Raw genomic sequence first — 56,479 nt, forward strand, 5'->3', positions numbered from 1 at the left:
GGCGGGCATTTCTGGGGGCACAGCGGTGAGGGGCGGGGCCATGGCCCCGCCCCTCACCGTCTCCCCGTCACAGGAGTCGTACGGCTGGGCGCCTTCATGTCGGGTGCCCGACCTTGTTCGTGGCCCGTCAGCTGGTGGGCATCAGGACGGTGTCGATGATGTAGACGTTGGCGTTGGCGGTCTTGACGTTGCCGCAGACGACCTTGGCGGAGTCGTTGACCGTGTACGACTCACCCGAGCCGGAAGTCGTCAGCTTGGACTTCTCCAGCGTGTCGAAGGAGCCCTTCTCCAGGTCCGCCGGGGAGAGCTGCTTGCCGACGACGTGGTAGGTGAGGATCTTGGTGAGCTGGGCCTTGTCGTTGAGGACCTTGTCGAGGGTGGCCTTCGGGATCTTCGCGAACGCGTCATTGGTCGGCGCGAACACGGTGATGCCCTGGGCGTTGTTGAGGGTGTCGACGAGCCCGGCCTTCTTCACCGCGGTCACCAGGGTGGACAGCGCCGGGTTGTTGGAGGCGGCCGTGGCGACCGGGTCCTTGGACATGCCGTCGAAAGAACCGGCACCGCTCTTCGGGACACCGGAACAGGCCGTACCGAAGGGCTGGTCGGAGGCCGTGGCGTCGGCGCCGCTCACGCTGTCGTCGGACGCGGTCGCGGATGCGGACGCCTTGGTGGAGGAGTCGGACTTCCCTGACTCGCTGCTGTTGTCGGAGCAGGCGCTGAGGGCCAGCGGCAGCACGACGGAGGCGGCGAGGACGACTGCGGTACGGCGGATACGGGTGCTCAAGGTGTTTCTCCTGTTGCTGATACGGCGTGCGCCGCCTGTAGACGGGGAAGAGGAAAAGCGTTCGAGGTCGGCCGACCGACCGGAGGAAATCGCCGAACGCCGGGGAAAATCCGGCTGGTTCGTGATGTCTTCTCGTCGTCGGTCACGTGGGGAATCCGGCTCCGAAAGCTCGGCGGATTGGTCCTCTGGCTGATCGGAGGAATCTTTTCTCAGACCAATCCGCACCCTGACCGGCTACGCATGTACGGGTCGAGCGGCTGCGGCGGCGCGCCGAACCCACCGCGCTGTTGATCTAGACGCGGTGGGCTGCGCCGTAGCGCAGTCCGTCGTACAGGATGGTGGCGATGGTCACCGCGTCGTCCTGCCAGCCGTTGGCGCGCATCCCGCAGATACCGCCGAGGGCCCGCAGGACGACCCGCCCGTTGACGCCGCTGCGGATGAGGCCGGCCGCGGTGCCCGCGCCGATCAGTTCGTCCAGTGTGCGGGCCATGTCGTTGCGGGTGTCGTCGAAGATCGGAGAGTCGGTCGCCATGATGCTTTCCAGTACTTCCCCCAGCCCCCTGCCGACTGCTGCGTGTTCCACGAGCAGCAGCAGGAAGGCGCGCAGGGCTTCGTCCGGGGGGTGCTGGGCAAGCAGCCGGGCGGGGGCTTCGCAGAGCTGGGCGACCTCCTGGCGGTAGACCTCCGCGACGAGTGCTTCGCGGGTTTCGAAGTGGCGGTAGAGGGTGCCGACCGCGACCCCGGCTCGGCGGGCGATCTCCTCCACGTGGGCATCGTCGCCGGCAAGGAACGTCTCCCGCGCCGCGGCCAGGAGGGCTTCGCGGTTGCGGCGGGCATCGGCGCGCAGCGGACGTGGCGGCGGCAACAGTCCTCCATAAGGTGAGTCGGGTTCCGTTTATGTGTACAGTTTCCGGAGTCAGGTTCACTTTAGCGAGGGAGTCAGCCCGTGACGATCGAGGACGATGGGTTCACCGGTCTGCGCGTGCTGGTGACCGGCGGCAGCCGAGGGCTGGGGGCGGCGACGGCCCGCCGTTTCGCCGCAGCCGGGGCCACCGTGCTGACGGCCTCGCGCACCGCGCCCCCGCAGGACATGCCCGCCGCCTTCATCCGCGCCGACCTGCGGTCCGAGGAGGGCGTGCAGGAACTGGGGCGGCGCGTGCTGGACACCCTGGGGGGCGTTGATGTCCTGGTGAACAACGCGGGAGCCGCAACCGGACCGATGCCGACGCTGGAGCGCTCCGATGCGTCCTGGCTCGCCGATCTGGAGATGAACCTGCTCGCCGCGGTTCGTCTCGACCGGGCTCTGGTTCCGGGGATGGTGGAGCGGGGGTCCGGAGTCGTGGTGCACGTCTCCTCCATCGCCAGCCACCTGCCCCAGCCTGCCGAGGCGTCGTACGCGGCGTCGAAGGCGGCGCTCAATGTCTACAGCCGCGAGCTGGCGACGGCGGTCGGCCGGCATGGCGTGCGCGTGGTCTGTGTTCTGCCGGGCTTCACCCTCACCGAGGGAGCAAAGAGTCATCTCCAGAAGATGGCTGACAGCCAGGGCATGGGCTTTGACGACCTCGCACAGCAGATCGTGGACCGCTCGAAGGTGCCGATGGGGCGTCCCGGCGAGCCCGAGGACGTCGCCGAGATGATCGCGTTCCTCGCCTCCGGCCGCGCCAAGTGGCTCACCGGCGCCCAGTTCCGGGTCGACGGCGGCATCCTCCCCACGGTCTGAACTGCATCACACGCGAATGAAACGGAGCGTCACCATGAACGTCAGCCTGATGTCACTGGTCGTGGCCGCTGCGGATCTGGAGAGCGAGAGTTCGTTCTGGCACCAGTTGCTCGGCGGCTCCGTCATGAGGGCGGAAACGCACCACTTTCTCCAGGCCGAAGGCTTCCCCGTGATCGTGGTCCAGCACGTGCCGGACCATGTCCCGCCGCAGTGGCCCGACGGGGCTCCCCTGCACCTGCACTTCGACCTCGCCATGGACGACGTGGCGGCTGCGGACGAGCTGATCCTTCACGGAGGTGGCCGACGGTTGCGACCGACCGACGACGTCTCCACCCAGCAGGGGGCCCGGGTCTACGCCAGCGCTGCCGGACACCCTTTCTGCGTTCGCTCGGCCTGACCCAGAAACCGAGGACGAAACCCGGCCATTGCTCGTTCGAGGGATGCACCACCGGTCTGCTGCACTGGCCGTCAGTCGTCCTCGCCGACGGCCTCCGGGGCACGGAAGGTGCGCCTGGCGGATCTGGCCCCGGCCACTGTGGCAGGTCGGGCGGGCGAGGCGGTGGCGGGACTCCTGCGCGGGGAGCTGCCGGTTCATCGGTTGCCGGTAGATGTCGTCGACCGGGTCGACAACAAGGCCCCGATCCGGAGATCGGGGCCTTGGCTACGGTGGCTGGGGCCGGGATCGAACCGGCGACCCTCCGCTTTTCAGGCGGATGCTCGTACCATCTGAGCTACCCAGCCACGGTGTTTCACGTGAAACACCAGCGGTCCTGACGGGATTTGAACCCGCGGCCTCCACCTTGACAGGGTGGCGAGCACTCCAAACTGCTCCACAGGACCAAGCGTGCGCGTACCAGAGTCTCGCACACACGACTTACGTACCCCCAACGGGATTCGAACCCGAAATCGTTACCTTCCTGACCTGCGGAGATGCGCGAGAGGCCGGTGGCTACGCCTGTTTGCGTCCCGCTGAGGCTGGCTTGATCCCCCTCGATCCTGCCCCCGTGCTGACGTGTCAGCACGGGACGGCGTGACGTTGTGACTGCAAATCTCAGGTTGCTGCGGCGGTCTCCGGGCCTCTGCTTCTCGCCCCTGTCGACCATGATTCTCTTGCCAGATCCATGCGCTACGACCGGGCAGCAGGCGACGCTGCCCGCGATGAGCGGCTCGGCCAGGCTATTGAGTTGACCCGACAGTCGAGCATTGTTTGAGCCCGAAGGCTCTCGGGATGATCGCGGTCGTCGCCGCTACGGTCTGCTTGTCCGGGCTCTTCACTCGCGCGAACGCCTCCCGCTCTTGGGAACGCAGCCGATGAGGGCGATCTCGCACTGCTCGGCCGCGCCGTGGATGACGTCCCACGTCCTGCTTCCCCTCGTGGTGCGTGGTCACCCCAGGAGCAGGGTCGACGTGATGCGATCCTCGAACGCGCCGATCAACGAGAGCGAGAGTCCGCTCTCGGGGGCGTACCGGAGCATGCCCGGGACCTGTTCGTCAGGGTCGTCCGGCAGCCACCCGGTCCAGCCCATTCGCCGGGCTCGTCAAGGTTCAAGGGGCCGTTGACCACGGTGCTTGGCGTTGCGTCTTGGGCCAGCTACGTCTTGCCGCTCCCAGATGTTCCCCGTAACGGAACTATGATCTGTCGCCGCCATTTCTAAGCGTAGGGACCGAGGAACCGCTCGCCGTTGAGGTGGATCATGTGCGTCGGGTCAGACGCGCACCATGCCTCCGTCTCCCAGGCGAGTTCGGCGAGGAATTTGCGCATTTTCGGGCGGTCCGGGAAGCAGGACACATAGACCAGGCCGGCGGTCGACCCAGCGAACAGCGCCTGGAGCTCACCGTGGCGCTTGCCGTCGACCGGTCCGTGTGTCAAAGCCGCCTCCATCAGGAAGAGCCAGTCCTTCTCCTCCTGGTAGACGACCAGGTCGGGCAGCTTGCCGTGAGTGTCGACAGTGACCCCGAGCGATGCGAGCTTCTGCTCGTCGAAGTGCATGAGCTTCTTCTCGGCGTCACCGATGTAGAGCACCTCGCCACCGGGCACGAAGAATCCGCAGAAGTCGTCGATCATCTGCTTGATCAGGACGTTCTGACCACCGCCTCCGAGCGAGAGTTCCTTTCCGCCCGGGAGCGTTACGGGGATGCGGGTCAGGGTCCGTGCTGCCTGATACATCGACAGCAGGCCCGGAGCCGCTGCGAGGTACTCCTGGAGCGCGTCGGCGAACGCAGGCGTGCCGTGGAGCCTGATGACCTCGAGCGCCTTGGGATTGAGGCGGTAGTTGTTGGCACTTGAGTTCGTCGGCCGGCCGGGGTCGTCATCGTTGTAAATGACAAATCCGGCGTCGCGGAACTGGTGCAGCGTCTGTCGCCGGTAGGTCTCGCGCGTGTTCTCGGCGATCTCGTGCCCGAGCTGGTCACGAATCCAGTCGAGGATCGCGCGGACACCGAGCATCTCGTTCGTTGCATCGGCCCATGAGGAGTGTTCCTTCATCTGGGCAAGGGCAAGCAGCGTGCGTCCGCTGCGGTCGTTGGAGCGTCCCTTGTCAAAGCCGAAGGCCTTGAGGATCTCCTTGGCCTCGTCGAGCCGTGTCATGCCTTTACCTCCGTCGGCGCGAGAATGGCTTCCACCGCAGCGTCGATCTCCAACTGGTCGCGCGAGGTCACCGCCGACAGCTGCCGCAGCTGGTCGAGCGAGGGGAAGCGCATCTGCCGCAGATCGGCCGCATTCACCTGCGTGTGGCCGGAGAAGACGCGGAAGTAGCTGTCGAGTTGTGTCGAGTTCAGGAAGACCGACAGACCGTCGGCGACTTCGGCCTCCAGACCGTGGCCGTCTTGGTGGACGTAGTTGAGCTTGTTGTCGAAGGCGACCTCGCCCTCTGATCGCCAGACGGCGCTAACGACGCGCCGGCGCTCTTCTTTGGCAGAGAAGCGCTTGATCAGCACATAGTCGCCGCCAGGCACTAGCAGCTTGGCCGTATCGGCTGGCTCGGCGTGGAACCATTCCGGCTTCTTCGCACCGACGGGGTGCTGCGTGACCCCACCACGGATGTGCGTGGGATTGACCATGGGTACTGCACCGTCGATGTGTTCGTGGTGCAGCATCTCGCGGGAGCGGAAGTCGACGACCCGGCCGGTCGAGACCGTGAGCCCGAGATCGGCCAACGTATGGCGGGCGTGGGTGCTCATCCACGCGACGGCCTGCGCGTCGCTCTCGGTCGCAGGAACGTGAATGAAGTCGGGGGTCACGATGTCCCCGTAGGCGACCGTGCGAGAGGATGGCGTGCTGTTGTGATCTTGCGAAGTATGGATGACGACCTTATCCGGGGTGCGGCCACGCGTCGCCGAGACCACGATGGATTCCTGGAGCACGCCGGTATCCCCGAAGACCTTTGAACGGCTCTCGAAGGTATGGATCGCGTCGATGCCTGCCGCGTCCACGAAGCCCCGGCGGAACGCCGAGTAGTAGGGGCCGTTCATCCAGGAGCGCGGGGTGATGGCGACTTGCTGACCCCAGTCAACGAGCAGCCGCAAGCCAAGGTCAAGGAATGCCGCGTAGATGTTCGGCACGATGATCTTCGCGCTGCGCAGAAGATTCTGGGGCTCGCTCCCGGTGCGGAGCTTCGCGTAGGGGGGGTTCTGGATGACCAGGTCGAAGCGCCGGTCGGTGGTTAGCGCCCAGGCCAGGAAGTCTGCGTCGACGAGCTCCGTGGTGACGCCGTCGACCCTCTCGAGATCGCCCAGAGTCTCCGCCAGCGCAGCGTGGAGGACGGCGTCGTTCTCGACCGCGACGATGTGGACGGGCAGGCCGGGGCGCTCAACACGGAGCCGGTCGACGAGAGCTGCTGACAAGATCCCGCTGCCGGCCCCGGGGTCGAGCACTCTGATGCTCTCGATCTCGACGACACGCGGTAGTCCAGCGATGATCTGAGCCGCGAGGTGCGGCGTGAAGTACTGGCCGCGCTGCGCCTGTTCCTCAACATCGAGTCCGACCAAGGCAGTCCTGCGGCGCTCTTCAGCCCGCTTGAGGAGCTCCACACTCATACGACGAGATCCTGTCTCTCGGATGTGTCAATCATGCCGGAGGGCTCCGACACCTCAGCACACGGAGGCATCACATCTTGCCCCTCCCGAGTTTCCTCCGCGCTTGATTCACGCTGTCCCCGTGAAACCCCAGGCAGACATTTTCGCGGGGGTGTCGTGCTCCGTCACGGATCTCAGTGGTCACCCCAGCGGCTCTCTTGTGCCTTCCTGAGGCTTCCCGTGGCGCTGCTGCACGGAAGCTTCTGTGTGGACTATGGCGGATCTCCGAAATGTAACCGGAGCCTGGGGGCGAAGGTCCCCGCGATCTACCTGTCCAGGTACGCGAGGATCGCGCGGAGGCTCTGTGCGCGCTGACCCCCTGGCCGAAGACCTTGCCCGGCAAGCTACGGCCATCCTCGTCTTCGGCACCCGCGCCCCGGCCCACCGTCACCTTGCTCTGGTCTGACAGCGCGGCATGTGTCGCACTTGAAGTAGCACGGGTTCTGCGCGGGAGAGGGAGGGTTCGGCAGCCCGGAAGCGGCGGCAGTCCGGTGCCGACATGTCAGCACCGTGTCAGCACACGAAGCCTCTTGGGGTGATTGCCGCCAGGGGTGGTCTTTGCTCGGGCACGCAACGAGAACGTCCCGGACGGAATGCCGTCCGGGACGTTCTCACTCTGGTGGCTGGGGCCGGGATCGAACCGGCGACCCTCCGCTTTTCAGGCGGATGCTCGTACCATCTGAGCTACCCAGCCACGGTGTTTCACGTGAAACACCAGCGGTCCTGACGGGATTTGAACCCGCGGCCTCCACCTTGACAGGGTGGCGAGCACTCCAAACTGCTCCACAGGACCAAGCGTGCGCGTACCAGAGTTTCGCACACACGACTTACGTACCCCCAACGGGATTCGAACCCGTGCTACCGCCTTGAAAGGGCGGCGTCCTAGGCCGCTAGACGATGAGGGCTCTCGGCCCGCCTGAGCGCCTCGCGGCGCCCGGGGACGTGAGAAGCATAGGTGATGCCGAGAGGGATCGCCAAAACGGTTTACCGGGACGGGGACGGGGAGGCCGGGGTGGCGTCCGGCTGGTTCTCCTTCGGGAGGTGGCGGGCGACCTCGGCCGTGGTCAGGCCCAGGCCGCCGAGCTTGATGTGGTCCCAGGCCTGGAGGCGCTTGCTGTCCCGGTCGAAGTAGAGGATCGACGCCTCGATCGGGTCGGGATGCTCGCCCTCGACCGCGCGCAGCCCGCTGCCGCCGGTGGAGCCCTCCACCCGCAGCCGGGTGCCGTAGCGCATGACCTCGTTCTTCTCGTGGTGGACATGGCCCGCCAGGACCAGCGGCACCTCGCCGTCGACCTCGCGGGCCGCCGACGGCTCGTGCGCGATCGCCACGTCCACCGGGGTGCCGGCCGCCCGCTGGTCGCGCAGCGCCGACGCCAGCCGGGCGCCGGTCAGCTCCTCGGAGGCGTCGGCGCCCGCCGCGCCCGAGCGGTCCGGGGTGAACTGGGGGTCGCCGATGCCCGCGAAGCGCAGCCCGCCGACGGTGACGGCCCGGCCGTCGTCCAGGACATGGACGTTCCGCATGCCCTCCAGATGACGCTGGGTGGCGCGGGAGTCGTGGTTGCCCCTGACCCACACGTAGGGGGCGCCGAGGTCGGGGATCGGGTCGAGGAAGCCGTTCTCGGCGGCCGTTCCGTGGTCCATGGTGTCGCCGGAGTCGACGATGACGTCCACGTTGTACTGCTTCACCAGCGAGGCGATGATCTTCCAGCTCGCCGGGTTGAGATGGATGTCGGAGACGTGCAGGACGCGCAGGCCCGCCGGGTCGGGCTGGTAGGCGGGGAGGGTGGAGGTGACGTCGTAGAGCTTGGTCACGTTCGTCACCAGACGGGCCAACTCCTTCTGGTAGACGTCGAAATCGGTGACGATGCTGCGCGCGTTGCCGACCACGGAGGGCGCCGAGGAGAGCAGGCCCGAGTACGTCGGTTCGAGGACGGACTCGGGGTTCCAGGTCGCGTAGGCCGAGGCGCCGGAGAGCGTGAGCAGGGTGAGGGCGAGGCCGCCGGCGGCGAGGGCCGGGCGCGGGCGCCGGTAGACGGCGAGGCCGAGCGCGGTGGCCCCGCAGACGACGGCGGTGCCGGAGCGCACGGCGAGGTCGAAGGTGCCGCGGGAGATGTCGCGGGTGACCTCGCCCTGGAGGCCCGAGAGGCGTTCGGGGTGGTCGACGAGGGCCTGGGAGCGGGCCGGGTCGAGCTGGTCGACGTTGACGTCGAGGCGGAGCGGGGCGTGGTGGCTGGCGAGGCTCAGGGCGCCCAGCGGCGAGATGTTGATCTTCGTGCCGCCGGTGAGGGAGGGGCGCAGGGCCATCGTGGTGTTCATGGGGCCGACGGGGGTGCGGACGTTGCCGACGGCCAGCAGGCCGAGCCAGGCGCCGAGGACGACGACGCCGGTGAGGCCGAGGGCGCGCAGCCAGGGGCGCGGGTGGGGGGCGAGTTCGAGACGGGGCGTGCGGGGGCGGGCGGGGTCGCGGGCCATTGGGGGCGTCTGCCCCGGGGGCGTGGCCGGTATGCGGCGGGGCGGGCGGGGGTTGTGGCGGGTCGCCGGGGTGGTTCGTGGCCGACAATGGAGGGGTGCTGGAGATGACGCGCGAGGAGTTCGAGGAACTGGTCGCCGAGTCGTTGGACCGGATTCCGCCGGAGTTGACGCGGCTGATGGACAACGTCGCGGTGTTCGTCGAGGACGAGCCGCCCGCCGACGATCCCGAGTTGCTCGGGCTCTACGAGGGGACCCCGCTGACGGACCGGGGCGAGTGGTACGCGGGGGTGCTGCCGGACCGGATCACGGTCTTCCGGGGGCCCACCCTGCGCATGTGTGCGACGCGGGAGGAGGTCGTCGCGGAGACCGAGGTGACGGTGGTGCACGAGATCGCGCACCACTTCGGGATCGACGACGCGCGGCTGCACGCCCTGGGATACGGCTGAGCCGCCGGGGCGCGTGTCCTCTTGCGGGCGGCGGGAGTTGGGCAGGTCGTCGCCCCACGTCACCGCCTCGGAGGTTGCTCCCGTGCGCCCCTTGAACGCTTCTGTCCGCCTCGCCGCCACGGTCGTGGCCGTCGCCGCCGCCGCAGGGTGCATGAGCGTGGGTGACGACGGCAAGGACGGCGGCGCGCAGCCGTCGCACTCCGCCGGGACCCGGGGCGGTGAGGTCCCGGACGGCGGAACGGCGGGGACGGTGGGCGGCACCGGGTCCGCGGCGTCGGTGGACGGCACGCGCGGACACGGGGCGCGGGACGGGTCGGCCCAGGACGCGGGTGCGGACGAGGGCGCGTCGGCGTCGCCCTCGGCCGTGCCGTCGGACGGGGCGAGCGGGTCGGCGCCGCCGCCCGGGCGCCCGGGTCAGCCGCCGCGTCCCACGCCGACGCGCAGCGCCGAGCCGACGCCGACCAGAACCGCCGAGCAGCCGCCGACGCCCACCCCGCAGCCGACCTCTCCCGACCCCTCGCCGACGGTCGCCGAGCCGTCGTCGTCGGCCCATGAGGAGACGGGTCCGCAGATGATGCAGCGGGAGCCGGCGCCGGAGGCGGGAGCGCCGGTGTAGTCCCGGAGCACGCCGCTGGCCTGCGGGGATGGGCTCGGTTTGCCTTGGGGGGTGGAGGGTGCGTATGGTGGTAGATCGTTTGATCCCATTTGCCCGGCGCCAACAGAGAGCGCCGTGTGGCGCGTACTCTCCTTTGCCGTGGCGGCGGACCGCATTGAGGCGGTCGTATTGCGAATCACGGAGTTGACGGGCGCGTGCCGACGAGACTCCGGAAGGTTTCGCATACGCATGTCCATTTCCAGTTCTGATCACATCGTCGCGCCCGAAGACATCGAGGGCGTCGACATCGAGGCCGCCGAGCTCGCCGAAGAGGCGCAGGCCGTCGAGACCCTCGAAGAGGCCGGCGAGCCGCAGGTCTCCTTCTCCGACCTCGGTCTGCCCGAGGGCGTCGTGCGCAAGCTCGCGCAGAACGGTGTGACCGTCCCCTTCCCGATCCAGGCCGCGACCATCCCGGACGCCCTGGCCGGCAAGGACATCCTGGGCCGTGGCCGCACCGGCTCCGGCAAGACCCTCTCCTTCGGTCTGCCCGCGCTCGCCACGCTGGCCGGCGGCCGGACCGAGAAGCACAAGCCCCGCGCGATCATCCTCACGCCCACCCGTGAGCTGGCCATGCAGGTCGCGGACGCCCTCCAGCCCTACGGCGACGTCCTCGGCCTGAAGATGAAGGTCGTCTGCGGCGGCACCTCGATGGGCAACCAGATCTACGCCCTGGAGCGCGGCGTCGACGTCCTCGTCGCCACCCCGGGCCGGCTGCGCGACATCATCAACCGCGGCGCCTGCTCCCTCTCCGACGTGCGCATCGCCGTTCTCGACGAGGCCGACCAGATGTCCGACCTGGGCTTCATGCCCGAGGTGACGGAGCTGCTCGACCAGATCCCGGCCGGCGGTCAGCGGATGCTCTTCTCCGCCACCATGGAGAACGAGATCAAGACCCTCGTCAACCGGTACCTCAAGGACCCGGTCTCGCACGAGGTCGACGCCGCCCAGGGCGCCGTGACGACCATGTCGCACCACATCCTGGTCGTGAAGCCCAAGGACAAGGCGCCGGTCACCGCGGCCATCGCCTCCCGCAAGGGCCGCACCATCATCTTCGTCCGCACCCAGCTGGGCGCCGACCGCATCGCGGAGCAGCTGCGCGACGCCGGTGCGAAGGCCGACGCGCTGCACGGCGGCATGACGCAGGGCGCCAGGACCCGGACGCTGGCCGACTTCAAGGACGGGTACGTCAACGTCCTGGTCGCCACCGACGTCGCCGCGCGCGGTATCCACGTCGACGGCATCGACCTGGTCCTGAACGTGGACCCGGCCGGTGACCACAAGGACTACCTGCACCGGGCCGGCCGTACCGCCCGCGCGGGCCGCACCGGCACCGTCGTTTCGCTGTCGCTGCCGCATCAGCGTCGGCAGATCTTCCGGCTGATGGAGGACGCGGGCGTCGACGCCTCGCGCCACATCATCCAGGGCGCGGGCGCGTTCGACCCCGAGGTCGCCGAGATCACCGGCGCCCGGTCGATGACCGAGGTCCAGGCCGAGTCCGCGGGCAACGCGGCGCAGCAGGCCGAGCGGGACGTCGCCGACCTCTCCAAGCAGCTGGACCGGGCGCAGCGGCGCGCGACCGAGCTGCGCGAGGAGGCCGACCGGCTGGTGGCGCGCGCGGCCCGTGAGCGGGGCGACGACCCCGAGGCGGCGCTCGCCGAGGCGCAGGCCGTGGTGGAGGCGGCGGCCGAGGCCGTCGAGGCGGCCGCGGCCGAGCCGAGCCGGCCCGCCGACCGCGGCGAGTTCGGCGGTTCGTCCTACGAGCGCCGGGACCGTCGTGACGACCGTGGCGGCGACCGGGGCGGTTTCAACCGTGACCGCAACGACCGTCAGGGCGGCGGCCGTTCGTTCGAGCGCCGTGACGACCGTGGCGGCGACCGGGGTGGCTTCAACCGCGACCGCAACGACCGTGGCGGTGACCGTGGCGGCCGTTCCTTCGAGCGTCGTGACGACCGTGGCGGCGAGCGCGGTGGCTTCAACCGTGACCGCAACGACCGTCAGGGCGGCGGCCGTTCGTTCGAGCGCCGTGACGACCGGCAGGGCGGCGGGCGTCCGTTCGAGCGTCGCGACGACCGGCAGGGCGGCGGCCGTTCCTTCGAGCGCCGTGACGACCGTGGCGGCGAGCGCGGTGGCTTCAACCGTGACCGTGACGACCGTGGCGGCTTCCGCCGCGAGGAGCGCCGCGACGGTGACCGTCCCGGCTTCCGCCGCGACGACCGTGGTGGCCACCGGGGCAGCGACCGTCCGTTCAACCGCGACCGCCAGGGCGGCAACGACCGTCCCGGCTTCCGCACCGGCGGCCACGACCGTCCCACCGGCCGCCGTGACGACCACCGCAGCGGTGGCAGCACCGGCACCGGCACCGGCTCGTTCGGCCGCCGTGACGACAAGCCGCGCTGGAAGCGCAACGGCTGACCCGCCGAGCCCGGCCGACGCCGGGTGACGTGACCTTCCGAGGGCCTGTACGACGTTCGCTCGTACGGGCCCTCGGTGCGTTCCGGCCACCCCGGGGCGCATGTCGCGGCGCCGCCGAGGGAATCGCTGGGGACATGACAGTTGACGACGCCAAGGCGAACGGTTCCCCGGACGGTTTCGCGAACGGTTCCCCGGGCGGTTCCCCGGACGGGCCGTCGGACGAAGAGCGGCTGGCCCAGCTCGGCTACACGCAGGTGCTCGCCCGCCGGATGTCGGCGTTCTCGAACTACGCGGTCTCCTTCACGATCATCTCGGTGCTGTCCGGCTGCATGACGCTGTATCTCTTCGGGATGAACACCGGCGGCCCCGCCGTGATCACCTGGGGCTGGGTCGCGGTCGGCCTGATGACGCTGTTCGTCGGCCTGTCGATGGCCGAGATCTGCTCGGCGTACCCGACCTCGGCGGGCCTGTACTTCTGGGCGCACCGGCTCGCTCCGCCCCGTTCGGCCGCCGCCTGGGCGTGGTTCACGGGGTGGTTCAACGTCCTCGGCCAGGTCGCCGCCACCGCCGGCATCGACTTCGGGGCCGCGTCGTTCCTGGGCGCCTACCTGAACCTCCAGTTCGGCTTCGAGGTGACGCCGGGCCGGACGGTGCTGCTCTTCGCGGCGATCCTGCTGCTGCACGGGCTGCTGAACACCTTCGGCGTCCGGCTCGCCGCCGTCCTCAACAGCGTCAGTGTGTGGTGGCACGTGCTGGGGGTGGTCGTCATCGTCGGCGCCCTCACCTTCGTGCCGGACCACCACCAGTCGGCGGGATTCGTTTTCGGCCATTTCGTGAACAACACGGGCTGGGGCAGCGGCGGGTACGTGGTGCTGCTGGGCCTGCTGATGGCGCAGTACACGTTCACCGGGTACGACGCCTCGGCCCATATGACGGAGGAGACGCACGACGCGTCGACGGCGGGCCCGCAGGGCATCGTGCGGTCCATCTGGACGTCGTGGATCGCCGGGTTCGTGCTGCTGCTGGGCTTCACGTTCGCGATCCAGGACTACAACGGCGAACTCGCCTCGTCGACGGGTGCGCCGCCGGCCCAGATCCTCCTGGACGCCCTCGGCGCGACGGCGGGCAAGCTGCTGCTCCTGGTGGTGATCGGGGCGCAGCTGTTCTGCGGGATGGCGTCGGTGACGGCCAACTCCCGCATGATCTACGCGTTCTCGCGGGACGGGGCGCTGCCGTTCTCCCGCGTCTGGCACACGGTCAGCCCCCGCACCCGGACGCCGGTCGCGGCGGTCTGGCTGGCGGCGGCCGGCGCGCTGGTCCTCGGCCTGCCGTACCTCATCAACGAGACCGCCTACGCGGCCGTGACGTCCATCGCCGTGATCGGCCTCTACATCGCCTACGTCATCCCGACGCTGCTGCGGGTGCGCAAGGGCGCCGCCTTCGCACGCGGCCCCTGGCACCTGGGCCGCTGGTCCCACCTGATCGGCGTGATCTCGATCGCCTGGGTCACCGTCATCACCGTCCTCTTCATGCTCCCCCAGGTCTCCCCGGTGACCTGGGAGACCTTCAACTACGCCCCGATCGCGGTGTTGGTGGTGCTGGGCTTCGCGGCGGCATGGTGGGCGGCCTCGGCCCGACGGTGGTTCATGGGGGTGGGGGAGCGGGAGGGGGCTCTGGAGGGGGAGCGAGGGTGAGGGAGGGGGTGCGGGGGTGAAGGAAGGGGCGCCGGGGGTGAGGTTCGGGGGAGGTGAGGGGGTGGGGTGAGTGGGGCTGGGTTCGGGGGTGGGCTGGGGGCCTGTTCGGGGGGTGGGTTGTCCGGTCGGCGGGGCCGAGGGGGGATACCCGATCGGAGACTCGGCCGGCTGCGGCTATGCTCGGGGAGGCAACATCGCCTGGGCCCTTAGCTCAATTGGCAGAGCAGTGGACTTTTAATCCATTGGTTGTGGGTTCGAGTCCCACAGGGCCTACTGAAACACCCCCAGCTCAGAGGTAGTTCGAGTTGGGGGTGTGTCCGTTGCGGGGGCGCTGCATGATCACTGGCTCGGCCTCGGCCTCGGCGGGCAGTAGCGCGCGTGGACTGTGCCGTCCGGCGCGGCTCCAGTGGCGGTGTGCGGCACGATCGTGAGGGTCTTCTCGTCGTCCCCGATCGGCTGGTTGCAGCGGTCGCAGATCATATGGATCTCCGGGGTTGGCAGGGGCCCACGTGCTCGTAGGCCAGATGCGTGCGGAACGTCATCGCGGACGTCCACTGGACCGGGCGGATGTAGGCCATGCCGGGCCGGTGCGACGCGCAGCAGCGGCGGCAGCTGACGTCTCTGCCCATGGCCAGCGCCGCCTGGAGGTGTGTGGCGGCCAGGCATCGGCCGAGGTCGCACTCGCAGAGGGGCCGGGTGCAGTCCTCGGTGTGGGATGCCCACAGGATGTAGGTGTACAGAAACGTCAAGCGTGCAGCCCGGCACGGCTCGCACGCGCGAAAGTCGCCGAAACCTAGGTCCACGAGCGGGCCGACGGTCGGACACCAGACGCACGTCTCGCGGTCGGTCTCGTCCTCGTACATGACCTGGGGCGGTACCTCGTACATCAAGAAGACGTTGGTGGTGCTCGTGTCGAACGGGGAGTACTCGGTCATCACCCGCGCCGTCCTCGGTGGCAGATGCAACCGCACCACAGCGTCATCACCGGCGCCTCCCATGGAGGCGCGCCGGCGCGACGGATCACCTGCGGACCCGAGCACAGGCCGTGTTCCTGCTGGCTGCACTCGGGCGTCGTCTCCCTGGTCACGACTTGCCGCCCGCGATGCGACGGACGCCCGCAGCGATCATCCGGGCCAGCATCAGCGGCGAGCACAGCTCGCCGGGGCGGCCCATGGGCACGGACCAGTAGCCGGCGCCCGTCCGGTCGTCGTAGGTGGTCGCGGTCGTGGGCGGCACGCCGAGGCAGGTGCCGTGGCCGAGTACCTCGATGTCGCTCGCCGCCCACTCCTCGGCGGCGACGGACCAGGTCGTCGGCATGCTCGGGGGGACGAGCACGTACCACCGGCCGTAGCGGGTGTCACAGATGACCGGAGCCTCGTCGAGGGCCTCTCGGAGAACTTCGTCGACGGCCTCCAGGTCCCCGATGGGGCCGGCGGTGTGGGCGATGGCGTTCACCAGGGTTTGAGGTAACCGCACCGCGCTGAAAAGTTCGCCGAGGGGGAGGACGATCGCCCCCAGCCTCCGCCACTCCCTGTGCGCCCGTCCGACGGTGTCGTCCCGCAGCGCGCCGAGGAGCCAGGTCTCCGCAGCGAACCGGGCCTCAGAAGCTGGGCGGACGAGCGCGCCCGCACCAGCGGGTAGCAGGTCAGGTTTGGCCATGTCGACTCCTTCGCAGTCGGCGATGCCCCGGGGCGCCTCACCGGGGTTTCCGACCTCCTACGGTTTCAACTGCGGCTCGCCCCGTCACGGGCAGGCATGACCAAAATTGGTGGACACCTGCTAAGTCCCTGACCAGGAGGGACATCGACTCTTGGACGTGGAATTGGCCGTGTGGTAGCCCTAACTCTTGGTTAGCGGGGGTGACTTGGGGCACCACGTGGCTACCGTGAGTGCATTGCCACGCACCGGGAGCCCGTCATGACCGACCGCTCGAAGCCCGGCTCGAAGGCCGACCGGGACGCCTTCCGCCACCAGCTGGCCACCGTCGGATACACCACCGCCGATATCGCCATCGAGATGCGCGCCCGATACCGGATGCGCCCACGAGAGGCATGGCGGCACGCCCACGGGTGGAGCCTCCAGACCGCAGCGGACCGCATCACCGAGGCCAGCGTCGGCGCTGCACCCGTCGCTGCTGACGCGAGCCTCACGGCAAAGTGGGAGAAGTGGCCGAGCCCATCGGCCCGTCGCCCGAGCGTGCCGGTGCTCCTCGCGATGGCGTCCGCGTACGGCTGCGAGCCCGGCGACCTCCTCGACATCGAGGACCGGCGAGTTCTGCCCGACACCGACCTCCGGGCCCTTACCCGCCCAGCGCCCGCCGAGCCCGAGATCCAGCCGGTACACATCCCCCAGGTAGCCCCGCCCGCTCCCGACCTTGTCCGACTGGCCGCTGATGAATCTGCGACCTGGGCCCAATGGGCTGAAGCATCCAACGTCGGCGACATCGCACTCGAACAGCTGCTCGCCGAGATCCGTGCACTGGCCGACGACTACCTTCTGAGCGACCCGATGCCTTTGTTCATCCGCACCCGGCGTCTCCGCGACCGCGTCTTCGGACTCCTCGAAGGGCACCAGTACCCGCGCCAGTCCACCGAGCTGTACGCCGCCGCCGGCTACCTCTGCGCCCTCCTCGCCTGGATGTCCTCGGACCTCGGCCAGCTACGCGACGCCGGCACTCAAGGTCGAACCGCTTGGCTGTGCGCCGAACTCGCCGACCACAACGACCTCCGTGCCTGGGTCTTATCCACCCGGTCGAAAGTGGCCTTCTGGGACGGCCGGGTACGAGATGCCGTCTCATACGCCCGACACGGCGCCACCTATCGCTCATCAGGCACGGTCGGTGTCCTCCTCGCCTGCCAGGAGGCAGACGCCTGGTCGATGATCGGCGCGCACGACGAGGCGCTGGGAGCACTGGGCCGCGCTGAGGACGCGCGCGCCGCACTCGCCGGGGCGGACGAGGTAGGCGGCATCTTCTCCTGCCAGCCGTCTCGCCAGGACAACTACGCAGCCGCCGTACACCTCCGGGGCGGACGATCCACAGATGCCCTGCGCGCCACCGACAACGCCCTCGCCCTGCTCGCCGCCCAGCCGGTGCGAGCGTACGGAACCGAGGCGCAGATCCACATCATCCAGGCGTCCGCTCACCTCGCCACCGGCGAGATCGACGGCGCCCGGGAGGCCCTGGTGCCCGTCCTCGCGATGCCTCCGGACCACCGGCTGGCTCCGGTCGCCCGACGTCTCTTCGAACTGTCCGCGGCCATAGGTCATGCAGCAGGCGGCTCAGGGGTCGTTGGGCTGCGCGCGGCCATCAGTGAGTGGTGCGCGGACTCTGCTCCCCGGCATCTGGCACTCTCGCCAGGTGCCGTGCATGGTTGATTTGATCTCAGGATGAGCACTCATCTTGAGAGCATGCGAAACCACTGGTGGTGGCGGCCTGGCTGGCGGGAGGGCCGCCGCTTCTACACCTGGCACCTCACCTTCGACGGCCAGGACGATGTCCACCGTCTGGCCGCCGACTACCGGGCCGCACTCGCCCCGCTCGGCCCCGACGACTTCACCCTGATCCCCGACCAGTGGCTCCACCTCACCATGCAGGGCGTCGGCTTCGTGGACGAGACCGACACGGAGACGGTGGACGCCATCGTGGCCGCCGCCCACCAACGCCTCGCTCACGTACCGGCGTTCCTCCTCCAGCTCGGCCCCGGCACGGTCGTCGACCCGGAGGCGATCCTGCTGCCCGCGCAGCCGGCCGAACCGGTGCACGCCGTCCGGAACGCGATCCGCGCAGCGATCGGCGACGTCCTCTCCGACGTGCCGGAAAAGGAAACCGGCTTCCGACCGCACGTCTCGGTCGCGTACAGCGCCGGGGACGGGCCGATGGCGCCGGTCGCCCGGACCGTCGCGGCATCGCCGGTCACCCCCGCCCTGGCACCTATCAGCAGCGCCGAACTGATCGTCCTCGGTCGGGACAGGCAGATGTACGAGTGGGAGTCGTATGCCACGGTACGGCTCGGATAACGGTCTGATGTGACGAAAGCGGCCCTGCTCCTGTCGAAGCAGGAGCAGGGCCATCATGGCGTTGGTCGACGCTGTACGGGATCAGTTCGCGCGCCGGATGATTCGCATGGCCGTGCGCAGCAGGCGGTCCAGCCGCCCGACCTTTCCTTCTGCTCCCCCACCTCGATGCGCCGTCGGCCGGGGCCAGTTAGGGCCGTATCTTTGCGGCGGGTGGTAGCCAGAGTCTGGCCATGCGGACTGGCTGGAGGCCACAAACCGTCCAGGTTGGCAGGATCGGCGATGTCGTCTAAGGCAACCAGCCACCGGCACGGCTGCGGTTCTGACTTCGGCTCTATCCACGCCAGGAATGCTGTAGTAGCTAGTTCGGGATCTTGCCGACTCCGCCCAGACCGGTCAGCACTCCACCAGTCAGTATGGACTCAGTTGGGCCAACCACCGCACGACCAGTGGGCCCTGCTGCCCCAGGGAGTCCATGCACCTTGGCCACCGTCTTCTCCAGCACCGCAGCGAAGACCGGGCCCGACGGGGTTTGCCCGCCGGGCCGCTGGCTTGAGGGTGCTTCCTGCGGACGTGTGCGTGCTCGAAGCGCGCCCAAGTCGGCGTAGGGCCTTGGTCGTTGTTGCCTTGCCGACATCACTGGGGACGGCGGCGGCTAGAGCAGGCCGGTGAGTCTTGCTGCGGTCAGTATTGCGACCAGGGCCGCGCCGCAGGCGACTCCGGCTGCCATGAGGAAGACGAGGCGGAGTGTTCCGTCTCCGCTCTGTAGTGCTTCCCGGACGATTCGGGTCCAACTTTTGCGCATCGGTAGTGTCCTCCCTTTTGTTTCTTTCCTTCCGAGAACGGCGGCGATCTCCGGGCCGTGCTCATCCGTCGCCGTCCAGGCGCTGGGCGGGGTGTGGGGGTGGGGCGCTGCTGGGGACGGGGACGAAGAGGACGAGCAGGTCGACACCGATGCGTTGGGCGATGGCGTGGGCCGTGCCGAGCGGGACGTTGCGCCGTTGGCCGGTGAGCAGGTGGCCGATGGTGCTGTGGGAGACGCCGGCCGCTGTCGCCAGCTCACGGATGGCGACGGGCGCGCCGGTTCCGGTGCGTTGCATCAGGGTGCGCAGCAGGTCCGGGCCGACGAGACGGTATACAGGCTTGCGAGCTTCCAATGTTCATCCTGGCAGACGGATTGTATGTTTCCTTGGACGTGACGGCATTGGATACGGGCGAGGTTCCGCATGTCAAGAGACATAAAAGGAAGGATGCGAACGTTGCCGCCTCGGCGCTTGAGCCGCTACCGTCGTCTGCTGTAGACGATCCGTCTGCTGATCGGGGCGTGGCACTCGAACTGACCTGCGGCGACGAGACCGATGGGCTCGCGACGGTGTAGACGATGCGTCCGGGGCCGCGAGGGCGGCGCCCCGTACGGGTCGACCCCGAAAAAGTCGAGGTGACAGGATGGCCGCCATGATCGAAGCCGAACGGGGAGTCGAGGCGCAGCTGTCCGATCTGGTGCGCGGTCGGCGCGCGGAGCTGCGGTTGAGCCTGCGCGGCTTCGCGGCCCTGTGCGTGGACCCCGTCACGGGCGACGACGGGCTGGTCAAGCACAGCTGGGTCGACCGGCTGGAGAAGCGCGCGGCCGTCACGCCCCCCCAACTCCCCGAGCTGCGTGCGCTGGCCGCCGGGCTCAAGCTGGCGCTGCCCGTCGTCCAGGAGGCCGCCGCCGCGCAGTTCATGGGCATCACGCCCCACTACGCCAACTCCGGCGAGGCGCGCGCTCTGGTCACCTACGCCGAGGGCATGTCGGAGGCGGAACGACGTCAACTTCTGGCCATCGTCGAGGCGTACGACAGAAGCCGCACTGCCCGATAAAACGCCTCGTCAGTAGGGCTTGCCCTCCGCAACTCCTTGGTGTTCCGTTGCTTGTGCAATGAGACTGCCGGTGCACGTGTGACTCAAATCGTTCGCACGTGCATGCGAAAACGACGGGGATGATGCACCGAGGGGGCATAAACGTGGCAATCAAGTCCGTAGAGGTCGACTTCGAGACCGTTGCTCGACTGCCCGGCGGTCGGGTCGTCCTGACGCTGGAGGCGCCGAGGAACTTCACCTGGCAGATCGTCGACGGCCACATGGAGTGGCAGGCCCAGACGGAGATGCGCGACCAGATGCGGGACCAGATCGCGTCGCGGAGCTGGGTGCAGCACTGGAGCGACGCTCCGGGGCGCGACCCGCGCAATCCCTCCGGGGCGGAGGGGCGAACGGTCACGGTCGAGGTCCTGATCGTCGATGAACTGCCCGACGGGAAGACGGTGGACAAGCGGGAGGTGCCGGGATACTTCGCCTGGCTCATCCTCAAGGGCAGCATCACCGAGCGGGCCCGGGCCGAGATGGAGGCTCAGATGCAGTACCTCATCGACGCCGGCCTGTGGGAGCAGATATGGCACGGCTTCGACGACCTGGCCCCCTGACCCGCTACCCCCCCTGACCCGCTGATCACCACCACAGGCGACAGTCGGCGTCGGTCGGTGTGCCTGTCGTTCCTTTGCGTTTGGATGGCGGGTGGTGTTGTTCTGGATTGTGGATTTCGGGGTGGTGGGTGGTCACATTCGGAATCTGGGATTCCGGGAAAAGTATTCAGGTGTGATGCCGGTCACATCGGTAAAGAATTGACCAAGTGGGGGCGGCGGTTCCTATACTGATCGCTGTTCGGTACCGCGGTGAGACCGAAGCTTCGTTGCCCGCCGTTCGGGTGTGGCCGCCGTGGTTCCGTCCGCGCAGTTTCACGCGGTCTCGGTCATGGGGGAAGTCTATGTTTCTGGACAGGTGGATCAAGGTGCCTCGCGCGAGGATTTCGCTGGCGAGTGCGGTTCGGCATTCTGCTGTGCTTGACCGCTGAGGGTCGATTGAGGGTCATGTGTCCGCGTACGGTGCGATGAAGCCGACGGCGGACAGTTTTCCGCTCATTTCCAGCAGCTCGGCTTGGAGATGGCGGCTCTGATACGGCCGGCCCCTTTGCTTGGGGTGCGGGTCCCGTGACGCGTGCAACGGCGCGTTTCTTCACGTCTGTGGCGCGGCTCGGTTCCTTGAGTCCGGGGCTGTGTACGCCCCCTGCGTGAGCAGACTCCGCCGCTCTGGCCTGCCCTTTTGTTGGCCGGGTGGCCGCCGCCCTGCTCGTCGAACCTTTGAGCGCATCAGAATCCGGCGCCTCACCGCCGGACGACCATGAGGTTGACAGGTGAATTGTAGTAATTCCTTGAGAGAGCCCCACCTCAAACTGGGAAACGACCACTTGAGAATCCTCCAACTCGTCTCCCAGGGCTGCACCATGGCGCAGGTCGCCCGGCGTCTGGAGGTGAGTGACCGCACGCTCAGGCGCAAACTCAGGTCGATATGCGACCGCATGGACGTCGAAACGCCGATCGAGGCGGTGGTGTGGGCCGTGCGCCGAAGAATCATCTGAAAAGGGGCATGCCCCTGGCGCTGCGGGTGGCCGATGGCGGTCATTTCGTTGTTCGGCCTCCGAGCGCCACGATAGAAACCTTCTGTGGCAGGCGAAAAGAACACACACCCGCAGGGCAGATCTTCCGCTTCGGCTGTCGACAAGCCCGTTGACGCAACGGTCGAACAGCTTCTGGCGCGACTCCGACTGGGGTCATTGAGCGCCTCCGACGTCTATTCCTATCCCGGCCGGAACGACAACTGGTCCGGTATCACGGACACCGGCGATTCCGTATTCGTGAAACAGCTGAAAGGGAGTTCCGGCGAATCCCTCAAGCGTTATCGGCGGGTCGTTTCGTTCGAGCGGCTCGCGGCGCGGAGTGGGCGGCCCTTTCCGCGGCCCGAGTTCCTCGGCGGTGACGAGGAGCGGCGGTTGCTGGTGTTCCGGATGCTGGACGACGTCAGGTCCGGCAGCGAGCTGGCCGTGGCCGAGGAGTTCACCGAGTCGATGTCCGAGCGGGCCGGGCGGACGTTGGCCGCGCTGCATCAACTCCCTTTCCGGGACCAGGACTTCACCGAGGCCGACCCGCACCCGTATCCGCCGGTCGCCGACCTGCGGTCGTTGCCGCTGGAGCTGTACATCAACGCCACCGGCGCCTTCGTTCAGGCCTGGGGGCTGTTGCAGCGGGATGCCGCGTTGCTCGACGAGCTGGAGCGGCTGCGGGCGGGCGAGGCCGGGGTCGCCCGCGTGCCCATCCACGGTGACCTGCGGCTGGACCAGTTCCTGCTGACCGACACCGCGTTCTACGTCAACGACTGGGAAGAGTTCCGGCTCGGCGACCCGGCGCGCGATGTCGGGGCGTACGTCGGTGAGTGGCTGCACCGGGCGGTGCTGCGGATTCCCGCCCAGGAGACGGACGACGCGTTCTCGGCGGTGCTCACGCACGAGGAGGTCGTGGCGCGCGGCGCCGAGGAACTGGCCCGGGTGCTGCCGCTGGTCTCGGCGTTCCACCGGGGATACCGCGCGGGCGGTGGCCCCGACGGCGACGGGCTCGTGGTGCGGGCCACGTCCTACGCCGGCTGGCATCTGATCGACCGGCTGATCGCCTCGACCCGAGAGAGCGGCCGGTTGTCGGCCATCGTCCGGGCGGCGGCGGGCATCGGCAGGACCGCACTGCTCGACCCGCGGAGCTTCGTCTCCACGGTCGGGCTCGGGGAGGGCTCATGAGCACACACGTCGAAGAGACCGACGAGATCGACGAGACCGACGAGGTCGAAGAGACCAGCGAGGTCGACGAGACCGACGAGACCGACGGGAGTGAAGGGAACGACAGGGGCGGTGGGGTCCGCGAAACCGGTGGGGTCGGCGGGGCTGTAGAGGGGGGCGGGGGTGTTCCCGTGGTGCCGGTGCTCTCCGCAGGGCTGCGGGGCGCGCTCGCCGACGTGCGGATCTCGGTCGACGGGCGGACGGCCTGGGTGCGGGACGACGAGGTGAACGCCGAGTCTCCTTCGGCGATGCGGTTCCTGCTCGCCCGCACGCTGTACGAGGTGCTGCACACCGGGCGCGGGATCAAGGACCGCACGCCCCCCAGGACGTTGCGCGCGCCGGACTTCGAGGCACGGTTGGCGAAGGCGACTCCGCATCCGGAGACGGTTGCCGCGGGCGTGCTCACCGGGCAACGGTCGTTGGCCGGGCGCCGGGTCGTCGAGATCGACGGGGTGCGGGTCGGCGTTCCGGACGCGGTGGCGTTGCGGGAGGACGGGCGTACGGCGGGCGGTTCTGGGCGGCCGGTGGTGCGGATGGAGCTGCCGTCGGCTCGGCCGCTGCTGTCGCCGGGGTTCTTTCTCGTGGACAGCGGCTCGGGGCGCACCGGGGGCGGTGAGCTGCTGCGGCTCTATCTGCGGGTGGCCGATGCCGACGCGGCGCCCGCGCTGTGGCATGCGGTGCTGAGTGCGCTGGAGCGGCGGTCCGTGGTCTACCGCGCGAAGATCATCTCGAATCCGGCGAGTCTGCCGCGCAATGACGGGATGGTCGTCTACCTCGGGGCGGGGTTCTGGGACGCGGTCGGGGTGGTGGCCGAGGCGGCGGTGGGCACGGGGGTGCCGGACGGGCCTGCGCCTGCGTTCGCTCGCGTGATCGCGCCTGGGGTGACGGTTGCCTGGGAGCCGAGGGATGAGCGGGTGGGGATGCGGGGGTTGAGTTTTGGGGAGCATCGGGCGCATGTCGTTGCGCGGGCGTTTGTTGCTGCGGCGGGGTGGGGGCGGGAGTGTCCCACTGACGTGGAGTTGGCGGAGGCGTGTGTTGCCGCGAACGTCGATCCTGCTGATCCGGCTCGGAATCTTGATTCCGGGGGGTGGGAGTGGGGCTTGACGGGGCCCTCGCTGGATAGGGCGGGGTAGGTCAAGGGGGGTGGGTGGGTGCGGCGCCGTCGTGGCCGTTGGACGCAGGCTCGGGTCTGCTGGTCGCGCCCGCGCGGTGGAGCCGCACATCGATACGTCCCGCGCCCCTTAAGGGCGTTGCTGGGCTGCGTGTTGAAAGAGTCCCGCGCCCCTTAAGGGGTGTTGCTTGGCCTCGTTAGTTGTGTTCTGTAGGGGTTTGTGATGGTGGGGGAGGGGTTGTTTTGGGGGGAGTGAGGGTTTTTGGGGAGTTGGTGGTGGGGTGGAAGGGGGTGGTGGCTGGGGCTGTGGTGATGAGTCTGGCTTCTGCCGGGGCCACGCTTGTGCTGCCGCTCCAGGTACGTGACCTGGTGATGGCCCTGTCCAGTGACGAACGCCCCGTCGGGCCGCTGCTGTTGATGGCCGGCCTCGCCATCGGCGCCGGGCTGGCGTCCGCGCTCTCCTCCTATCTGCTGGCCCGCGCCGGTGAGGGCCTGGTCGCTCACGCACGGCTCCGGGTCGTCTCGCACATCCTGCGGCTGCCGTTGCGACGGGTCCGGCGGGAAGGGGCCGGCAACCTCGTCGCTCGCGCCAACTCCGATGCCACACAGCTGCGTTCGGTCGTGGACGTCGGCGTCGCGCAGATCCCGTCCTCGCTCTTCCTGGCCGTCGGCACGTTGGTCGCCATGGGTGTGCTGGACTGGGTGCTGCTGCTGGTCGTGCTCGCCACCTTCACGGTCGCCGGTCTCGGCATCTTCCTGTGCGTGCGGTCGATCCGCAGCGGGGTGGAGCGCCAGCAGAACGCCATCGGCGCCATGTCGCAGCAGATGACGGCGGCCGTGCTGGCGCTGCCCACGGTCAAGGCGTTCCGCGCCGAACACCAGGTGTCGGCGGCGTTGGGCCGCGATGTCGAGGACGCGCGGGGGGCCGCCGTGTCGGTCGCCCGGGTGACCGCTCTGGTGGGGCCGACGATGCAGTTCGGGCAGCAGCTCTCGATCATCGCGGTGATGGTCGTCAGCGGCGCCCGGCTCACCTCCGGGGCCCTGAGCATCGGGGAGTTCGCCGCGTTCATCGTCTATCTGCTCCAACTCGTCGCGCCGCTCACCCTGTTGGTGTCCGGCGTGGCCCGGATGCAGAGCGGGCTCGCCGCGCGCGGGCGGCTCAACAGTGTGCTCACCCTCGCCGCCGAGGGCTCCGGGGCGACGTCCCCCGTCGAGCCGTCGGCGACCGCGCCCGCCGTGGAGTTCGAGGCGGTCACCTACACGGACGGTGGGCGCACCCTCATCCACGGGGCGGACTTCGCCGCCCCCGCACGGGGACTGACCGCCATCGTCGGGCCGTCCGGGGCGGGCAAGACGACGCTGCTCGCGCTCACCGAACGTTTCCTGCTGCCGGACTCCGGGCGCATCTGCGTCCTCGGCGTGCCGGTCGAGCAGTGGCCGTTGCGTCAACTCCGGGGCGAGATCAGCTACATCGACCAGAGCTTCACCCTCGTCGAGGGCACCGTGCGGCACAACCTCCAGCTCGGGCAGGACGCCGACCGGCCGGACGCCGAGCTGTGGCGGGCACTGGAGGCGCTGGCGTTGCGCGATGCCGTGGCGGCGTTGCCGGACGGGCTCGACACCGAACTGGGGCGTGCCGAGGACCTGTCGGGAGGCCAGCGGCAACGGCTCGCGGCGGCCCGGGTCCTGCTGCGCGACGCCCGCATCGTCGTCTTCGACGAACCGACCTCCCAACTCGACAGCGAGAACGAGGAACGGCTGCGGGTGCTGATGCGCTCACTCGCCGCCGACCGTGCCGTGATCGTCGTCGCGCATCGCATCTCCACCGTGCAGGACGCCGACCTGATCGTGGTCGTGGACGACGGCCACATCGTCGACCGGGGTACGCACGAGGAGTTGCTGTCGCGCTCGGCGCTGTATCAGGAACTGGTGCACGGGCAGTCGTTGCGCGGTGGGCAACCCGGCTTCAGGGGACGTGAGTTGGCGGAGACGCCGGTCAGCCGTGGGGTTGAGGGTGCTGTGTCTGGGGCTGATGGCGGGGGCAAGTCCGGTGGTTCCGTTGCCGATTGCGGGGACGCGGCTCCTGGGGCCCTTGCCGACGTCGGGTCCCCGGCGTCCGTGTCTGCCGCCGAGGTGGTCCGGTGACCGGCGCGGGCGACCCGGGCAACGGGGTCGAAGCGGTAGGGGTGCGGCGGCTGTTGGTGGTGGGGACCGGGTCGGTGACCGCCGCCCATCTGCCGTTCTGGGCAAGCTGGTTGGCGGTCGGGCAGCCCGGCACAAAGGTGCGGTACGTGCTGACCGGGGCGGCCACCCGGTTCGTCACCCGGGACGCGCTGGTCGCCATCGGCGGCGGTGACGTGCTGCTCGACCGGTGGCCCGAGGAGCCCGAGACGCGGGCCCGGCACGTGGACCTCGCCCAGTGGCCGGACGCGGTCGTGGTGCTGCCCGCGACCCTCAACTACCTTGCCAGGCTGGCCATCGGCCTCGGTGACTCGCCCTCCCTGCTCGCCCTCCAGTGCACCCGGGCGGCGATCGCGCTGGCCCCCGCCCTGCCACCCGGCGGCGCGCAGAGCCCGGCGTACGCGGAGCATGCCGCCAAGCTCGGCGCCCGGCCCAACGTGGTCGTCGTGCCGCCCCACCCCGGCCGCAGCACGACCAGCGGGAAGCGCGAGGCGTGGGCGCCGGCGTCCTTCCCCGACGTGCTGGCGGCGGCCGACCGCCTGCGGGCCGAGCTGGCGGCGATCCCCTCCCCCGAGGCCGACCACCGACCCACCTGACATCTCCCGCTCCATCGATGGCACCCCACTGATGACACCTCACTGATGCCGCCCCACAGACGACCCCCTACGGAGGCCACCATGACCACCGGGACACCCCCGCATGCCGACCGGCGGAGCGACAACTCCCCTTCGGACGACGGCAGTAGCGCCTACGGCGAGTCGCTCGCGGACATCTACGACTCGCTCTACCCCGCCACCGACGACGCCCTCGGCTCCATGGCAGCCTTCCTCCAGGAGCTGCGCCCCGCGCCCGCCGCCCTGCTCGAACTGGGCGTCGGCACCGGCAGGTTGGCGATCCCGCTGGCCGGGCTCGGGTACCGGGTGCACGGCGTGGACGCGTCGCCCGCGATGCTGGCGAAGCTGCACGAGAACGACCCCTCCGGCCAAGTCACCACTTCAGTGGGCGACTTCAGCGAACTGGTCGTCGAGGAGCGGTACGACCTCGTCCTCACCGCGCTCAACACCTTCTTCATGCTGCCCACCCAGGAGCAGCAACTCGCCTGTCTGCGCGGCATCCACGACGCGCTCGCCGATGACGGGGTGGCCGTCTTCGAGACCTACGACCCGCAGATCTACCACCGGCTCACCGAGGCGACGACCCGGATCGGGCACCTCGCGCCGGACGCGCTGCTGATCGACACGGTCCAGGTGAACCGTTCGCTCCAGTCCGTCCTGGTCGTCCACACGGTCGTGGGGCCGGCCGGGCTGCGCAAGGTGCCGGAGGTCAGCCGGTACGCCTGGCCTGCGGAGTTCGACGCGCTGGCGCGGCTCGCGGGGCTGCGGGTCACGGGCCGCTGGGCCGACTGGGACCGGAGTCCCGTCACCGACCGGACGGAGAAGCACGTCTATGTGGTGGAGCGCCAAAGCGTATGACTAACTTGACGGGTTGATGTGTTAACACAATACTTGAGCGAGTTAACGCATACACGGGGAGGCGGACGACATGGCGGTGCCAGCGCTGGAGGTGGACGGCGTGCGGAAGAGCTACGGCAGGCGCCGGGCCGTCGACGACATGACCTTCGACATCCGCGCCGGTGAGCTGTTCGGCTTCGTGGGGAGCAACGGCGCGGGCAAGACGACCACGATGCGGATCGTCCTCGGCGTCCTCACCCCCGACGCGGGCGAGGTGCGCTGGCGCGGCCGGCCGGTCGGCTTCGCCGCCCGCAGGCAGTTCGGGTACATGCCCGAGGAGCGCGGCCTCTACCCGAGGATGAAGGTCGGTGAACAGCTGCGATTCCTGGGCGAGTTGCACGGCCTGTCGGCGGCTTCCGCGCGGTCCGCCGCGAGCCGGTGGATCGAGCGGCTCCACCTCACCGGGTACGCCCGCGAAGAGGTCCAGAACCTCAGCCTCGGCAACCAGCAACGGGTCCAGCTGGCAGCGGCGTTGGTGCACGGGCCGCAGGCGCTGGTGCTCGACGAACCGTTCTCCGGCCTCGACCCGGTGGCGGTGGACGTCATGCGCGACGTCCTCGCCGAACGGGCCGCCGACGGAGTGCCCGTCATGTTCTCCAGCCACCAACTCTCCCTGGTGGAACGGGTCTGCGACCGGGTCGGCATCGTCGGCGCCGGGCGCCTCATCGCCTGCGGGACGGTCAAGGAGCTGAGCGAGAACGCCGATCGCCGCCTCCTCGTCGACGCCCCGGAGGCCGCCGAGAACTGGGCCGCAGGGCTGGCCGGCGTGGAGGTCGTGCGCCGCGAGGGCACCCGCACCTGGCTGCGCCTGGCCAAGGGCGCGGACGACCAACGGGTCCTGCACGCGGCCCTCGCCACCGGTCCCGTCTCCTCCTTCGTCTCCCAACACCCGCCGCTGACCGAGCTGTACCGCGACCTGGTCACCGCGACGGGCGGCCCCGGAGAAGGCGCCGGGGAGACGGCGGACGCGCGGGCCGGGGGTGAGAAGCGATGAGTACGGTGGCGCGGGCCTCGGGCGAGGCAGCCGGTGAGGAAGCAACTGACGCCGCCGACATGGCCGTTGGGGAGAAGAGGCCCGGTGGGGCGTCGGACGGGCCCGGTGTGTTGTCGGCACGGCGGGCCGTGGGGCTGGTCGCCCGGCGGGAGATCAACAGCAGGATGCGGACGAAATCCTTCGTCCTGAGCACCCTCGGGCTGCTGCTCTCCCTCGGGGTCTACGCCCTGATCATCCTCGCCTCCGACGACGGACCGGCCAAGGTCGGCGTCGGCCGGGAGGTCGCGGCGCTCCGTCCGGTGCTGGCCCAACTGGCCGAAGGACAGGGCGAGTTCGAGTTCATCGCCGTCGAAGGTGACGGGGGCGGCGACCGGGTCGAGCGGCTGTTGCGGGACGGGGACCTCTCCGCCGTCGTCGGCCGCGTCGACGGGCGGACGACGCTGGCCGTGGAGCACGAGGCGGACGAGAACCTGCTCGCCGTGGTGCGCGCCGCCACCGCCGAGGAGCGCACCACCGCGGAGTTGGAACGCGCGGGCGTGGACCCCGTCGAGTTCCGGCAACGGGTGGCGTCGGCCACCGTGACGGTCGACGCGCTGGACCCGTCGCAGAACAGCGCCGCCCAGCAGTTCGCGCTGATCATCGCCGCGACCGGGCTGCTGTACTTCTTCTTCATCTTCTACGGGATCATGCTGGCGCAGGGCGTGGTGGAGGAGAAGACCAGCCGCGTCGTCGAACTGCTCCTGTCCACCATCCGCCCCTGGCAGCTCCTCGCCGGGAAACTGGTCGGCGTGGCCGTCGTCGGCCTCACCCAACTCGTGCTGCTCGGCGGGGCGGTGGTCGCGCTCGCCCAGGGCACCGGCGCCCTCACGCTGCCGAGCACCGCCGCCGGGTCGCTGGTGACGCTGGTGGTCTGGTTCCTGCTCGGGTTCTTCCTCTTCGCCGCCCTGCTGGCCGCGGCCGCCGCCCGGGTCTCCCGTCAGGAAGACCTCCAGGGCGTGGTGCAACCGGTGATGATGCTGATCTCCACGCCGTTCATGCTGGGTGTGGTCCTGCTCAGCAAGGACGTGCGGGACCCGGTGATCGAGTGGCTGTCGCTGGTCCCGCTGTTCAGTCCGATCCTGATGCCGGCCCGCATGCTGCTCGGCCTCGCGCCCCTCTGGCAGATCGCCCTCTCCCTGGTGCTGGCGGTCGCCGCACTCGCCGGTATGACCCGGGTCGCCGGACGGATGTACGCCAACAGCGTCCTGCGCAGCGGCTCCCGAGTCCCCCTCACCGAAGCACTGCGGACGCGGTGAGCCGGTGAACGGCGAGCGGGTGAGGAGGGCAGCACCCCCGAGCTAGCACCCCCGGCCTAGCACCCCCGGCCTAGCACCCCCGGCCTAGCACCCCCGGCCTAGCACCCCCGAGTTCCCCCTACGAGCCCACCCCACCTCCACCCCAACCCCCTCCGCCCGCCCTTACGGGTCCCGCCCTTACGGGTCCCGCCCCTACGGGGAAACCCTCACCCGGCCCCCGGGCCGTTCGATCACCTAGGAGAACCTCATGAGCACCGCCCTCTGGATCGCCGTTGGAATCGCCCTGCTCGTCGCCGTGATCGCGGGGATCAAGAAGAGCCGCGGCTGAACCCGCCCGCCGCTGCGGACCCACCAGAAGCTGGTTCCGTCGGCCCGAACGCATGAAGGCTGTGCCCTGACCGGTGTCCAGGTCGACACCGGTCAGGGCACAGCCTGTTGGCCGCGTTATACGGCCTGGGCCGTGGGCAGGATGGTCAGCTCGCTGATGTTGACGTGCCGGGGAAGGGCACAGATGAAGGCGACGGTCTCCGCGATGTCGGTGCCGCGCAGGCACTCGATGTCCTTGAGCAGGCCGGCCATCAGGGTGCTGGCGTCCGGGTCGGTGACGTGGTCGGGCAGTTCGGTGTCGACCATGCCGGGCTCGATGGCGCTCACCCGCACGTTCTTCCGGCCCAGTTCGACGCGGAGGAGACGGGTGAGGTGGCTGATGTACGCCTTAGTACCCGAGTAGATCGAGAACTTCTCCAGAATGCGTGTCGCCGCGATGGAGGAGGTGTTGATCAGGTCGGCGGGCCTTCCCCGCTCGGCGCAGGCGGTCAGGTGCGGGAGGAAGGCGCCGATCACATTCATCACTCCCGTGACGTTGAGATCGATCTGCCGCTGCCACTCCTCGACCTTCAGCTCGTCGATGGCGGAGATCAACTGGACGCCCGCGTTGTTGAACACCAGGTCCGCCGGTCCCAGCGTGTCCGCTACCTGGTCGGCGGCGGCGCGGACGGCTGCCCGGTCGGTGACGTCGACGGACAGGGCCAGGGCCTGTCCGCCGGTCGCGGTGATGTCGGCGGCGAGGGCGGCGAGCTTCTCCTGGCGGCGTGCGAGGACGGCGACGGAGGCTCCGAGTTCGGCGAGTCGGCGGGCGGTGGCCGCCCCCATGCCGCTGGAGGCTCCGGTGACCACGGCCACGCGGCCGTCCAACGGTCGGCTGGTCAGCAGGTACGTCATGATGAGGGACCTTTCCTGTCGTTCGGGTCCTGTCGTTCGGGCTCGGTGCGGGGTGGTCAGGCGGCGTCGTCGCAGGCCGTGGCGGCGGACTTGGCCTGCCAGGCCGTGAGGTCGTCCTGAAGGCCGCGGATCTTGACCAGCTGGCGTTCGATCGCGTCGCGCCCCAGGGCCAGGTGCCCAGGCAGCTTGTCCTGGCAGGTCACCTCGTAGATCAGGGCGGCGCCCTTGACGGGGTCGCCGAGCTGGGTGTGGTTGGCGGTGCCGACCCAGTCCAGGGTGGCGTGGGCCGGGGTGCCGTCGTAGGCGGGGATGCGCTCGGCCGCGGTCGACAAGGAGCTGGCGTCGAGGAAGTCGGTGCGGAAGACCCCGGGCTCCACGACCATGCTCTGGATGCCGAACGGCGCCAGCTCCACCGCGAGCGCCTCACTGATACCGGCCACGGCGAACTTCGACGCGCTGTACATGCTCACCCCGGGCTCGCCCTCGAAGCCGGACCGGGAGCCGATGTGCACGACCTTTCCGCCGCCGGCCGCCCTCATGCCCGGCAGGACCGCGCGGGTGACGTTGATCAGCCCGAAGACGTTGAGATCGAACAGGGACCGCGCCTCGGCGTCGGTGATCTCCTCCAGCGCCCCGAGCAGACCGCGCCCCGCGTTGTTGACGAGGACGTCGATCGCGCCGAAGCGCTGCACAGCCGTCTCGACCGCGACGGTGATGTCCTCGCCGCGGGTGACGTCGAGGGCGACGCCGAGGACCCGGTCGTGCCGGTTCAGCTCGTCCGGCAGCTTCCGCGGGTCACGGGCGGCGACCACGACGTTGTCGCCGCCGTGCAGTGCGGCCCGCGCGATCTCCAGGCCCAGCCCACGGGTGCCGCCGGTGATGAACCACGTTGCCATGATGGTGTCTCCATCTGTTCGCTTCGCCCTGACACCCCTCGCGGTGGCGGGCTCTGCATCCACTGAACCAACTCTGAGCAGGCAAAAGAGGCCTCAAAAGGGCCCGCCTGATCGGGGGACAGAGTGGGCCACCCTCCGGCCGCCGCATCCTCGGTGAACGCGCGAGACTGGAGGGATGGACCGTGAGCACGCCACCAGCGCACCCATGGCGGAGTTCCTCCGCTCCGCCCGCACCCGCCTCACCCCGAGGGAGGCCGGGCTCGACGACCAGGGCCTGGGCCGACGCCGGGTAGCCGGACTGCGCCGGGAGGAACTCGCCCGGCTGGCCGGGGTGAGCGTGGACTACTACACCCGCCTCGAACAAGGCCGCAGCCGCAGCGCCTCCACCGAGGTCCTCGACGCGCTCGCCACCGCCCTGCGCCTGAACGACGCCGAGCGCAGCCACCTGCACACCCTCGCCAGGACACGGCCCCGGCCGACCCGCCGGCGCCCCCGCCCCCAGCGCGTCCACCCCGCCACCTGGGACCTGCTGGACACCCTCCAGCAGGCCGGACGCCCCGGGTTCCTCCTCGGACGACGCCTCGACGTGCTGGCCCACAACGCCCTCGCCGGACGCCTGATCACCGACTTCCGGGCGCTCCCCGCAGCCGAGCGGAACCAGGCCCGCTTCGTCTTCCTCGACCCGCACGCGCGCGAGCTGTACCGGGACTGGCCCCGCGTCGCCGCCGACACCGCCGCCATGCTCCGCCTCGACGCGGGCCGCCACCCCGACGACCCGGCCCTGAGTGCCCTGATCGGTGACCTGTCCATCCACAGCGACGAATTCCGCCGCGTCTGGTCCGACAACAAGGTCCACCAGCGCACGACCGGCACCAAGGACTACCATCACCCGCTCGTCGGCGACCTCACCGTCACCTACCAGGCCCTCACCCCCGCGGACGACCCTGACCAGATCCTCTTCATCTACGGCACCGAACCCGGCAGCCCGTCCGAGACCTCTCTCCGCCTGCTGGCCCAATGGAACGAAGCGGCAGCCGAAACCGGCGACGTCGCAGCGCAAACCCCAGGAGCGCAGGACTGAGACGACCCCGCTCCGGTCTCCCCGACCCGCCCGGCGGTCCTGCCGACCCCGGCCGCTGTCGCCCCCGGTCCCTGCCGACGCCAGCCCCTCTAGCCCCGGCGAACCCGCCCGACCGCTCGGCGGCCGACCCCTCCGGGTCAGAGATCGAGCAGGTCGGTGGTGCCCCGGCGCAACGGCGCCACCGCACCCTCGTCCGCGACGACCACGCCCGTGAACCGCTCGGGCCGGAAGAACCGTCGCGCCGCCTCGACGACCGCGCCGTACGGCACGCCCTCCAGCACCGGCCCCCAGCGATGCAGCCACTCCGAACCGGCCCCGACATGCAGCAAGTTGGCCAGCCCGGACGCCAGCGCACCCGGCGACGACATCGCCGTGGCCGTGGAGCCGACCGCGTAACTCCGTGCCGCGTCGACCTCCCGTACCGACGGCGGCTCGGCGGCCATGCGCTCCAGCTCCCGGCGGATCACCGCGAGCGCCGGGACGGTGTGTTCGGCGGCGGTGTCGGCCTCGACCATCAGGGTCGCGGCGCCCGGCACCGACTCCACACCCGAACCGAGCTGATACGCGTACCCCTTCTCCTCCCGCAGCCGGGTGACCAGCCGGGAGGCGAAGGACCCACCGAACACCAACTGGGCGAGATGCAAGGCTGGTTGACCCGGGTCGGTGCGCGCCAGCGCGGGAGCGGCCAGCCGGATCACGCTCTGCACGGCCCCGGGCCGCTCCACCCGGAGCAACGGCCCGCCCGCGAACGTCCCCCGCACCTCGGGCAGTTCACGCTCCGGCCCCGCCTCCCACGCCCCGAACGCCTCCGCGACCAGGGCGAGAGCATCCCGCGCCCGCACCTCTCCGACCAGCACGAGCACCGCACCCCGGGCACCGAGATGCCGCGCGTGGGCCCCCGACAACTCCTCCGGCGTGCAGACGGCGGCAAGGGCGGACGTCGGCTGTCGGCGCGCGGCGACCTCATCGCCGTATCGCCTTCTCAGCAAGGCGTGTTGGGCGACGGACGCGGGTTGGTGCGCGGCCAGTCGGATGCGGGCGGCCAGGCGGGCGCGTTCGGGGGCGACGACGTCCTCGGTCAGCCTCGGCGCGCGGACCGTCTCGGCCAGCAGGGCGAGCACCGCGGGCAACGCGTCGGCCATGGTGTGCCCGGCGACGGTGAACTTATGGGCGTCCGCAGTGGAGTTGAGGGTGGCGCCGTGCGTGGCGAGCGCCAGGTCGAAGCCGTCCGGGTCCCGGTGCGCGGAGCCCTGGAGCAGAACGCCGGCCAGCAGCTGGCACCGCGTCGCCTCGCCGGGGCCCAGAGCGGCGTACGGGACGGTGAGCCGGATCTCGACGAGCGGCACGACCGGGGCCGAACAGACCACCACCCGCAGCCCGTTGGGGAGAACGGCATCGACGTCGGGCAGCGGCAACCGCCCACCGCCCGTTGCCCGTCCGGCCACCACAGCCCCGGTCATGCCGTCACCCGCACCCGGTCGGCGCCCCGTGCCGCAGCCGCTCCCGGCACGAAGCGGACGACCGCCCGGCAGGAGGACGCGAGCCGGGCGGCGGCGCGGCTCACCTGTTCGCCGGTCACCCCGGCCCGCACCAGCTCGGGCAGTTCGTACGTCAACTCGGCCTCCCCGAACAGGATTTCGCGCAGCCCGAGCAACTGTGCCCGCATCCCGGGGTCCCCCAGCTCGCGCAGCGCACCGGCGGCCCAGCGGGCGGTCGTGGCCCGCAGCAGCCCGGCGTCGACCTCGTCGTGCGCCAGCGCCGCCAACGTGCCGTCCAGCGCGGTCAGTACGTCGTCGGCGCCGGGTTCGTGCACGGCGAACAGCGTCAGCAGGTCGGGCCCCGCCGTGTCCAACGGCAGCCCGAACAGGCCGCATCCGACCGAGAGGCTCGACGCCCGGACGGCCGCCGTCGGCCCTCGGCGCAGCAGGGCCTGCCTGCCCTGTCCGAGCAGCGCGGCCAGGACGACGTGCGCGAGATAGTCGGCGCGTTCGGTCACCGGGTCGGGCAGCCGGTAGCCCACGGCCACGGCGGGCTGACCCGCGTGCGGGTCGGTGACCGTCAGCCGCCGTTCCTGGGCCGGGGGCGGTTCGTGCGGGTCGGGCGCGCGGAGCGACGGGCGGGCCGGGATCGGTGCGAAATGCTCGCGGACGAGCCGCTGCGCCGTTTCCGGTTCGAATGCGCCCGTCACGGTGACCACGGCATTTCCGGGACCGTAATGGTCGGCGAAGAATCGCTCGCAGCGGGGAATGCCGACGGCTGTCAGGTCGGCGGTCTCGCCGTATCCGTCCCTGGTGTTCTCCGTGCGACGGTGCAGGGTGCGCGGCAATACCCAGGGGAAAGCGCCGTAAGGCCGATTGCGGACCATGAGGCGGATCTCCTCGTCGATCACCGCGGTCTGGGTGCGCAGAATGCGCGCGGAAATTCGCGGTGCGCGCATCCGGTCCGCTTCGAGGGTGAGCAGCAGATCCAGCGCGGAGGCGGGGGCTGCGGCGTAGTAGACGGTCACGTCCTGCCGGGTCCTGGCGTCGCCGACACCGCCGGCCTGCTGCACCCGAGGCAGATATCCCGTGGGTGCGGCACCGTCCAGGGAGCCGGCTCCCCCTTGGAACATGAGGTGTTCGAAGAGGTGCGCGAGGCCGGTGCCGCCCTCGGGCTCGGTGCGGAAACCGACGCCGTAATGCACCGCGACGCCGATCGAGGCGCCCACGGGATTCGGTGCCAGCAGGACCCGCAGACCATTGTCCAATACCAGGCGGTGCAGCTGATGTGGCGTCATCCGGGCGAGCTTAGACCGCGCCAAGTCCCTTATGAGAGAGCGGAGTTGACCGATAGCGGTCAATGTCCGCATGCGGTCAACTTCATTGCCAGCGCGGCGCCGGTCACGGAATGGTTCTGGCACGGCGGGAGAACGCGACGGAAGAAATCGCCGATCCGGTCACCCTTGCATGTCACCGATACCAACGGGAGTCACCATGAACACCCAGTCCCTCATCAGCGGCTACTCCACCTACGCCGCCGCCGACGAGCTCGTCGTGGCCGTCGAGGCCCCGGGCGCCACCGTCACCATCACCACGTCGTCGGCCGCGTGCATCTCCGCCGCGTCCGCCGTCTCGGCGGTGTCGGTCGACAACACGTTCGACCACTCCTGCTGAACCGTCTGACCCGCTGAACACAGGGCGGGTGCCCACCGCCGCAATCGGTGGGCACCCGCCCTGTCGCACGCCGACCGGTCCGGCCGTCGCCCCGGGCGAGCCGGGCCGATCGTTCAGTCGTCCTCGTCGTCCTCGGCGTTCTCGATGCCCTTACTGGTGAACCCCAGGATCAGGGAGGGCAGCGCCGATGACGTCAGCATCAGGGTGGTCAGCAGTGCGGGCATCCGCTCGATCATCGCGGGCTCGTTCTGGAAGACGACCATGAGCAGAACGGCGATCATGCCGGAGCCGACCGCGCACTGGAACCCGATGAACGAGACCCGGTCGCGCACCCCGCGCTCGCGTTCGTCCAGCCCCGCCACCGGCCGCTCGGCCACCCCGCGGGTCATCGAACGCAGCACGCCCCACAGCAACAGCCAGACCACGAAGGCCACCAGCCACCACGAGTCGGAGAACGCGTTGCCGTCCGAGACGAGGGACAGCACCAGCATGACCGCGCTCAACACGCAGAGCACGAGGGCCACGGGGCGCATGGGGCTGCGGGCCACTTCCGTCGTCCCGTCGGGACCTTGCCGGCTCACGAGCGTTCCTCCTTGTTGTACAGCTGGGCGGAGAGCGGGACGAAGGGCTTGCGGCTGAAGATCGCCTCGACCGGAAGCTCGAACACATCACTGAACCGGAAAGCCAGATCGAGGCTCGGGAAGTAGTCACCGCGCTCGATGGCGCCGATGGTCTGCGGGTGCACGTCCACCAAGCCGGCCAGCGCGACCCGGCTGAGACCGCGCTCCGCGCGCAGCACCCTCAGCTGGTTGTAGATCGGCATTCCCTCGCGATGGCTTACTGGGCTCATGCAAGGAATGTAGTGGTAACACAACGATCCGTCAAGAAATAGCAACGCCGGTCATGGCGGCCGCCGCGCCGACGGCGGTGGCGGTGCCCCCCAGTGCCCCCTAGGGGCCGCAGCAGCCGCAGTGCCCTGAGTACCCGTAATACCCCTAGGGCCCCTAGGGTCCCCGAGACAAGGGAAGGCGCGCCACCCGTGACGACCCCCGCCCACGCCCCCGGCTCCCACGCCTCCGGCCCCCGCACCTCCGACCACAGCCCCGCCGTTCCCCCTGTCTCCGAACGGCCCGCGCCCGCCCCGGCCACTGCCCCGGCCACTGCCCCGGCGACCGAGCTGTTGCCGAGCGTGCTCGTGCCGAACATGCCGGACGCGCCGGACGCCCTGCGGCCCTACGCCGAGCTGGTGCGGGACACCGGCGCGCGTCGGCTGTGGACCGGGCAGTCGCTCAAGGTGGAGACCCACCAGGCGTTCGCGCACCTCGCCGGCGCCGGAGTGCGGGTGCCCGTGGGGACCAGCGTGACCCTCATGCCGTTGCGCCACCCGTACGAGGCCGCCCTCCAGGCCCGTTCGCTCGCGCTGATGACCGGGCGCACGGTGGTGGCCGGATACGGGGTGGGCGCACCGGCGTTCGTGCGCAGCCTCAACGGCCGTCCCTACGCCAGCCCGCGCACGATGGCCGCCGACTATCTGCGCACGGTCCGCGCCCTGCTCGACGGCGAGATCGTCGACCACGCGGGCGACTACCACGCGCTGCGGGGACGGCTGATTCCCATGGAACATCCGGGAGTTGAGGTCGGCGTGGGCGTGCTGCGGCCCAACATGGCGCGGACCGCCGGAGGCGTCGCGGACGTCGCCATCACCTGGATGACCCCGCCCGGGTATGTCGCCGAGACCCTGTTGCCCGCCCTGGAGGAGGGCGGCAAGGACCGGGACGCGCGCTGCCGGGTCGCGACCGTCGTCCACGTCGCGGTGGAACGCGCGGGCCGGGACCCCTACGTGCTCGCGCACACGGCCGCCTCCGGGCACCTCGCGGCGGACCACTACACCGACATGCTGCGCCGCGCCGGTGTACCGGCCGACCCGTCCGACCCGCAGGCCGGGGCCAACTCCCTGGTCGACAGCGGCACTTACGTGTTCGGCTCGCCGGACCACATCGCCGACCGGCTGGCCACCTACCGTGACGCCGGGGTCGACGAGGTCATCCTCAACTGTGCCGGCGTGCTCTTCACCGAGGGCCAGGAAGCCGCGTTCCGGGACGCCCGCGAGATCATCGAGGCGGTCCGGCGGCGCCACCGTGACTGAGCCGACGGCGCGGGCGGGCGCTGCGGGGGCGGCGCCCGGCGTCGTGCGCGAGTACGGCACCCGCTACCTGCGGATCACCGTGCGCCACCACGGGGACGCCGGGTTCACTTGGCTGCGTGCGCCCGGCCCGGCCCACCCCCGCCCGCAGTCCCTTCCCCCGCCCACGGTCGGTGCGGCACTGCGCCGCGTCGATGCCGCCGTCGGCCCGACCGGCGCCCAACTCGCCCTGGGAGAACGTGAATCGGCGGCGCCCGGAGTGGTGTACCGGGTGCCCGGCGCCGTCTCGGTCGCCCGGCTGCTGACCTCCGGAAACGCCGCCGCGTTCCAGCTCTCCGTGAACGCGTTGGCCGGCGTAGGCAGAACGCTGCGGCGGCTGCACCAGGAACCCTGGGAGCCTCCGCAACGGCGACCCCATCCCGGTGTGCGACGGCTCCGCGCCTGGATCTCGGGGGAGGAGAACGCCCCTGGAGCGACCCGAGTTCACCAGGTGGCCCGGGCCCGGCTCGGCCCCTCGCTGTGGACGCGCCTGACGGAGTGGACCGAGGCCGCGCACCAACTGCCGTCCCGGCCGGCCCTGTTGCACGGTGCGCCCAGCATCGGCTGGCTGGTCCCCGACCTCGTCACCGACGGTGGCCGCCCCGCCCTGCTCACCGGCGAGGAGGTCACCGGGGGCGACCCGGCCCTCGACCTCGGCTGGCTGCTGGGCGAGTTGTACGAACTGCGGTGCGCCGCCGCCCGGGGTCTCGGCGCCGCAGGACACGGCCCACCGGTCGACCACCACGCCGCCGCCCACGCCCTGCTCGGCGCGTACACCGGCACCCGCACCGACCGATCCGGCGACGCCGGTACCGCTGTGCCGCCCGGCACCGCACGCGCGGCCACCCTCCGACTCGCCGTCCACATAAGGGACTTCGCCACGTTCGTCGGCTGGCACGACGACCTGCGGCCCTACTGCGACCTGCTGGCGGAGACCCTCGCGGCGGACGGCACACCGACGCTGCGCTGGCCCACGCCCGCCCAGTGCACCGGCGAGAACCCGCCGAACCCGGGTCCGCACCGCCCAACTCCCTGAAAGGACAGCCCACATGGCACCCACGACGAGGTCCCTCGCCGCAACTGCCCTGCTCTCCCTGGCCCTTGTGTCCTACGGTTCGTCGGCAGCCGCCGCCGACTCCTGGTCCGTCGCCCGCGGCACGGCCGAGGCCTCGGGAACCACCCGCCCCGTCGAGATGGGCGGCCTGCACGGCCCCGGGCTCGCGGTCGAGGGCGAGCTGCGCACCACCGGTCCCGGCTGCTCCACGCTCTGGATTCAGTGGGCGGAGGACCTGACGGTGGGCCCGCCCTTCAGGATGGGCACGCGCTGCGGCGCAGGCTCGATCCCGGTCCGCTTCGTCAGGCCGGCCGGCCTCGGCCAGACCTGGGTGAAGCTCTGCAACGACACCAACCCCGAGGCCCCGCACGCCAATTGCAGCGAACCGCGCTACGTGAGGTGACCCCCACCCACCCCGCCCACCACCACGCCTGACGGGGCGGACGGGGCGGCCGGGGTGGGCGGGGCGGCCGGGGTGGGCGGAGTGGCGGCGCCGCACCGGCCGCCCGGGACGACGGTGCCGAATGGGCCGCCCGGGGCGACGGTGCCGAATCGGCCGCCCGGGGCGACGGTGCCGAATCGGCCGCCCGGGGCGACGGTGCCGAATCGGCCGCCCCGAACGACGGCGTCGTTTCCCCGTCCCGTCGTCAGCTGCCCGCGACGACCGTCGTCGCCACCGTCACCGCGATGATCGCCGTCAACGCGTCCTCCGCCGCCTTCACCACCTGCCGGACCGCCGTCGCGGCCCACTGCCCCTGCGCGAGCGTCTCCATGGTCGCCGCGACCCGGCGCGCGTCGGCGTCCGGGAAGGCCAGGCGGTGCAACTTCGCCCCGTGCAGCAGCGCCACCAGAACGCCCGTGCGCTCATCCGGCGTCGCACCCTCCAGGACGGCCGCGTCGAGGCGCCGCCGCACCGCCACCTCCACCGATCCGTCGGCCTCGGGGTAACGGCGCACCGGGATGAGGCCGAGCACCTTCTTCTTCTCCTCCCGGACCAGCCCCTTCGCGATCAGACCGGCGTTCGCCTCGGCCATCGCGTCCCGCTTCAGCCGGTTGATCCAGTCCTTGGCGCTGCTCGGCCGCTCCTTGCCGACGATCAGGGCGAGCGCGGCATCGAGGGCGGGCTCGCCGATCGGCGTCGCGTCGACGACGGTGACCCGGCCGTCGGTCACCTCGATCCGGTCGGCCAACGCGCACTCCACCAGCGCGGCCGCGGAGATCGCCAGCGCCACCTTCGCCGACTCCTTCGCGGCCCCGGAATCGTCGTCCAGCGAGAGCAGCAGAAGCTGCTCACCGAGGGTGGTGGGGATCTCGGTGGGGGTTTCCGTGGGGGATTCCATCGGCGTATCCATTCCTCAAGTGTCCAGATGTGGGCGGTCGTTGAGCGAGGAGGGGGAGTCGGGGAGGGGGAGTCGGGGAGGGGGCCTCACGCCGGCGAGAGCCTCCCGTTTCAGCGAATGCCTCTCACCCAAGTGAGAGGCTCTAACTCAAACGAGACCCTCTCACGCCAGCGACACAGTGCAACGCCGGCGTGCAACGTCGGCGAAGAACAGGCCCGTCGGCCCGGAACGGCGCCCGCGCCCCCGTTCCTCCCCCATGCCCCGGCATCTCCCGACGATGCCTCGGCGCTTCCCGGCACCGCACCCTCAACGTCGGCGCCGCCCCGCCCCCCCCGACCTCGGCCCCGCACCCCCGACCTCGGCCCCGCACCCCCGGCCTCGGCCCCGCACCCCGACCCCGGCGCCCCCCGCCCCCAATGGTGGAGCCCGCTACACCGCGCCCCCGCCCCCTCGCCGCTTAGCGTTGGCGCATGTCGAAAAGTTTGCGGGATGCCGGGCGGGCCACCGGGTATCTCGTGGTGGCCCTGGCGTTGACGTTCGGGCTGTGGATCTTTGTGACCGTGCTGATCATCGCCGTCGTCGGCACGGTCACCGTGGTCGGGGCGTGGCTGTTGCCGGAGACCGTGCTGCTGGTGCGGCGGATCGCCGGGGCCAAGCGGCGGCTGACCGCCGACTGGACCGGCCAGCGGATTCCCGAGGCGTACCGCCCGATCACCGGCACCGTCCGGGAACGGCTGCGCACGGCCGTGCGTGACCCCGGCACCCGTACCGATCTGCGGTGGATGTTCGCCGCCTACTTCTACGGCGCCCTCTTCTTCCTCACCGTCCCGCTGTGGCCGCTCGCCCTGGTCGTGGACGGCGTGGGGGCCGGGCTGCTGCGCCGCAGGCCCCTCGTGCTGCCGTGGATCGTCCGGGTCGCCGACCTGGAGGCCGACTGGTCCACCGCCCTCCTCAAACCGTCGCCGCAGGCCCAACTGTCCGCCCGGGTCGAGGAGTTGGCGGCCACGCGAGCCGACGCGATCGCCGCGCACGGTGCCGAACTGCGCCGGATCGAACGCGACCTGCACGACGGCGCGCAGGCCAACCTGGTCGCCCTCTCGATGCGGATCGGCCTCGCCCTGCGCGCCTGCGGCACCGACCCCGACACCACCCGCCGACTCCTCGGCGAGGCCCAGACGCAGGCCGAACAGGCGCTCACCGACCTGCGGCACGTGGTGCGCGGCATCCACCCGCCGATCCTCACCGACCGGGGCCTGGTGGGCGCGGTGCGCGCACTCGCCGCCGGCAGCGGGCTGGACGTCGCCGTCGAGGTCGTCCGGCTGGAGGAGGACGGGGTGCGGGCACCGGCCGCGGTGGAGACCGCCGCGTACTTCGTGGTGGCGGAGGCGTTGACCAACTCCGCGAAGTACAGCGGGGAGTTGACGGCCACGGTCCGGCTGGAGCGGACCAAGCGGGGGCTGCGGGTGCGGGTCGCCGACGCGGGGCGCGGGGGCGCCGACGAGGCGGGCGGCTCGGGTCTGGTCGGCATCCGGCGGCGCGTCGCCGCGCTGGACGGGACCGTGGAACTCTCCAGCCCGGTCGGCGGCCCGACCGTCGTCGAGGCCCGGCTGCCCTGCGTGTGGTGAACAGGGGTGCGGGGCCCGTCCCATGACGTGAAGAGCGGGCCCCGCGACTGCCGAAGGCAGGGCGGCCGGGAAACGATCGTCAGCGATTCGGCTGCCTGTTCGCCCGGCCGTTCACACCCCATTGCGCATCGGCCGGGTCCGTCAGAGGCTCGCGCCCGTCAGATCCTCGTGTCCGACACGGCCCCGCGTCCGTCAGGCCCGGGCCTCCGTCAACTCCCCGAGCGGCAGCGTGTGGTGGGTCTGGAGCACCTTGGCGCGCAGGTAGCGGACGTTGTGGTCGGTCGTGAACACGCCGGTCGGGACCCGGAGTTGGACGGAGATGCCCAGGTCGCGCAACTGGCCTGCCTTGTCGGGGTTGTTGGAGAGCAGGTCCAGTTCGGTGATGCCGAGGGCGCGCAGCATCTGGGCGGCGGCGGTGTAGTCGCGGTCGTCCTCGGGCAGGCCGAGGGCGGCGTTCGCCTCGTAGGTGTCGAGGCCCTGGTCCTGGAGGGCGTACGCGTCGAGCTTGTTGTAGAGGCCTATGCCCCGGCCCTCCTGGCGGAGGTAGAGCAGCACGCCCCCGCGCTCCGCGATGCGCTCGACGGCCTCGCGTAGCTGCGGTCCGCAGTCGCACCGCGCCGACCCGAAGACGTCCCCGGTCAGGCACTCCGAGTGCAGCCGCACCAGCGCAACGGTGCCGGGCGCCGGGTCGCCGAGCACCACGGCCACATGCTCCTGGCCGTCCAACAGGCCGTGAAAGGTGACGAGTTCGGCGTCGACGGCGTAACCGTCCTGGAAGCGCAACGGGACCCGGACGCGGGAGCGCTGCGTGGCGGCGGGGGTGTCGGGCATGCGGGTTCTCCCGGGTCCGGTGGGTCAGGACAGATGTGCTTCAGATTTGAAGCAACACCATGGTCACGGACCCTACCTCATGCTTTAAATTTGAAGCAACCAGTTCGCGACGCAGGTCACGTACAGGGCGGCGCGGACCGCCGGCGCCACGGCACGTCGTCCGGCGTCGGCCGTGAGCCGTCCGCCTCCATCGCCCGGGTGATCCCCGAGCAGATCTCCTCCAGCTGGCCGACCTGTTCCTCGGTGAGATGGTCGAACAGGGCCGCCCGCACGGTCTCGACATGTCCGGGCGCCGACCGTTCCAGGGTCGCCATGCCCGCGTCGGTGAGGGCGGCGACGCTGCCCCGTTTGTCCCAACGGCAGTTCTCCCGCCGTACCAGACCGTCCTTCTCCAGCCGGGTGACCGCGTAGGTCAGCCTGCTGCGGGTGATCTTCGTCCGCTCGGCCAGCTCGGTCATCCGCAGCCGCCGTTCCGGGACATCGGAGAGGTTGGCCAGGATGGAGTAGTACAGATGGGGCATGCCGGCGTCCTGCTGGAGCTGCCGGTCGATCGCGTCCTCGACGAGATGCGCCGCGGCGATGTACGCGCGCCAGGCGCGCTGCTCCTTCGAGGTGAGCCAGCGAGTCGTCATACCGCCAGTGTAAGTTTGTTTCAAACTTGAACCAAGCCCGCCACCCCCGACCCGTACAACCCGTACATCCCGGGCCCGCCGGATGGCCGATCCCGGACCCTGACCCGTACGACCCGTACGACCCTGATCCGACGGGTGGCCGATCCCGGACCCCGACCCGTGCGACCCGTAGAACCCTGACCCCGACCCGACCCTGACCCGACCCTGACCCGACCAACCCTGACCCGACTGGGGGAGTACGTCGATGCCGTACCCGTACGTCCTGCTGTCCGCCGCCGTCTCCCTCGACGGCTACCTCGACGACGCCGGCCCCGACCGCCTGCTGCTCTCCAGCCCCGCCGACTTCGACCGGGTCGACGAGGTCCGCGCCTCCGTCGACGCCATCCTGGTCGGCGCCGGCACCATCCGCGCCGACAACCCGCGCCTGCTGGTCAACTCGCCCGAGCGACGGGCCGCCCGCGTCGCCGACGGCAGGTCCCCGTACCCCCTGAAGGTGACGGTGAGCGGCTCCGGGGAGCTGGACCCCGACGCCCAGTTCTGGCACACCGGCGACGCCAAGGTCGTCTACACCACCGACAAGGGCGCCGCCCGGGCCCGCGCGCTCTCCCTCGCCGCCGACATCGTCGCCCTCGGCCCCGACCTCGACTGGCGCGCTCTGTTCACCCACCTCCACGAGGAGTACGGCGTCCGGCGGCTCATGGTCGAGGGCGGCGGCCGCATCCACACCCAGCTCCTCCAGCAGGGCCTCGCCGACGAACTCCAGCTCGTCGTCGCCCCCCTCTTCGTCGGCACCCCGCACGCCGCCCGCCTCTTCGGCCCCGGCGCCTACCAGCCCGGCCGACTCCGCCTCGTGGAGACCCGGCAGATCGAGGACGTCGTCCTGATGCGCTACGAACCCACCGCCCCCGGCGCCGGCCCGCTCCCCACCGCCGCCGACCATCACTGGCTCCGCCTCGCCTGCGAACTGGCCGCCCTCTGCCCACCGTCCACCACCGCCTTCAGCGTCGGCGCGGTGATCGTCGCCGCCGACGGCACGGAACTCGCGCGCGGACACTCCCGCGAGGGCGACGACACCGTCGTTCACGCGGAGGAAGCGGCGCTCGCCACACTCGACCCCGCCGACCCGAGGCTGCCCGGCTCCACCGTCTACTCCAGCCTCGAACCCTGCGCCCACCGCGCCTCCCGCCCCCGCCCCTGCGCCCGGCTGATCCTGGACGCGGGCGTGCGGCGCGTGGTCACCGCCTGGCGCGAACCGAACACCTTCGTGACAGAAGCCGACGGCAACGGGCTGCTGGCGGCGGCCGGAGTCGACGTGGTCGTCCTCCCGGAGTACGCGGACGCGGCCCAGGCCCCCAACGCCCACCTGGCGGACTGAGGGCGAGCAGGGCCCCGTAGGGGGCGCCCTCCCCCTCCCCCCGGCCGATCGGCCCAACAGATCCTGCGGGGCGCTCCCGGCCGGGTCACTCTGCGAAGGGATCGGTCCGGAGCAACGCGGAGGTGGCAGTGAGATCAGTCCGAAGGCGAACGGCGGTGCTCGCGGCGGCGGCGCTGGTCACGGGGACCGTCGCCTCGTGCGGAGTCACCGGCACCGGCAACCGCACCATGGCCCGCGCCCTCCCCCCGGACGCCGCGTTCACCCACCCCGGAGTGCTGGTCAGCAAGGGGCAGTTGGACACCGTTCGCGAGAAGGTCAACGCCGGGAAGCAGCCGTGGCTGCGGGCGTTCCTCGACATGCGGGACAGCAAGTACGGGTCGTACAAGTACAAGCCCGAGCCCTACACCAGCGTCGACTGCCCCGGCGGCGACAAGGCCGACCGGCCCGCGCACGGTTGCCTGGAGGAGCGGCAGGACGCCATCGCCGCCTACACACAGGCCCTGCTCTTCAGCGTCACCGGCAAGCAGCAGCACGCGGCCAAGGCGCGGGAGATCATGGACGCCTGGTCGGGGAAGATCAAACGGCACACCGAGGAGGACGCCGGTCTACAGACCGCGTGGGCCGGGTCGACGTGGGCGCGGGCCGCCGAGATCGTCCGCTACGCGCCCGGCTCGGGCTGGCCGGCGGACCGGGTGAAGCGGTTCGAGACGATGCTGCGCACCGCCTACCTCCCGAACATCAGCAGCCAAGTCCCGGACTACAACGGCAACTGGGACCTCGCGATGACGGACGCGGCCATCGGCATCGCCGTCTTCACCGACGACCACAAGGGGTTCGACACCGCCGTCAAACGGTTCCGCGACCGGGTGCCCGCCTACTTCTACCTGGAGAAGGACGGCAAGGTGCCGCTCACCCCGACCGGCTCCACGATCACCACGCCGCAGAAACTCCAGAGCTACTGGTTCCAGCAGACGGGGTTCAAGGACGGCGTCGCCCAGGAGACCTGCCGCAACTTCAAACACGTCGGCTACTCGCTCGCCGCCACCGGCCACATCGCCGAGACCGCCTGGCACCAGGGCGTCGACCTGTACGACGAGGTCAAGGACCGGCTCAAGGCCGCGCTCGCCCTGCACGCCCGCTACCAGCTCGGCAGGAGCGCCCCGGCCTGGCTGTGCGGCGGGAAGATCGACCGCAGCCTGGGCCCGGACCTGGAGGTAGCCCTCAACCACCTGGAGGACCGGCTCGACATCCAGGTGCCCGAGGCGCACAAGCTGGCCGAGCGGTACCGGCCGGCCGGCACCGACGACCTCTTCGTCTCGTGGGAGACCCTCACCCACGCGGGTAACCCCGCCGACTGATCCCGCCGACTGATCCCGCCGACTGGTCCCGGCTCGGAGGGGCTCCGGACAACGCGTGTGCGTTTCACCCCGCGGATGGCGTATGGTTAAGGAACACCGACGCGGGGTGGAGCAGCTCGGTAGCTCGCTGGGCTCATAACCCAGAGGTCGCAGGTTCAAATCCTGTCCCCGCTACTCAAGGCCGATGGCCGGAATCCGATAAGGGTTCCGGCCATCGGTGTTTCTCCCCTGTACCGACGTTTCTCCGCTGTGCCGAACGGTTCTGCCGCACGGTTCTTTCGGGTCTCCGGGTTCCCCCTAGGGCTCATCCCGTAGAGCCGTTTCCCTAGTACTTCCGTAGTGCTCGTCCGCGCTCGCCCCCCCTTTTTTCCCATCCGGCTTTCTCATCCGGTCGGCTCACCCCGGTCGCCGGGCGCGTTCCGGGCGGGAAACCTGGACGTACACCGGACACGTGGGAGACGAGCAGTGGGGCCTGGTGACCAGAGGGGCCCGGCGGGCGAGGGACGGCGGATCTCCTTCGCGCGTCGCTTCGCCCGCCTCCTCCCCCTCCTGCTGATCGCCGTCGGGTTCGTCTACGACTACTTCACCCCGCAGCAGTTCACCGCGTCCCCGCTCTTCGCCGCCGCGCCCCTGGTCGCCGCCCCCCTCTACAGCCGCCGAGGCACGGTCCTGACCGGCCTCGCCTCCGTCCTCGCCGTGTTCGTCATCCATCTGCGGCTCGGCGTCGTCCTGCACGCCGACTCCCTGACGGAACTGGCGACCGTGGCGACGGTGGTCGTCCTCGCCGTCCTCATTAACGTCCTCGTGCGCCGCAGCGACGCCCAGCTCGCCTCCCAGCGCGAGATCGCCGAGGCCGCCCAACGTGCCGTACTGCCCGAACCGGCCGAGCGGATCGGCGGGTTCGACATCGCCGCCCGCTACGAGGCCGCCCAGGCCGACGCGTCCATCGGCGGCGACCTCTACGCCGTTCAGGACACCCCGCACGGCGTCCGGCTGATCGTCGGGGACGTCCGCGGCAAGGGCATGGGCGCGGTGGCCGCCGTTGCCGTGCTGATCGGGGCGTTCCGGGAGGCCGCCGAGCAGGAGGTCACCCTCGAAGCGCTGGCGCAACGGCTGGAGCGGGCCCTCGCCAGGGAAGGCACCCGGCGGGACGCGCTGGACGCCTTCGAGGCGTTCACCACCGCCGTCCTCGTCGAACTCCCGCACGGCGACGGCATCGCCCGCATCGTCACCCGGGGCCACCCGCCGCCGCTGCTGCTCGGGACCGACGGCACCGTCCGCGCCCTGTCCCCTACGGAACATGCCCTACCGCTCGGGATGGGGGAGTTGGGGGGTGGGCCCGATCGCGCCGAGGAGGCCGAGTTCCCGAGCGGCGCGACCCTGCTCCTGTACACCGACGGGCTCTCGGAGGCCCGGGACGCGCACGGGGAGTTCTTCGACCCCGAGGCACGGCTCGCCGGGCGGGTGTTCGACAACCCCGGCCTGCTGCTCGGCGCCCTCGCCCAGGAGGTGCGTCAGTACACCGGGGGCGGCACGGCGGACGACATGGCGCTGCTCGCCGTTCGCCGTCCTTGAGAGGCACCACCCGCGTGGTCACCCGATGTGAGCGGGCGAACTCCCTCCGCATAACAAGTGACAAACGGTCAGCGCACGTGATGTTTGGGCAGGGAGGTCAACTCGCCCGTTTTTTGGCGCTCATGGGCCGTACGTCCGTGTCGAAAACGTTAATGATCAAGGGGAACAGCTTGGAATCACCGCCCCGGGTCTATTAACGTTCGATAACGCAGCGCGGTCGTCCCAGCCGTCACCAAGGCGGCTCCGTGCGCACGCGCCGAATCCCGTAAGGGAACCGGGGAACCACCAACTTGGGGTGAATCGCGCTTTTTCCGTCGTGTCCGCACGGCGGGTATACGCGCGTAGGAGACCTTCCTGCTCCGAACCCGTCAGCTAACCCGGTAGGCGAGAAGGAAGGAAGGAGTACGCCTAAGTGGCGTCCAACAGGCCTGCTCCGACGGCCCCGCCCATACCGGACCAGTACCCCGGCGAGAGCTTCGGCTTCGGCGGCCCCGGCCCCGACGAGGGCCCCTGGCAGGAGTGGAACCCCACCGCGGAATCCCTGGCTCCGGTCCGCGGCCGGCACCGGGTCGCCAAGCAGCGCGGCGGGGGACTCGCCCGCAGTTCGACGGTGCTCGGCGTCGGCGTCATCGCCGCGATGGGCGCGGGCGGCATGGCCAGCGCCAACACCGGCAAGCCGCCGGTCTCCATCTCGATGCCCGACCTGCCCTCCTCCGTGGGCGCCGTGTTCGACGACTCCGACGCCACGCCCGAGCAGGGCTCCGCCACCGCGCTCAGCTCGGTCGGCGTGACCTCGAAGGAGACCGTCCAGGGCACCCGGGACGCGGGCGAGGCGCTGCGCGACCGGATCATGGCGCAGGCCGAGAGCCAGCAGGGCCAGATCGACACCAAGGCGCAGGCCGCCGCCCAGGCCGCCGTGGCGAAGCAGGTCGCCGACGCCACCGCCAAGGCGGAGAAGGAGGCCGTCGCCAAGGCCGCCGCCGCGAAGAAGAAGGCCGATGCGGAGGCCGCGAAGAAGGCGGAGGCCGCGCGTCTGGCCACGCTGGCCAAGCAGTTCACGTTGCCGACCTCGTCGTACACGATCACCGGCACCTTCGGGCAGGCCGGCGCGATGTGGTCCTCCGGGTATCACACGGGCCTCGACTTCGCCGCCCCTACGGGCACCCTCATCAAGGCCATCCACAGCGGCACGATCACCGAGGCGGGCTGGGCCGGTTCCTACGGCTACCGCACGATCCTGACCCTGGACGACGGCACCGAGCTGTGGTTCTGCCACCAGTCCTCGATCAACGCGACCGTCGGCCAGAAGGTCTCCACCGGTGACGTCATCGGACGCGTCGGCGCGACCGGCAACGTGACCGGGCCGCACCTCCACCTGGAGGTCCACCCCGGCGGCCAGGCCACGGGCATCGACCCGATGACCTGGCTGCGCGGCAAGGGCCTCACCCCGTAGGACCGACCCGTACCCGTACCCGTACCCGTAGTTCTCGGGTACTACGGGGCGACCCGTACGCCTCGGGTACTACGGGTCAGCCCCTACGGATCAGCCCTTACGGGGTCAGCCCCTACGGGTCAGCCCGTACCTCTCCGGTAGGTCGGTGGTGGGGTGCGGGTGATCTTTGGGGGCGTGGCGGCACGGCGGTTGAATGGGAGCCTCCTGTAGGGGCGTTGATGGGGGACATGACTTCTCCGCGCAAGCTCGGCCCGTCCGACCTCACGGTCTTCCCCCTCTCCCTCGGCGGCAACGTCTTCGGCTGGACCGCCGACGAGGCCACCTCCTTCGCCGTGCTCGACGCCTACGCGGCGGCGGGCGGCAACTTCGTCGACACCGCCGACGCGTACTCGGCGTGGATCGAGGGCCACTCCGGCGGCGAGTCCGAGACCATCATCGGCAAGTGGATCGCGGCGCGCGGCAACCGTGACGACGTCGTCATCGCGACGAAGGTCAGCCAGCACCCCGACTTCAAGGGCCTGTCGGCCGCCAACATCAAGGCCGCCGCCGACGCCTCCCTGCGCCGCCTGGGCACCGACCACATCGACCTCTACTACACCCACTTCGACCAGCCCGAGGTGCCGGTCGAGGAGATCATCGGCGCGCTCGACGCACTCGTTCGGGCCGGGAAGGTGCGGCACATCGCCGCCTCCAACATCAGCGCCGAGCGGCTCCAGGAGTCCCTGGACCTCTCCGAGCGCGAGGGCCTCGCCCGGTACGTGGCCCTCCAACCGCACTACAACCTCGTCTCCCGCGACACCTACGAGGGCGAACTCCAGGACGTCGCCGCGCGGGCCGGCCTCGCCGCCGTTCCCTATTTCGCGCTGGCGTCCGGGTTCCTCACCGGCAAGTACCGGCCCGGAACGACGGTGGACAGCCCGCGGGCGAGCGGTGCCGAGGCCCACCTGAAGACCGAACGGGGCCGGCGCGTCCTGACGGCCCTGGACGAGATCGCCGCCGCCCATGACGCCGAGGTCGCCACGGTGGCGTTGGCCTGGCTCGCGGCCCAGCCGACGGTCGCGGCGCCGATCGCGTCGGCCCGCACGGTCGAGCAGCTGCCCGCGCTGCTCGCGGTGGCGGAACTGACGCTGACGGAGGGCGAGTTGCGGCGACTGACGGAGGCGTCGGCCTGACGGTCCCGGCCCACCGGGTTGCGGGTTGCGGGCTGCGGGGGCTAGGGGGCGGCGTACGGGTTGTATGGGGAGGGGGACGACGAGGGCTGCTGCGGGATCGTCGGCCCGCCGTACCCGTACGACCCGTAGCTCCCCGGTACTCCCTGGCCCTGAGCCCCGTACCCCTGAGCCCCGTACCCCTGAGCCCCGTACCCCTGAGCCCCGTACCCCTGCGGCCCGTGGCTCTGCACTCCGTACCCGTACCCCTGGGGTAGGCCGTACCCCTGCGTCCCGGGTGCCCCCGGCATCAGCCATGGGGGTGTGAAGACCGGGACCGGTGGGGCTGTCGCGCGGGCCGCGTGTTCCAGGGCGGGGCGGGCCGTGTCGCGGCGGTGCCACAGTTCGTGCAGCAACTCCCGTTCCCTGACGACGAAGTCGGCGCCCGCCCGGCCCCGGCGCCCCCGGTGCCGCAGGAACGCCAGCGACGTCGCGTACGCCTCGTACTCGGCGACCGTGCGGCCGGCCGGTCGGCCCAGATGCCGGGCGGCGTAGTCGCGGGCCATCCGGCGGGCCCGCATCGAGCCGAGCGCGTACGGCTCGGGCGGGCTCAGCCAGCCGGCCGCCGTGTACGCGGGCAACTCCTCGCGCACGGTGCGCAGTTCACGTTGCCGGGTCCAGATCACCAGCCAGGTCAGCAGCCCGAACGCGGGCACCATGAACGCCGCGTACACCGCGAAGAACCCGTAGGTGCCGAACGTCGACGAGCCGTTCCACAGGGCGTGCATGCCCATCGCGAGCAGCAGCCCCGACAACGGCAGCACCACCCGCCGCACGTACTGGCGGTGCGCCGACAGCGCGGAGATGCCGAAGCCGATGCCGGTGAAGACCGTGAAGAGGGGGTGCGCGAACGGCGACATGATGACGCGGACGAAGAACGTCGCCGCCGTCACGGAGGCGATGCCGCTGTCGCCGGTGAGCTGGTCGGTGCCGAACGCGGTGCCCAGATAGAGGATGTTCTCGGTGAACGCGAAGCCGGTCGCGGTGACGCCCGCCACCACCACGCCGTCGACGATCCCGGTGAAGTCCCGGCGCCGGAACAGGAAGACGAGCAGCACGGCCGCGGCCTTCGCGGACTCCTCGACGATGGGCGCTATCACCGTCGCCCCCAGGGTGTCCGCGCCGGACGGGTCCGCCGTCGCCGTCGCCAGCCAGCGGGTCGCGAAGCTGTTGGTGACGATCGCGATCAGCGCCGCCGCGCACGCGCCCCACGCGAACGCGAACACCAGGTTCCGCCAGGGCCCGGGGGCGACCCGGTCCAGCCAGCGGAACGCGGCGAGGAGCAGGGGTACGGGCAGTACGGCGAGGCCGAGCCCGACCAAGAACCCCTCGCTGCCGGTCTGTTGGCGGACCAGGGCCAGGATGACCAGGCCGGAGAGCGCGAGCAGGGTGATGAGCGCCCCGTACCGCACCCACCGGCGCTGCCACCAGTGCGCGTGCCCGAGCACTCCGCCGGTCGCACCTCCGGGGTGGGGCGGATGCGTCGGGTACGGGGGGAAAGTGGCCACGAGGTTGACCCTAACGAGCGAACGCGCCGCCCGCGACGGTGCCTCGGGGTACCCCCGTCAGGGTGCCCCGGCCGGGATGTCCCGGCCGGGATGTCCCCTAGCCCTACCCCTACCCCTAGCCCTAGCTCGGGTCCTGGTGCGGGACGCGGCGGAAGAGGAGGTCGTTCACGACGTGCCCCTTCTCCAGGCCCTGGCCCTCGAAGCGGGTCAGCGGCCGGAACTCCGGGCGCGGTGCGAAACCGCCGTCGGGCCGGGTGTTCTCGAACGCCGGGTGCGCGCTCAGCACGTCGAGCATCTGCTCGGCGTACGGTTCCCAGTCGGTCGCGCAGTGCACGGTGCCGCCCGGGCGGATGCGGGTCGCGACGAGGTCGAGGAACTCCGGCTGGATCAGCCGCCGTTTGTGGTGCCGCGTCTTGGGCCAGGGGTCGGGGAAGTAGACGCGCAGGCCGTCGAGGGAGTCGGGGGCGAGCATCTCGCGCAGCAGGATGATGGCGTCGCCGTTGCCGACCCGGACGTTGGTCAGACCGTGCTGGTCGGCGAGGCCCAGCAGATGGCCCTGGCCCGGGGTGTGCACGTCCACGGCGAGGATGTTGGTCGCCGGGTCGGCCGCCGCCATCCGCGCGGTGGCCTCACCCATGCCGAAGCCGATCTCCAGGACGACCGGATGGGCGTTGCCGAACAGCTCGGCCAGGTCGACGATCCGCCGCCCGTCGATGTCCAGTCCCCAGACCGGCCACAGCCGCTGCAACGCGTCCGCCTGCCCGGAGGTCACCCGGCTGCGACGCGGCTGGAAACTCCGAATCCGCCGCTCGAAATGCGAACCGGCGGGATCGGGCTGGGGCCCGTCGGGGAACCGGGGCTCACCCTTGGGACGAGCGGGATACGCGTCCCGCGCCGGGGCCGGTTCGCCGGTCGGCGTGGCAGGGCGCGGGGTCTCGGGAATGCGGCGCGAGTCAGACACAGTGGGTCGATTTTACGCGGGCGGGGGGAGGACAACGCGGGGCGGCTTGGGCCGTGCCGAGTGGGATGGGCGCCGAGGGGCGCTCGGGCACTACGGGGAAGTTCGCGAGCCGCCCCTGGCCCCCTCACCGCCCCGCCCCTACCTCCCCCACTCGCCCCTCATCCCCCCAGCTCCGCCAAGGCTCGGTGGGCTACCTCTCTGCCGATTGGGAGGGACGCTGTTGCCGCCGGGGACGGGGCGTTGAGGACGTGGACGGTGCGGGGCGTCTGCTTGATCAGGAAGTCGTCGACCAGGGTGCCGTCGCGCAGGACCGCCTGGGCGCGGACCCCGGCCGGGGTCGGGATCAGGTCCTCCTCGCGGACGGCGGGCAGCAGGCGCCGTACCGCCTCGGTGAACGCCCGCCCGGAGACCGACCTGCGCAGCTCACCGGCGCCGTACCGCCAGTGCCGGCGGGCCAGGTGCCAGGTGCCGGGCCAGGCGAGGGTGGCGGCGATCTCCCGGGGCCGTACGACGCCCCAGCCGTAGCCTTCGCGGGCGAGCGCCGGTACCGCGTTCGGGCCGATGTGGACGCCGCCGTCGATCCCGCGCGTGAGGTGGACGCCGAGGAACGGGAACGCCGGGTCCGGCACCGGGTAGACCAACCCCCGGACCAGCTCGGGCCGTTGGAGGGCGTAGTACTCACCCCGGAACGGCACGATCCGCATCTCCGGGTCGTCCCCGGCGAGGCGGGCCACCTCGTCGCAGTACAGCCCGGCGCAGTTGACGAGAACCCGGCCGCGCACCACGTCACCCCGCGAGGTCCGCACCGCGACACCGAGGTCGGCGCGTCGGTCCACCCGGACCACCCGGGCCCCGTAACGGATCTCGGCACCGGAGGCGTCGGCGAGGTGCCGGGCGACGGCGACGAAGTCGCAGACGCCGGTCGTGCCGACGTGTATCGCGGCCAGCCCGCGCACCTCGGGCTCGTACTCGGCGATCTGCGCGCCGCCCAGCTCCCGCACCGGGATGCCGTTCTCCCGGCCGCGCTGCACGAGCGCGTGCAGGCGAGGCAGCTCGGCCCGCTCGGTCGCGACGATCAGCTTGCCGGTGACGGCGTGTGCGATGCCGTACTCGGCGCAGAACTTGATCATCTCGGCGCCGCCCCGCACCGCGTACCGCGCCTTCAGGGAGCCCGGCCGGTAGTAGATGCCGCTGTGCACGACCCCGCTGTTGCGCCCGGTCTGATGCCGGGCCGGGCCGGGCTCCTTCTCCAGCACCGTCACCCGGGTCCCCGGCGCCGCCCGGGTGATCGCGTACGCCGTGGACAGTCCGACGATCCCGCCACCGATCACGAGCACGTCACAGTCATAGGCGATCGCCGACCGCACCTGCACCACCTCCCACCTCGATAGTGCACTGCGCCACTGACAGTCACTTCAAACGCGGGCGAGCACACGGGTGAGGAGACCGGCAAGGACCAGGGCGAGCGCGGGTGCGGGGCGGCGCCTAGGCGGCCCTCACGCCGGAGCCATCAGCAGCGGCCGGGCGCGTTCGCGCAGCTCCACCACGCGCGGCTCGTCGCCGTAGGGCTCCAGCCGGTGCAGGAGATCCTTGACGTACTCCGTCGTCCGCGCGGACGAGATCCGTCCGGCCACCTCCACGGCCCGCACACCCTGCTCGCACGCCCCGTCGAGGTTGCCGGACTCCAGCTCGGCGACGGCGGAGACGACGAGCCGCAGCCCGTGCGAGCGCACGAACTCCTCCGTCGGTTTCGACAGCGCCTGTTCGGTGAAGCGCCGTACCTGCCGGGGCGCCTTGAGGTCGCGGTAGCACTCGGCCGCGTCGGCGGCGAACCGGTCGTAGGAGTAGAAACCCAGCCAGGACGGGTCGTTGTCGCCGTCGCGGGCCCGCTCCAGCCACCCTTCGGCGGCCTTGAGGGCCGTGCCGGCGGCCTGCGCGTCACCCGCGCGCGCGTGGGCGCGTGCCTCGACGAGGCGGAAGAAGCTCATGGTGCGGGCGGTGGCCAGCCCCCGGTTGCGTTCCAGGGCGGCCTGCGCGAGGTCGACGCCCTCGTCGCCGAAGCCCCGATAGGTCGCCTGGAGGGACATGGAGGCCAGGACGTACCCCCCGAGCGGAACGTCGGCTGCGGCCCGGGCCAGCCGCAACGACTGGATGTAGTACCGCTGGGCGGCCTCCTGCTGGCCGGTGTCGAAGGCCATCCAGCCGGCGAGGCGGGTCAGTTCGGCGCTGGCCCCGAACAGGGCGCGGCCGACCTCGTCGGAGTACGCGCCGAGCAGCAGCGGCGCCGCCTCGACCCTTAAGCACTCCGGCACCATCGACGAACGCCAGTCGCCGCCGCCGTACTTGGAGTCCCAGCGCCGGGCGTCCTCGGCGGCCTCGCGCAGTTTCTGGACGTCGCTGTGGCCGACTTTCTGCGGTGCGCCGGTGCCCTCGGCGGGGCCCGTCTCGCGCGCGACCGAGGAGTCGGCCGGGGTTATCAGCCAGCGTGAGGCGGGCGTGGCGTACGCGCTGACCGCGAAGGAGCCGGCCAGCGACTGCCATATGCCACCGGAGCCTGCCCGGCGGCCCGCGAGGTCGAGCCGGTACAGCTCCGTCGCGGAGCGCACCGCCTGCCCGACGTCCCGGGGGAAGGCGAGGCCCACCTCGGGTGCCGGATCGGCGTCGGCGAGACCGATCTCGTGCAGCGGCACCGGGCGGCCCAGCTTCTGCCCGATCGCGGCGGCGATCAGGTGCGGCGCGGCACCCTGCGGCACCATGCCCTTCGACACCCAGCGCGCCACCGACGTCTTGTCGTAGCGAAGAGTCAACCCGCGTTGGGCGCCAAGGTCGTTGACGCGACGCGCGAGTCCTGCGTTGCTGATTCCCGCGAGGGCGAGAACGGTGCCGAGCTTTTCGTTCGGCCCGCGTTGCTCCCTGGACATGCGCCACCCCTCGACACAGACGGCTGCCGCTCTGGCATAACCACGCG

51 protein-coding genes, 7 tRNA genes and 1 riboswitch are annotated in these 56,479 nt (G+C 70.7%); of the genes, 31 read left to right on the plus strand and 27 right to left on the minus strand.

Annotated features, from left to right (window positions below; all coding sequences use genetic code 11):
- Window positions 1–127: 127 nt before the first annotated feature.
- Complete coding sequence (locus ACIQOU_RS30220) at window positions 128–784, minus strand: fasciclin domain-containing protein (protein WP_401541637.1); 657 nt, start codon at window positions 782–784, stop codon at window positions 128–130.
- Between the two features lie 292 nt (window positions 785–1,076).
- Window positions 1,077–1,649: a TetR/AcrR family transcriptional regulator gene (locus ACIQOU_RS30225; protein ID WP_401541639.1), complete on the minus strand. Its 573-nt coding sequence runs from the start codon at window positions 1,647–1,649 to the stop codon at window positions 1,077–1,079.
- 81 nt (window positions 1,650–1,730) lie between these two features.
- Between ACIQOU_RS30225 and ACIQOU_RS30230 the strand changes: the two genes are divergently transcribed.
- Both ACIQOU_RS30230 and ACIQOU_RS30235 read left to right on the plus strand, forming a co-directional pair.
- Window positions 1,731–2,504: an oxidoreductase gene (locus tag ACIQOU_RS30230; RefSeq protein WP_401541642.1), complete on the plus strand. Its 774-nt coding sequence runs from the start codon at window positions 1,731–1,733 to the stop codon at window positions 2,502–2,504.
- Window positions 2,505–2,538: 34 nt separating this feature from the next.
- Window positions 2,539–2,901, plus strand: coding sequence for a VOC family protein (locus tag ACIQOU_RS30235; protein ID WP_401541644.1), 363 nt, complete (start codon window positions 2,539–2,541; stop codon window positions 2,899–2,901).
- A 270-nt stretch (window positions 2,902–3,171) separates the two neighbouring features.
- On the opposite strand, the gene ACIQOU_RS30240 is transcribed toward ACIQOU_RS30235, so the two are convergent.
- The 9 genes from ACIQOU_RS30240 to ACIQOU_RS30280 all read right to left on the minus strand — a co-directional run bounded on the left by ACIQOU_RS30240 (window position 3,172) and on the right by ACIQOU_RS30280 (window position 9,050).
- Window positions 3,172–3,245 (minus strand) — tRNA-Phe (locus tag ACIQOU_RS30240).
- A 24-nt stretch (window positions 3,246–3,269) separates the two neighbouring features.
- Window positions 3,270–3,344, minus strand: a tRNA-Asp gene (locus ACIQOU_RS30245).
- Between the two features lie 545 nt (window positions 3,345–3,889).
- A complete protein-coding gene (locus ACIQOU_RS30250; protein WP_401541645.1) occupies window positions 3,890–4,030 on the minus strand; it encodes a hypothetical protein in 141 nt (46 codons plus the stop codon).
- A 125-nt stretch (window positions 4,031–4,155) separates the two neighbouring features.
- Complete coding sequence (locus ACIQOU_RS30255; RefSeq protein ID WP_401541648.1) at window positions 4,156–5,091, minus strand: BsuBI/PstI family type II restriction endonuclease; 936 nt, start codon at window positions 5,089–5,091, stop codon at window positions 4,156–4,158.
- A complete protein-coding gene (locus ACIQOU_RS30260; protein ID WP_401541650.1) occupies window positions 5,088–6,539 on the minus strand; it encodes an Eco57I restriction-modification methylase domain-containing protein in 1,452 nt (483 codons plus the stop codon). The genes ACIQOU_RS30255 and ACIQOU_RS30260 overlap by 4 nt, the downstream gene beginning before the upstream one ends.
- 656 nt (window positions 6,540–7,195) lie before the next feature.
- Window positions 7,196–7,272: transfer RNA gene (locus ACIQOU_RS30265), tRNA-Phe, on the minus strand.
- Window positions 7,273–7,296: 24 nt separating this feature from the next.
- Window positions 7,297–7,371: transfer RNA gene (locus ACIQOU_RS30270), tRNA-Asp, on the minus strand.
- A 39-nt stretch (window positions 7,372–7,410) separates the two neighbouring features.
- Window positions 7,411–7,483 (minus strand) — tRNA-Glu (locus ACIQOU_RS30275).
- A 79-nt stretch (window positions 7,484–7,562) separates the two neighbouring features.
- On the minus strand, window positions 7,563–9,050 hold the full coding sequence (locus ACIQOU_RS30280) for a metallophosphoesterase (protein WP_401541653.1): 1,488 nt from the start codon (window positions 9,048–9,050) through the stop codon (window positions 7,563–7,565).
- 95 nt (window positions 9,051–9,145) lie between these two features.
- Here ACIQOU_RS30280 and ACIQOU_RS30285 point away from each other — a divergent pair, with 95 nt between their 5' ends.
- The 5 genes from ACIQOU_RS30285 (at window position 9,146) to ACIQOU_RS30305 (ending at window position 14,530) form a co-directional block, all read left to right on the plus strand.
- Window positions 9,146–9,496 (plus strand): metallopeptidase family protein, encoded by a 351-nt coding sequence (locus ACIQOU_RS30285; RefSeq protein WP_401541655.1) that lies wholly within the window; start codon window positions 9,146–9,148, stop codon window positions 9,494–9,496.
- A gap of 82 nt (window positions 9,497–9,578) precedes the next feature.
- Complete coding sequence (locus tag ACIQOU_RS30290; protein WP_401541658.1) at window positions 9,579–10,112, plus strand: hypothetical protein; 534 nt, start codon at window positions 9,579–9,581, stop codon at window positions 10,110–10,112.
- Window positions 10,113–10,340: 228 nt separating this feature from the next.
- A complete protein-coding gene (locus ACIQOU_RS30295) occupies window positions 10,341–12,563 on the plus strand; it encodes a DEAD/DEAH box helicase (protein ID WP_401541661.1) in 2,223 nt (740 codons plus the stop codon).
- Between the two features lie 134 nt (window positions 12,564–12,697).
- Window positions 12,698–14,257, plus strand: coding sequence for an amino acid permease (locus ACIQOU_RS30300; protein ID WP_401541663.1), 1,560 nt, complete (start codon window positions 12,698–12,700; stop codon window positions 14,255–14,257).
- A gap of 200 nt (window positions 14,258–14,457) precedes the next feature.
- A tRNA-Lys gene (locus ACIQOU_RS30305) sits at window positions 14,458–14,530 on the plus strand.
- A gap of 203 nt (window positions 14,531–14,733) precedes the next feature.
- Here the strand turns inward: ACIQOU_RS30305 and ACIQOU_RS30310 are convergent.
- Window positions 14,734–15,192 carry a hypothetical protein gene (locus ACIQOU_RS30310; protein ID WP_401541666.1) on the minus strand — a complete coding sequence of 153 codons (459 nt, stop codon included), beginning with the start codon at window positions 15,190–15,192 and terminating at the stop codon, window positions 14,734–14,736.
- A 148-nt stretch (window positions 15,193–15,340) separates the two neighbouring features.
- On the minus strand, window positions 15,341–15,916 hold the full coding sequence (locus ACIQOU_RS30315; RefSeq protein ID WP_401541669.1) for a hypothetical protein: 576 nt from the start codon (window positions 15,914–15,916) through the stop codon (window positions 15,341–15,343).
- Window positions 15,917–16,174: 258 nt separating this feature from the next.
- Between ACIQOU_RS30315 and ACIQOU_RS30320 the strand changes: the two genes are divergently transcribed.
- Both ACIQOU_RS30320 and ACIQOU_RS30325 read left to right on the plus strand, forming a co-directional pair.
- Window positions 16,175–17,632 (plus strand): XRE family transcriptional regulator, encoded by a 1,458-nt coding sequence (locus ACIQOU_RS30320; protein WP_401541671.1) that lies wholly within the window; start codon window positions 16,175–16,177, stop codon window positions 17,630–17,632.
- Between the two features lie 12 nt (window positions 17,633–17,644).
- The gene (locus ACIQOU_RS30325; protein ID WP_401541674.1) at window positions 17,645–18,274 is read left to right on the plus strand and encodes a 2'-5' RNA ligase family protein; all 630 of its coding nucleotides are present in this window, start codon (window positions 17,645–17,647) and stop codon (window positions 18,272–18,274) included.
- An 863-nt stretch (window positions 18,275–19,137) separates the two neighbouring features.
- On the opposite strand, the gene ACIQOU_RS30330 is transcribed toward ACIQOU_RS30325, so the two are convergent.
- Window positions 19,138–19,428 carry a helix-turn-helix domain-containing protein gene (locus ACIQOU_RS30330; protein ID WP_401541677.1) on the minus strand — a complete coding sequence of 97 codons (291 nt, stop codon included), beginning with the start codon at window positions 19,426–19,428 and terminating at the stop codon, window positions 19,138–19,140.
- Between the two features lie 298 nt (window positions 19,429–19,726).
- On the opposite strand from ACIQOU_RS30330, the gene ACIQOU_RS30335 reads away from it, so the two are divergent.
- From ACIQOU_RS30335 to ACIQOU_RS30380, 10 genes are all read left to right on the plus strand, one after another.
- On the plus strand, window positions 19,727–20,131 hold the full coding sequence (locus ACIQOU_RS30335) for an XRE family transcriptional regulator (protein WP_401541680.1): 405 nt from the start codon (window positions 19,727–19,729) through the stop codon (window positions 20,129–20,131).
- Window positions 20,132–20,274: 143 nt separating this feature from the next.
- On the plus strand, window positions 20,275–20,730 hold the full coding sequence (locus ACIQOU_RS30340) for a hypothetical protein (RefSeq protein WP_401541683.1): 456 nt from the start codon (window positions 20,275–20,277) through the stop codon (window positions 20,728–20,730).
- 785 nt (window positions 20,731–21,515) lie between these two features.
- Window positions 21,516–21,722 carry a LuxR C-terminal-related transcriptional regulator gene (locus ACIQOU_RS30345; RefSeq protein ID WP_401541685.1) on the plus strand — a complete coding sequence of 69 codons (207 nt, stop codon included), beginning with the start codon at window positions 21,516–21,518 and terminating at the stop codon, window positions 21,720–21,722.
- An 84-nt stretch (window positions 21,723–21,806) separates the two neighbouring features.
- Window positions 21,807–22,928: a class V lanthionine synthetase subunit LxmK gene (gene lxmK, locus ACIQOU_RS30350; RefSeq protein ID WP_401541688.1), complete on the plus strand. Its 1,122-nt coding sequence runs from the start codon at window positions 21,807–21,809 to the stop codon at window positions 22,926–22,928.
- Window positions 22,925–24,100, plus strand: a complete 1,176-nt coding sequence (locus tag ACIQOU_RS30355; protein ID WP_401541690.1) for a T3SS effector HopA1 family protein — start codon at window positions 22,925–22,927, stop codon at window positions 24,098–24,100. Before lxmK ends, ACIQOU_RS30355 begins: the two co-directional genes overlap by 4 nt.
- Window positions 24,101–24,390: 290 nt before the next feature.
- On the plus strand, window positions 24,391–26,223 hold the full coding sequence (locus ACIQOU_RS30360) for an ABC transporter ATP-binding protein (protein ID WP_401541693.1): 1,833 nt from the start codon (window positions 24,391–24,393) through the stop codon (window positions 26,221–26,223).
- Window positions 26,220–26,855: a flavoprotein gene (locus ACIQOU_RS30365; protein WP_401541696.1), complete on the plus strand. Its 636-nt coding sequence runs from the start codon at window positions 26,220–26,222 to the stop codon at window positions 26,853–26,855. The genes ACIQOU_RS30360 and ACIQOU_RS30365 overlap by 4 nt, the downstream gene beginning before the upstream one ends.
- 81 nt (window positions 26,856–26,936) lie before the next feature.
- Window positions 26,937–27,731, plus strand: coding sequence for a class I SAM-dependent methyltransferase (locus ACIQOU_RS30370; protein ID WP_401541699.1), 795 nt, complete (start codon window positions 26,937–26,939; stop codon window positions 27,729–27,731).
- 70 nt (window positions 27,732–27,801) lie between these two features.
- Window positions 27,802–28,764: an ABC transporter ATP-binding protein gene (locus ACIQOU_RS30375; protein ID WP_401541702.1), complete on the plus strand. Its 963-nt coding sequence runs from the start codon at window positions 27,802–27,804 to the stop codon at window positions 28,762–28,764.
- On the plus strand, window positions 28,761–30,059 hold the full coding sequence (locus ACIQOU_RS30380; protein WP_401541705.1) for an ABC transporter permease: 1,299 nt from the start codon (window positions 28,761–28,763) through the stop codon (window positions 30,057–30,059). Before ACIQOU_RS30375 ends, ACIQOU_RS30380 begins: the two co-directional genes overlap by 4 nt.
- 444 nt (window positions 30,060–30,503) lie before the next feature.
- Here ACIQOU_RS30380 and ACIQOU_RS30385 read toward each other — a convergent pair whose 3' ends face one another.
- Window positions 30,504–31,280 carry an SDR family oxidoreductase gene (locus ACIQOU_RS30385; RefSeq protein ID WP_401541708.1) on the minus strand — a complete coding sequence of 259 codons (777 nt, stop codon included), beginning with the start codon at window positions 31,278–31,280 and terminating at the stop codon, window positions 30,504–30,506.
- 56 nt (window positions 31,281–31,336) lie between these two features.
- A complete protein-coding gene (locus ACIQOU_RS30390) occupies window positions 31,337–32,176 on the minus strand; it encodes an SDR family NAD(P)-dependent oxidoreductase (RefSeq protein WP_401541711.1) in 840 nt (279 codons plus the stop codon).
- A gap of 175 nt (window positions 32,177–32,351) precedes the next feature.
- Here ACIQOU_RS30390 and ACIQOU_RS30395 point away from each other — a divergent pair, with 175 nt between their 5' ends.
- Window positions 32,352–33,257, plus strand: coding sequence for a helix-turn-helix transcriptional regulator (locus tag ACIQOU_RS30395; protein ID WP_401541714.1), 906 nt, complete (start codon window positions 32,352–32,354; stop codon window positions 33,255–33,257).
- Window positions 33,258–33,394: 137 nt separating this feature from the next.
- Here the strand turns inward: ACIQOU_RS30395 and ACIQOU_RS30400 are convergent, their stop codons facing one another.
- Complete coding sequence (locus tag ACIQOU_RS30400; RefSeq protein ID WP_401541716.1) at window positions 33,395–34,717, minus strand: M16 family metallopeptidase; 1,323 nt, start codon at window positions 34,715–34,717, stop codon at window positions 33,395–33,397.
- The gene (locus ACIQOU_RS30405) at window positions 34,714–36,033 is read right to left on the minus strand and encodes a M16 family metallopeptidase (protein WP_401541719.1); all 1,320 of its coding nucleotides are present in this window, start codon (window positions 36,031–36,033) and stop codon (window positions 34,714–34,716) included. The genes ACIQOU_RS30400 and ACIQOU_RS30405 overlap by 4 nt, the downstream gene beginning before the upstream one ends.
- Before the next feature lie 196 nt (window positions 36,034–36,229).
- Between ACIQOU_RS30405 and ACIQOU_RS30410 the strand changes: the two genes are divergently transcribed.
- Window positions 36,230–36,409 (plus strand): LxmA leader domain family RiPP, encoded by a 180-nt coding sequence (locus ACIQOU_RS30410; RefSeq protein ID WP_401541721.1) that lies wholly within the window; start codon window positions 36,230–36,232, stop codon window positions 36,407–36,409.
- A 113-nt stretch (window positions 36,410–36,522) separates the two neighbouring features.
- Here the strand turns inward: ACIQOU_RS30410 and ACIQOU_RS30415 are convergent, their stop codons facing one another.
- Window positions 36,523–36,990: a hypothetical protein gene (locus ACIQOU_RS30415; protein WP_401541723.1), complete on the minus strand. Its 468-nt coding sequence runs from the start codon at window positions 36,988–36,990 to the stop codon at window positions 36,523–36,525.
- Window positions 36,987–37,259 carry a helix-turn-helix transcriptional regulator gene (locus ACIQOU_RS30420; protein WP_401541726.1) on the minus strand — a complete coding sequence of 91 codons (273 nt, stop codon included), beginning with the start codon at window positions 37,257–37,259 and terminating at the stop codon, window positions 36,987–36,989. Before ACIQOU_RS30420 ends, ACIQOU_RS30415 begins: the two co-directional genes overlap by 4 nt.
- 189 nt (window positions 37,260–37,448) lie before the next feature.
- On the opposite strand from ACIQOU_RS30420, the gene ACIQOU_RS30425 reads away from it, so the two are divergent.
- Genes ACIQOU_RS30425 through ACIQOU_RS30435 form a run of 3 tightly spaced genes read left to right on the plus strand, consistent with a single transcriptional unit; the run spans window position 37,449 to window position 40,048 of the window.
- The gene (locus ACIQOU_RS30425; protein WP_401541729.1) at window positions 37,449–38,555 is read left to right on the plus strand and encodes an LLM class flavin-dependent oxidoreductase; all 1,107 of its coding nucleotides are present in this window, start codon (window positions 37,449–37,451) and stop codon (window positions 38,553–38,555) included.
- The gene (locus ACIQOU_RS30430; RefSeq protein ID WP_401541731.1) at window positions 38,548–39,627 is read left to right on the plus strand and encodes a phosphotransferase family protein; all 1,080 of its coding nucleotides are present in this window, start codon (window positions 38,548–38,550) and stop codon (window positions 39,625–39,627) included. The genes ACIQOU_RS30425 and ACIQOU_RS30430 overlap by 8 nt, the downstream gene beginning before the upstream one ends.
- Window positions 39,628–39,640: 13 nt before the next feature.
- Window positions 39,641–40,048, plus strand: a complete 408-nt coding sequence (locus ACIQOU_RS30435; protein WP_401541733.1) for a hypothetical protein — start codon at window positions 39,641–39,643, stop codon at window positions 40,046–40,048.
- A 244-nt stretch (window positions 40,049–40,292) separates the two neighbouring features.
- Here ACIQOU_RS30435 and ACIQOU_RS30440 read toward each other — a convergent pair whose 3' ends face one another.
- Complete coding sequence (locus tag ACIQOU_RS30440) at window positions 40,293–40,985, minus strand: GPP34 family phosphoprotein (protein ID WP_401541736.1); 693 nt, start codon at window positions 40,983–40,985, stop codon at window positions 40,293–40,295.
- A gap of 470 nt (window positions 40,986–41,455) precedes the next feature.
- Here ACIQOU_RS30440 and ACIQOU_RS30445 point away from each other — a divergent pair, with 470 nt between their 5' ends.
- Window positions 41,456–42,610, plus strand: a complete 1,155-nt coding sequence (locus ACIQOU_RS30445) for a histidine kinase (protein WP_401541738.1) — start codon at window positions 41,456–41,458, stop codon at window positions 42,608–42,610.
- Window positions 42,611–42,802: 192 nt separating this feature from the next.
- On the opposite strand, the gene ribA is transcribed toward ACIQOU_RS30445, so the two are convergent.
- Window positions 42,803–43,441: a GTP cyclohydrolase II gene (gene ribA / locus ACIQOU_RS30450; RefSeq protein WP_401541741.1), complete on the minus strand. Its 639-nt coding sequence runs from the start codon at window positions 43,439–43,441 to the stop codon at window positions 42,803–42,805.
- Window positions 43,442–43,557: 116 nt separating this feature from the next.
- On the minus strand, window positions 43,558–44,073 hold the full coding sequence (locus ACIQOU_RS30455) for a MarR family winged helix-turn-helix transcriptional regulator (RefSeq protein WP_401541743.1): 516 nt from the start codon (window positions 44,071–44,073) through the stop codon (window positions 43,558–43,560).
- 244 nt (window positions 44,074–44,317) lie between these two features.
- Between ACIQOU_RS30455 and ACIQOU_RS30460 the strand changes: the two genes are divergently transcribed.
- The 6 genes from ACIQOU_RS30460 to ACIQOU_RS30485 all read left to right on the plus strand — a co-directional run bounded on the left by ACIQOU_RS30460 (window position 44,318) and on the right by ACIQOU_RS30485 (window position 51,006).
- Window positions 44,318–45,448: a dihydrofolate reductase family protein gene (locus tag ACIQOU_RS30460; protein ID WP_401541746.1), complete on the plus strand. Its 1,131-nt coding sequence runs from the start codon at window positions 44,318–44,320 to the stop codon at window positions 45,446–45,448.
- A gap of 122 nt (window positions 45,449–45,570) precedes the next feature.
- Entirely contained in the window at window positions 45,571–46,806 is a 1,236-nt protein-coding gene (locus ACIQOU_RS30465) for an alginate lyase family protein (protein WP_401541748.1), read from the plus strand.
- A gap of 100 nt (window positions 46,807–46,906) precedes the next feature.
- Window positions 46,907–46,980, plus strand: a tRNA-Met gene (locus ACIQOU_RS30470).
- Between the two features lie 291 nt (window positions 46,981–47,271).
- Window positions 47,272–48,381, plus strand: coding sequence for a PP2C family protein-serine/threonine phosphatase (locus tag ACIQOU_RS30475; RefSeq protein ID WP_401541751.1), 1,110 nt, complete (start codon window positions 47,272–47,274; stop codon window positions 48,379–48,381).
- A gap of 244 nt (window positions 48,382–48,625) precedes the next feature.
- A riboswitch (cyclic di-AMP (ydaO/yuaA leader) is annotated at window positions 48,626–48,783 on the plus strand.
- 10 nt (window positions 48,784–48,793) lie between these two features.
- Window positions 48,794–49,834, plus strand: coding sequence for a M23 family metallopeptidase (locus tag ACIQOU_RS30480; protein ID WP_401541754.1), 1,041 nt, complete (start codon window positions 48,794–48,796; stop codon window positions 49,832–49,834).
- 227 nt (window positions 49,835–50,061) lie between these two features.
- Window positions 50,062–51,006: an aldo/keto reductase gene (locus ACIQOU_RS30485; protein ID WP_401541757.1), complete on the plus strand. Its 945-nt coding sequence runs from the start codon at window positions 50,062–50,064 to the stop codon at window positions 51,004–51,006.
- A gap of 41 nt (window positions 51,007–51,047) precedes the next feature.
- On the opposite strand, the gene ACIQOU_RS30490 is transcribed toward ACIQOU_RS30485, so the two are convergent.
- The 4 genes from ACIQOU_RS30490 to ACIQOU_RS30505 form a co-directional block, all read right to left on the minus strand.
- Entirely contained in the window at window positions 51,048–52,550 is a 1,503-nt protein-coding gene (locus ACIQOU_RS30490) for a PrsW family intramembrane metalloprotease (protein WP_401541760.1), read from the minus strand.
- Between the two features lie 121 nt (window positions 52,551–52,671).
- A complete protein-coding gene (trmB, locus tag ACIQOU_RS30495; protein WP_401541763.1) occupies window positions 52,672–53,511 on the minus strand; it encodes a tRNA (guanosine(46)-N7)-methyltransferase TrmB in 840 nt (279 codons plus the stop codon).
- Between the two features lie 158 nt (window positions 53,512–53,669).
- Window positions 53,670–54,887, minus strand: a complete 1,218-nt coding sequence (lhgO, locus tag ACIQOU_RS30500) for an L-2-hydroxyglutarate oxidase (protein ID WP_401541765.1) — start codon at window positions 54,885–54,887, stop codon at window positions 53,670–53,672.
- A gap of 120 nt (window positions 54,888–55,007) precedes the next feature.
- Window positions 55,008–56,432, minus strand: a complete 1,425-nt coding sequence (locus ACIQOU_RS30505) for an MFS transporter (protein WP_401541768.1) — start codon at window positions 56,430–56,432, stop codon at window positions 55,008–55,010.
- Window positions 56,433–56,479 lie beyond the last annotated feature (47 nt).

The organism is Streptomyces sp. NPDC091279 (assembly GCF_044757465.1).
Lineage (GTDB): Bacteria > Actinomycetota > Actinomycetes > Streptomycetales > Streptomycetaceae > Streptomyces.

Coding starts and splice junctions, on each gene's coding strand:
- ACIQOU_RS30375 (WP_401541702.1), top strand. CDS start 27,802: ATGGCGGTGCCAGCGCTGGAGGTGGACGGCGTGCGGAAGAGCTACGGC.
- ACIQOU_RS30310 (WP_401541666.1), bottom strand. CDS start 15,192: ATGACCGAGTACTCCCCGTTCGACACGAGCACCACCAACGTCTTCTTG.
- ACIQOU_RS30295 (WP_401541661.1), top strand. CDS start 10,341: ATGTCCATTTCCAGTTCTGATCACATCGTCGCGCCCGAAGACATCGAG.
- ACIQOU_RS30390 (WP_401541711.1), bottom strand. CDS start 32,176: ATGGCAACGTGGTTCATCACCGGCGGCACCCGTGGGCTGGGCCTGGAG.
- ACIQOU_RS30335 (WP_401541680.1), top strand. CDS start 19,727: ATGATCGAAGCCGAACGGGGAGTCGAGGCGCAGCTGTCCGATCTGGTG.
- ACIQOU_RS30370 (WP_401541699.1), top strand. CDS start 26,937: ATGACCACCGGGACACCCCCGCATGCCGACCGGCGGAGCGACAACTCC.
- ACIQOU_RS30315 (WP_401541669.1), bottom strand. CDS start 15,916: ATGGCCAAACCTGACCTGCTACCCGCTGGTGCGGGCGCGCTCGTCCGC.
- ACIQOU_RS30300 (WP_401541663.1), top strand. CDS start 12,698: ATGACAGTTGACGACGCCAAGGCGAACGGTTCCCCGGACGGTTTCGCG.
- ACIQOU_RS30355 (WP_401541690.1), top strand. CDS start 22,925: ATGAGCACACACGTCGAAGAGACCGACGAGATCGACGAGACCGACGAG.
- ACIQOU_RS30260 (WP_401541650.1), bottom strand. CDS start 6,539: ATGAGTGTGGAGCTCCTCAAGCGGGCTGAAGAGCGCCGCAGGACTGCC.
- ACIQOU_RS30440 (WP_401541736.1), bottom strand. CDS start 40,985: ATGGAATCCCCCACGGAAACCCCCACCGAGATCCCCACCACCCTCGGT.
- ACIQOU_RS30505 (WP_401541768.1), bottom strand. CDS start 56,432: ATGTCCAGGGAGCAACGCGGGCCGAACGAAAAGCTCGGCACCGTTCTC.
- ACIQOU_RS30250 (WP_401541645.1), bottom strand. CDS start 4,030: ATGGGCTGGACCGGGTGGCTGCCGGACGACCCTGACGAACAGGTCCCG.
- ACIQOU_RS30410 (WP_401541721.1), top strand. CDS start 36,230: ATGAACACCCAGTCCCTCATCAGCGGCTACTCCACCTACGCCGCCGCC.
- ACIQOU_RS30420 (WP_401541726.1), bottom strand. CDS start 37,259: ATGAGCCCAGTAAGCCATCGCGAGGGAATGCCGATCTACAACCAGCTG.
- ACIQOU_RS30435 (WP_401541733.1), top strand. CDS start 39,641: ATGGCACCCACGACGAGGTCCCTCGCCGCAACTGCCCTGCTCTCCCTG.
- ACIQOU_RS30360 (WP_401541693.1), top strand. CDS start 24,391: ATGAGTCTGGCTTCTGCCGGGGCCACGCTTGTGCTGCCGCTCCAGGTA.
- ACIQOU_RS30235 (WP_401541644.1), top strand. CDS start 2,539: ATGAACGTCAGCCTGATGTCACTGGTCGTGGCCGCTGCGGATCTGGAG.
- ribA (WP_401541741.1), bottom strand. CDS start 43,441: ATGCCCGACACCCCCGCCGCCACGCAGCGCTCCCGCGTCCGGGTCCCG.
- ACIQOU_RS30405 (WP_401541719.1), bottom strand. CDS start 36,033: ATGACGCCACATCAGCTGCACCGCCTGGTATTGGACAATGGTCTGCGG.
- ACIQOU_RS30385 (WP_401541708.1), bottom strand. CDS start 31,280: ATGACGTACCTGCTGACCAGCCGACCGTTGGACGGCCGCGTGGCCGTG.
- ACIQOU_RS30380 (WP_401541705.1), top strand. CDS start 28,761: ATGAGTACGGTGGCGCGGGCCTCGGGCGAGGCAGCCGGTGAGGAAGCA.
- ACIQOU_RS30255 (WP_401541648.1), bottom strand. CDS start 5,091: ATGACACGGCTCGACGAGGCCAAGGAGATCCTCAAGGCCTTCGGCTTT.
- ACIQOU_RS30455 (WP_401541743.1), bottom strand. CDS start 44,073: ATGACGACTCGCTGGCTCACCTCGAAGGAGCAGCGCGCCTGGCGCGCG.
- ACIQOU_RS30280 (WP_401541653.1), bottom strand. CDS start 9,050: ATGGCCCGCGACCCCGCCCGCCCCCGCACGCCCCGTCTCGAACTCGCC.
- ACIQOU_RS30445 (WP_401541738.1), top strand. CDS start 41,456: ATGTCGAAAAGTTTGCGGGATGCCGGGCGGGCCACCGGGTATCTCGTG.
- ACIQOU_RS30460 (WP_401541746.1), top strand. CDS start 44,318: ATGCCGTACCCGTACGTCCTGCTGTCCGCCGCCGTCTCCCTCGACGGC.
- ACIQOU_RS30400 (WP_401541716.1), bottom strand. CDS start 34,717: ATGACCGGGGCTGTGGTGGCCGGACGGGCAACGGGCGGTGGGCGGTTG.
- ACIQOU_RS30325 (WP_401541674.1), top strand. CDS start 17,645: ATGAGCACTCATCTTGAGAGCATGCGAAACCACTGGTGGTGGCGGCCT.
- ACIQOU_RS30320 (WP_401541671.1), top strand. CDS start 16,175: ATGACCGACCGCTCGAAGCCCGGCTCGAAGGCCGACCGGGACGCCTTC.
- ACIQOU_RS30395 (WP_401541714.1), top strand. CDS start 32,352: ATGGACCGTGAGCACGCCACCAGCGCACCCATGGCGGAGTTCCTCCGC.
- ACIQOU_RS30485 (WP_401541757.1), top strand. CDS start 50,062: ATGACTTCTCCGCGCAAGCTCGGCCCGTCCGACCTCACGGTCTTCCCC.